Annotated in this window: 54 protein-coding genes and 1 tRNA gene (2 of these 55 running past the window's edge); 26 read left to right on the top strand and 29 right to left on the bottom strand. The window is 66.3% G+C overall.

Translation table 11 applies throughout. From position 1 onward, the window contains the following. The 5 genes from mutS to ACP7C5_RS01105 form a co-directional block, all read left to right on the top strand. Window positions 1-697 carry the 3' portion of a DNA mismatch repair protein MutS gene (mutS, locus tag ACP7C5_RS01125; protein ID WP_426263372.1) on the top strand. It extends 1,877 nt beyond the left edge of the window, so the window shows 697 of its 2,574 coding nt (coding positions 1,878-2,574); its start codon lies beyond the left edge, outside the window; it ends in the stop codon at window positions 695-697. Between the two features lie 190 nt (window positions 698-887). Next, complete coding sequence (locus ACP7C5_RS01120) at window positions 888-1,175, top strand: hypothetical protein (protein ID WP_189677124.1); 288 nt, start codon at window positions 888-890, stop codon at window positions 1,173-1,175. Between the two features lie 113 nt (window positions 1,176-1,288). Continuing rightward, a complete protein-coding gene (locus ACP7C5_RS01115) occupies window positions 1,289-4,033 on the top strand; it encodes a [protein-PII] uridylyltransferase (RefSeq protein ID WP_426262895.1) in 2,745 nt (914 codons plus the stop codon). 55 nt (window positions 4,034-4,088) lie between these two features. Then, entirely contained in the window at window positions 4,089-4,550 is a 462-nt protein-coding gene (locus ACP7C5_RS01110; protein ID WP_426262894.1) for a YaiI/YqxD family protein, read from the top strand. A 108-nt stretch (window positions 4,551-4,658) separates the two neighbouring features. After that, window positions 4,659-5,060, top strand: a complete 402-nt coding sequence (locus ACP7C5_RS01105; protein ID WP_426262893.1) for a VOC family protein — start codon at window positions 4,659-4,661, stop codon at window positions 5,058-5,060. Between the two features lie 90 nt (window positions 5,061-5,150). On the opposite strand, the gene ACP7C5_RS01100 is transcribed toward ACP7C5_RS01105, so the two are convergent. The 3 genes from ACP7C5_RS01100 to thrS all read right to left on the bottom strand — a co-directional run bounded on the left by ACP7C5_RS01100 (window position 5,151) and on the right by thrS (window position 10,878). Then, window positions 5,151-7,976, bottom strand: coding sequence for a TonB-dependent receptor (locus ACP7C5_RS01100; protein ID WP_426262892.1), 2,826 nt, complete (start codon window positions 7,974-7,976; stop codon window positions 5,151-5,153). A gap of 243 nt (window positions 7,977-8,219) precedes the next feature. Then, entirely contained in the window at window positions 8,220-8,744 is a 525-nt protein-coding gene (infC, locus tag ACP7C5_RS01095; protein ID WP_037492586.1) for a translation initiation factor IF-3, read from the bottom strand. 130 nt (window positions 8,745-8,874) lie between these two features. Further along, window positions 8,875-10,878 carry a threonine--tRNA ligase gene (thrS, locus tag ACP7C5_RS01090; RefSeq protein WP_426262891.1) on the bottom strand — a complete coding sequence of 668 codons (2,004 nt, stop codon included), beginning with the start codon at window positions 10,876-10,878 and terminating at the stop codon, window positions 8,875-8,877. Between the two features lie 140 nt (window positions 10,879-11,018). On the opposite strand from thrS, the gene ACP7C5_RS01085 reads away from it, so the two are divergent. Next, entirely contained in the window at window positions 11,019-11,447 is a 429-nt protein-coding gene (locus ACP7C5_RS01085) for a hypothetical protein (protein WP_426262890.1), read from the top strand. Window positions 11,448-11,572: 125 nt separating this feature from the next. Here the strand turns inward: ACP7C5_RS01085 and gorA are convergent, their stop codons facing one another. The 3 genes from gorA to pgi form a co-directional block, all read right to left on the bottom strand. After that, window positions 11,573-12,922, bottom strand: coding sequence for a glutathione-disulfide reductase (gene gorA / locus ACP7C5_RS01080; RefSeq protein WP_189677118.1), 1,350 nt, complete (start codon window positions 12,920-12,922; stop codon window positions 11,573-11,575). A gap of 75 nt (window positions 12,923-12,997) precedes the next feature. Beyond that, on the bottom strand, window positions 12,998-13,369 hold the full coding sequence (locus tag ACP7C5_RS01075; protein ID WP_426263371.1) for a DUF4174 domain-containing protein: 372 nt from the start codon (window positions 13,367-13,369) through the stop codon (window positions 12,998-13,000). Beyond that, entirely contained in the window at window positions 13,369-14,859 is a 1,491-nt protein-coding gene (pgi, locus tag ACP7C5_RS01070) for a glucose-6-phosphate isomerase (RefSeq protein ID WP_426262889.1), read from the bottom strand. The genes ACP7C5_RS01075 and pgi overlap by 1 nt, the downstream gene beginning before the upstream one ends. A gap of 116 nt (window positions 14,860-14,975) precedes the next feature. On the opposite strand from pgi, the gene lepB reads away from it, so the two are divergent. From lepB to era, 4 genes are all read left to right on the top strand, one after another. After that, window positions 14,976-15,797, top strand: a complete 822-nt coding sequence (gene lepB / locus ACP7C5_RS01065) for a signal peptidase I (RefSeq protein ID WP_189677116.1) — start codon at window positions 14,976-14,978, stop codon at window positions 15,795-15,797. Then, window positions 15,794-16,474 carry a ribonuclease III gene (rnc, locus tag ACP7C5_RS01060; protein WP_426262888.1) on the top strand — a complete coding sequence of 227 codons (681 nt, stop codon included), beginning with the start codon at window positions 15,794-15,796 and terminating at the stop codon, window positions 16,472-16,474. Before lepB ends, rnc begins: the two co-directional genes overlap by 4 nt. A gap of 142 nt (window positions 16,475-16,616) precedes the next feature. Next, entirely contained in the window at window positions 16,617-16,817 is a 201-nt protein-coding gene (locus tag ACP7C5_RS01055) for a GIY-YIG nuclease family protein (protein WP_426262887.1), read from the top strand. 192 nt (window positions 16,818-17,009) lie between these two features. Beyond that, window positions 17,010-17,915 (top strand): GTPase Era, encoded by a 906-nt coding sequence (gene era / locus ACP7C5_RS01050; protein WP_133190357.1) that lies wholly within the window; start codon window positions 17,010-17,012, stop codon window positions 17,913-17,915. Window positions 17,916-17,982: 67 nt separating this feature from the next. Here the strand turns inward: era and ACP7C5_RS01045 are convergent, their stop codons facing one another. Both ACP7C5_RS01045 and ACP7C5_RS01040 read right to left on the bottom strand, forming a co-directional pair. Further along, complete coding sequence (locus tag ACP7C5_RS01045) at window positions 17,983-18,258, bottom strand: GCG_CRPN prefix-to-repeats domain-containing protein (RefSeq protein WP_189677112.1); 276 nt, start codon at window positions 18,256-18,258, stop codon at window positions 17,983-17,985. Window positions 18,259-18,360: 102 nt separating this feature from the next. Then, entirely contained in the window at window positions 18,361-19,062 is a 702-nt protein-coding gene (locus ACP7C5_RS01040) for an NAD-dependent deacylase (RefSeq protein WP_426263370.1), read from the bottom strand. Window positions 19,063-19,237: 175 nt separating this feature from the next. Between ACP7C5_RS01040 and dapB the strand changes: the two genes are divergently transcribed. The 7 genes from dapB (at window position 19,238) to ACP7C5_RS01005 (ending at window position 25,857) form a co-directional block, all read left to right on the top strand. Beyond that, on the top strand, window positions 19,238-19,966 hold the full coding sequence (gene dapB, locus ACP7C5_RS01035; protein ID WP_322160729.1) for a 4-hydroxy-tetrahydrodipicolinate reductase: 729 nt from the start codon (window positions 19,238-19,240) through the stop codon (window positions 19,964-19,966). Further along, window positions 19,963-20,625 carry an endonuclease III gene (nth, locus tag ACP7C5_RS01030; protein ID WP_189677111.1) on the top strand — a complete coding sequence of 221 codons (663 nt, stop codon included), beginning with the start codon at window positions 19,963-19,965 and terminating at the stop codon, window positions 20,623-20,625. The genes dapB and nth overlap by 4 nt, the downstream gene beginning before the upstream one ends. Before the next feature lies 1 nt (window position 20,626). Continuing rightward, window positions 20,627-20,995: a hypothetical protein gene (locus ACP7C5_RS01025; protein WP_133190363.1), complete on the top strand. Its 369-nt coding sequence runs from the start codon at window positions 20,627-20,629 to the stop codon at window positions 20,993-20,995. Between the two features lie 41 nt (window positions 20,996-21,036). Beyond that, window positions 21,037-21,113: transfer RNA gene (locus ACP7C5_RS01020), tRNA-Arg, on the top strand. Between the two features lie 304 nt (window positions 21,114-21,417). Beyond that, entirely contained in the window at window positions 21,418-22,083 is a 666-nt protein-coding gene (locus tag ACP7C5_RS01015; RefSeq protein ID WP_426262886.1) for a TetR/AcrR family transcriptional regulator, read from the top strand. 57 nt (window positions 22,084-22,140) lie between these two features. Next, window positions 22,141-24,633 carry a TonB-dependent receptor gene (locus ACP7C5_RS01010; protein WP_426262885.1) on the top strand — a complete coding sequence of 831 codons (2,493 nt, stop codon included), beginning with the start codon at window positions 22,141-22,143 and terminating at the stop codon, window positions 24,631-24,633. Window positions 24,634-24,693: 60 nt separating this feature from the next. Continuing rightward, a complete protein-coding gene (locus tag ACP7C5_RS01005) occupies window positions 24,694-25,857 on the top strand; it encodes a CehA/McbA family metallohydrolase (RefSeq protein WP_426262884.1) in 1,164 nt (387 codons plus the stop codon). A gap of 9 nt (window positions 25,858-25,866) precedes the next feature. Here the strand turns inward: ACP7C5_RS01005 and ACP7C5_RS01000 are convergent, their stop codons facing one another. The 6 genes from ACP7C5_RS01000 to ACP7C5_RS00975 all read right to left on the bottom strand — a co-directional run bounded on the left by ACP7C5_RS01000 (window position 25,867) and on the right by ACP7C5_RS00975 (window position 31,223). Further along, complete coding sequence (locus ACP7C5_RS01000) at window positions 25,867-27,276, bottom strand: FAD-containing oxidoreductase (protein WP_426262883.1); 1,410 nt, start codon at window positions 27,274-27,276, stop codon at window positions 25,867-25,869. Continuing rightward, the gene (locus ACP7C5_RS00995) at window positions 27,273-27,728 is read right to left on the bottom strand and encodes a DUF4126 domain-containing protein (protein ID WP_426262882.1); all 456 of its coding nucleotides are present in this window, start codon (window positions 27,726-27,728) and stop codon (window positions 27,273-27,275) included. Before ACP7C5_RS00995 ends, ACP7C5_RS01000 begins: the two co-directional genes overlap by 4 nt. A 65-nt stretch (window positions 27,729-27,793) precedes the next feature. Further along, on the bottom strand, window positions 27,794-29,308 hold the full coding sequence (locus tag ACP7C5_RS00990; RefSeq protein WP_426262881.1) for a cation:proton antiporter: 1,515 nt from the start codon (window positions 29,306-29,308) through the stop codon (window positions 27,794-27,796). A gap of 72 nt (window positions 29,309-29,380) precedes the next feature. Continuing rightward, a complete protein-coding gene (locus tag ACP7C5_RS00985; RefSeq protein WP_426262880.1) occupies window positions 29,381-30,472 on the bottom strand; it encodes an extracellular catalytic domain type 1 short-chain-length polyhydroxyalkanoate depolymerase in 1,092 nt (363 codons plus the stop codon). A gap of 129 nt (window positions 30,473-30,601) precedes the next feature. Further along, window positions 30,602-30,910: a hypothetical protein gene (locus ACP7C5_RS00980; RefSeq protein WP_323493950.1), complete on the bottom strand. Its 309-nt coding sequence runs from the start codon at window positions 30,908-30,910 to the stop codon at window positions 30,602-30,604. A gap of 31 nt (window positions 30,911-30,941) precedes the next feature. After that, the gene (locus tag ACP7C5_RS00975) at window positions 30,942-31,223 is read right to left on the bottom strand and encodes a CsbD family protein (RefSeq protein WP_133191764.1); all 282 of its coding nucleotides are present in this window, start codon (window positions 31,221-31,223) and stop codon (window positions 30,942-30,944) included. 145 nt (window positions 31,224-31,368) lie between these two features. Here ACP7C5_RS00975 and ACP7C5_RS00970 point away from each other — a divergent pair, with 145 nt between their 5' ends. Together ACP7C5_RS00970 and ACP7C5_RS00965 are read left to right on the top strand one after the other, a co-directional pair. After that, entirely contained in the window at window positions 31,369-31,632 is a 264-nt protein-coding gene (locus ACP7C5_RS00970) for a DksA/TraR family C4-type zinc finger protein (RefSeq protein WP_133192187.1), read from the top strand. Window positions 31,633-31,754: 122 nt separating this feature from the next. Further along, window positions 31,755-32,642, top strand: a complete 888-nt coding sequence (locus ACP7C5_RS00965) for a DUF4886 domain-containing protein (RefSeq protein WP_322160748.1) — start codon at window positions 31,755-31,757, stop codon at window positions 32,640-32,642. Between the two features lie 9 nt (window positions 32,643-32,651). Here ACP7C5_RS00965 and ACP7C5_RS00960 read toward each other — a convergent pair whose 3' ends face one another. Both ACP7C5_RS00960 and ACP7C5_RS00955 read right to left on the bottom strand, forming a co-directional pair. Beyond that, window positions 32,652-33,077, bottom strand: coding sequence for a pyridoxamine 5'-phosphate oxidase family protein (locus ACP7C5_RS00960; RefSeq protein WP_322164116.1), 426 nt, complete (start codon window positions 33,075-33,077; stop codon window positions 32,652-32,654). Between the two features lie 377 nt (window positions 33,078-33,454). After that, window positions 33,455-34,060, bottom strand: a complete 606-nt coding sequence (locus ACP7C5_RS00955; protein WP_133191761.1) for a division/cell wall cluster transcriptional repressor MraZ — start codon at window positions 34,058-34,060, stop codon at window positions 33,455-33,457. 572 nt (window positions 34,061-34,632) lie between these two features. On the opposite strand from ACP7C5_RS00955, the gene ACP7C5_RS00950 reads away from it, so the two are divergent. After that, window positions 34,633-35,304, top strand: coding sequence for an outer membrane protein (locus ACP7C5_RS00950; RefSeq protein WP_426262879.1), 672 nt, complete (start codon window positions 34,633-34,635; stop codon window positions 35,302-35,304). A gap of 107 nt (window positions 35,305-35,411) precedes the next feature. Here ACP7C5_RS00950 and ACP7C5_RS00945 read toward each other — a convergent pair whose 3' ends face one another. The 3 genes from ACP7C5_RS00945 to ACP7C5_RS00935 are packed head-to-tail and all read right to left on the bottom strand — an operon-like array spanning window position 35,412 to window position 39,177. Beyond that, window positions 35,412-37,793 carry a TIM-barrel domain-containing protein gene (locus tag ACP7C5_RS00945; RefSeq protein WP_426262878.1) on the bottom strand — a complete coding sequence of 794 codons (2,382 nt, stop codon included), beginning with the start codon at window positions 37,791-37,793 and terminating at the stop codon, window positions 35,412-35,414. After that, the gene (locus ACP7C5_RS00940; protein WP_426262877.1) at window positions 37,790-39,058 is read right to left on the bottom strand and encodes an MFS transporter; all 1,269 of its coding nucleotides are present in this window, start codon (window positions 39,056-39,058) and stop codon (window positions 37,790-37,792) included. The genes ACP7C5_RS00945 and ACP7C5_RS00940 overlap by 4 nt, the downstream gene beginning before the upstream one ends. Then, window positions 39,055-39,177, bottom strand: a complete 123-nt coding sequence (locus ACP7C5_RS00935) for a hypothetical protein (protein ID WP_426262876.1) — start codon at window positions 39,175-39,177, stop codon at window positions 39,055-39,057. The genes ACP7C5_RS00940 and ACP7C5_RS00935 overlap by 4 nt, the downstream gene beginning before the upstream one ends. 150 nt (window positions 39,178-39,327) lie before the next feature. On the opposite strand from ACP7C5_RS00935, the gene ACP7C5_RS00930 reads away from it, so the two are divergent. Then, entirely contained in the window at window positions 39,328-40,095 is a 768-nt protein-coding gene (locus ACP7C5_RS00930; RefSeq protein WP_133191757.1) for a FadR/GntR family transcriptional regulator, read from the top strand. A 168-nt stretch (window positions 40,096-40,263) separates the two neighbouring features. Here the strand turns inward: ACP7C5_RS00930 and ACP7C5_RS00925 are convergent, their stop codons facing one another. Together ACP7C5_RS00925 and ACP7C5_RS00920 are read right to left on the bottom strand one after the other, a co-directional pair. Next, window positions 40,264-41,154, bottom strand: coding sequence for an HpcH/HpaI aldolase/citrate lyase family protein (locus tag ACP7C5_RS00925; RefSeq protein WP_426262875.1), 891 nt, complete (start codon window positions 41,152-41,154; stop codon window positions 40,264-40,266). Beyond that, window positions 41,151-41,603, bottom strand: coding sequence for a MaoC family dehydratase (locus ACP7C5_RS00920; RefSeq protein ID WP_426262874.1), 453 nt, complete (start codon window positions 41,601-41,603; stop codon window positions 41,151-41,153). The genes ACP7C5_RS00925 and ACP7C5_RS00920 overlap by 4 nt, the downstream gene beginning before the upstream one ends. Before the next feature lie 140 nt (window positions 41,604-41,743). Here ACP7C5_RS00920 and ACP7C5_RS00915 point away from each other — a divergent pair, with 140 nt between their 5' ends. Continuing rightward, the gene (locus ACP7C5_RS00915) at window positions 41,744-42,421 is read left to right on the top strand and encodes a response regulator transcription factor (RefSeq protein ID WP_354288236.1); all 678 of its coding nucleotides are present in this window, start codon (window positions 41,744-41,746) and stop codon (window positions 42,419-42,421) included. Between the two features lie 4 nt (window positions 42,422-42,425). On the opposite strand, the gene ACP7C5_RS00910 is transcribed toward ACP7C5_RS00915, so the two are convergent. Next, window positions 42,426-43,856, bottom strand: coding sequence for a glycosyltransferase family 2 protein (locus ACP7C5_RS00910; protein ID WP_426262873.1), 1,431 nt, complete (start codon window positions 43,854-43,856; stop codon window positions 42,426-42,428). 102 nt (window positions 43,857-43,958) lie between these two features. On the opposite strand from ACP7C5_RS00910, the gene ACP7C5_RS00905 reads away from it, so the two are divergent. After that, the gene (locus ACP7C5_RS00905) at window positions 43,959-44,522 is read left to right on the top strand and encodes a cytochrome b (protein WP_426262872.1); all 564 of its coding nucleotides are present in this window, start codon (window positions 43,959-43,961) and stop codon (window positions 44,520-44,522) included. 120 nt (window positions 44,523-44,642) lie between these two features. Here the strand turns inward: ACP7C5_RS00905 and ACP7C5_RS00900 are convergent, their stop codons facing one another. From ACP7C5_RS00900 to rpiA, 6 genes are all read right to left on the bottom strand, one after another. Next, window positions 44,643-45,656, bottom strand: coding sequence for an acetamidase/formamidase family protein (locus tag ACP7C5_RS00900; protein WP_426262871.1), 1,014 nt, complete (start codon window positions 45,654-45,656; stop codon window positions 44,643-44,645). Between the two features lie 47 nt (window positions 45,657-45,703). Beyond that, entirely contained in the window at window positions 45,704-46,501 is a 798-nt protein-coding gene (locus tag ACP7C5_RS00895; protein ID WP_426262870.1) for a Cof-type HAD-IIB family hydrolase, read from the bottom strand. Beyond that, entirely contained in the window at window positions 46,498-47,481 is a 984-nt protein-coding gene (gnd, locus tag ACP7C5_RS00890) for a phosphogluconate dehydrogenase (NAD(+)-dependent, decarboxylating) (RefSeq protein ID WP_354288233.1), read from the bottom strand. The genes ACP7C5_RS00895 and gnd overlap by 4 nt, the downstream gene beginning before the upstream one ends. Window positions 47,482-47,628: 147 nt before the next feature. Continuing rightward, window positions 47,629-48,738: a transaldolase gene (gene tal / locus ACP7C5_RS00885; protein ID WP_426262869.1), complete on the bottom strand. Its 1,110-nt coding sequence runs from the start codon at window positions 48,736-48,738 to the stop codon at window positions 47,629-47,631. Between the two features lie 203 nt (window positions 48,739-48,941). Beyond that, the gene (tkt, locus tag ACP7C5_RS00880) at window positions 48,942-51,041 is read right to left on the bottom strand and encodes a transketolase (RefSeq protein ID WP_426262868.1); all 2,100 of its coding nucleotides are present in this window, start codon (window positions 51,039-51,041) and stop codon (window positions 48,942-48,944) included. 81 nt (window positions 51,042-51,122) lie between these two features. Then, complete coding sequence (gene rpiA, locus ACP7C5_RS00875; protein WP_426262867.1) at window positions 51,123-51,791, bottom strand: ribose-5-phosphate isomerase RpiA; 669 nt, start codon at window positions 51,789-51,791, stop codon at window positions 51,123-51,125. A 167-nt stretch (window positions 51,792-51,958) separates the two neighbouring features. Between rpiA and ACP7C5_RS00870 the strand changes: the two genes are divergently transcribed. After that, window positions 51,959-52,588, top strand: coding sequence for a DedA family protein (locus ACP7C5_RS00870; protein ID WP_426262866.1), 630 nt, complete (start codon window positions 51,959-51,961; stop codon window positions 52,586-52,588). A gap of 90 nt (window positions 52,589-52,678) precedes the next feature. Further along, window positions 52,679-53,335 carry a peptide-methionine (S)-S-oxide reductase MsrA gene (msrA, locus tag ACP7C5_RS00865; RefSeq protein WP_133191744.1) on the top strand — a complete coding sequence of 219 codons (657 nt, stop codon included), beginning with the start codon at window positions 52,679-52,681 and terminating at the stop codon, window positions 53,333-53,335. A 125-nt stretch (window positions 53,336-53,460) separates the two neighbouring features. On the opposite strand, the gene pdeM is transcribed toward msrA, so the two are convergent. Further along, complete coding sequence (gene pdeM, locus ACP7C5_RS00860) at window positions 53,461-54,150, bottom strand: ligase-associated DNA damage response endonuclease PdeM (protein WP_189677084.1); 690 nt, start codon at window positions 54,148-54,150, stop codon at window positions 53,461-53,463. 137 nt (window positions 54,151-54,287) lie between these two features. On the opposite strand from pdeM, the gene ACP7C5_RS00855 reads away from it, so the two are divergent. Continuing rightward, window positions 54,288-56,051: the 5' portion of a potassium transporter Kup gene (locus ACP7C5_RS00855; RefSeq protein ID WP_426262865.1), read on the top strand. The gene runs 171 nt beyond the window's last position; 1,764 of the gene's 1,935 nt are visible here — the first part of the coding sequence; it begins with the start codon at window positions 54,288-54,290; its stop codon lies beyond the right edge, outside the window.

The following is a 56,051-nucleotide window of genomic DNA, read 5'->3' as shown; positions in this document are numbered from 1 at the left end:
GATCGCGGTACTCGCGCAGGCGGGCAGCTACGTCCCCGCCACCGCCGCGACGCTCGGCCTCGTCGACCGGCTGTTCAGCCGTGTCGGCGCGTCGGACAATCTCGCGCGCGGGCGATCGACCTTCATGGTCGAGATGGTCGAGACCGCCGCGATCCTCGCGCAGGCGACGCCGCGCAGCTTCGTCATCCTCGATGAAGTCGGGCGCGGCACCTCGACCTATGACGGGCTGGCGATCGCCTGGGCGGTGGTCGAGGCGATCCATGAGGACAATCGCTGCCGCTGCCTGTTCGCGACGCATTATCACGAGCTGACGCGGCTCGCCGAGCGCTGCGACGCGCTGACGCTCCATCACGTCCGCGCGCGCGAGTGGAAGGGCGAACTCGTGCTCCTCCACGAAGTGTCCGAGGGGCCCGCCGATCGCAGCTACGGGCTTGCCGTCGCGCGGCTCGCAGGCCTCCCGCCTGCGACGATCGCGCGCGCGAAAGCGGTGCTGAGCAAGCTCGAGGCCGGGCGCGCCAAAACCGGCGGGCTCGCGGCAGGACTCGACGACTTGCCGCTGTTCGCCGCCGCGCTCGAAGTCGCCGAGGAGCAATGCGACGCGATCCGCGCCGAGGTCGAGACACTCGACGTCGATGCGCTGACGCCGCGCGAGGCGCTCGAGACGCTCTACCGGCTGAAGGCGCTCACGCGCGAGTGACGCGGCATGGTGCGTCGGCGAGACCGGGTACCGCGGCGACCGGATATCGTCACGACAAATACCGGGCGGGGCTGGCAAGCCATTGACCGCCACCGCATCCGCGCGCGCTACGATCGTCATCGGCAAGGTTTACGGAACCAATACTAACAAACATAGGTTGTGCAGCCAGGTTCTTAAAAGGAGGATTGAAATGGCTGAGTATCGCGACACGACCGAAAAGGTTTACGTGGAAAAGAAGAGCAACACCGGCATGGTGATTGGCACGATCATCGTCCTGGCGCTCGTCGTCGTGGGCGTGTTGTTCGCGACCGGCTTCTGGAGCGCGGACGTCAAGGGTGGCGAGATGCCGAAGATCAACGTCAGCGCCAAGGAAGGCGCGCTTCCCGATGTCGACGTGAAGTCGAAGGAAGTCGTTGTCGGCACCAAGAAGACCACGGTCGACGTGCCGACCGTTGGCGTCAAGGACGGCGACAAGTAAGCGCCCCCGCACGCTAACAGCGTATTACGGAGCGCCCCGTCAGCAATGGCGGGGCGTTTTTGCATCGGGTTGCCCGCGTGGACGCGCGCAGCCAAACCCCCTATCTGCACGCCATGGCCTCACGCTTCGAATCCGTCCCCCAGCGCCGTGCGATCATCGATCGGCGCGGTCTCGCCGATGCGCTTGCAGCGCTCGAGGGCGACAAGGCCGCGCTGCGCACGCAGGGCACCGCCTTGCTCAAGGCCGCACTCGACGCCGGCCGCGAAGAGATTGCCCGGCGGCTGATCGAACATCCCTCGCGCGGGCTCGAAATCGCCGCGAGCCAGGCGTTCCTGACCGACCAATTGCTGCGGCTGCTCTACGATTTCACGACCGAGCGGCTCTACCCCAACAGCAACCCGACCGCCGCCGAGCGCATCACGATCATCGCGGTCGGCGGCTATGGCCGCGGCGAGATGGCACCCTATTCGGACGTCGACGTCGGGTTTCTGACCCCGTGGAAGCAGACCGGCTGGACCGAGCAAGTCATCGAGACGATGCTGTACGCGCTATGGGACCTGGGCATGAAGGTCGGCCATAGCAGCCGCTCGCTCGACGAGATGGTGCGCCAGGCCAAAAGCGACGTGACGATCCGCACCGCCTTGCTCGAGGCCCGCTATGTGTGGGGCGACCAGGAGGTCTATGACGAGGCCGCGCGCCGCTTCAAGGCCGAGGTCCAGGCCGATAGCGCGCGCCAGTTCATCGCCGACAAGCTTGCCGAGCGCGACGTGCGCCACCGCAAGATGGGCGACACGCGCTATGTCGTCGAGCCCAACGTCAAGGAAGCCAAAGGCGGCCTGCGCGATCTCCACGCGCTCTTCTGGATCGGCAAGTTCGCGTATAACGTCAGCGAACCCGCCCAACTGGTCGAAGCGGGGCTGCTCAGCCGCGCCGAATATCGCCAGTTCCACCGCGCCGAGAATTTCCTCTGGGCGGTGCGCTGCCACCTTCACGACATATCGGGCCGCGCCGAGGACCGCCTGACCTTCGACCTGCAGCGCGAGATTGCCGAACGGATGCGCTTTGCCGATCGACCGGGCAAATCCAAGGTCGAGCGCTTCATGCAATTCTATTTCCTGCAGGCGCGGACGGCAGGCGACCTGACCGGTGTCTTCCTCGCGCATCTCGACGAGAAGTTCGCCGCGCGCGGGCGCCGCTTCGGGTTGCCGTCGCTGCGCCGGTCCCCCCGCAAGCTCAATGGCTTCATCGTCAACCGCGGGCGCCTGGCGATCCCGAGCGACGACTTCCTCGCGGAGAAACCGACGCGGCTGCTCGAACTGTTCGCGCTCGCCGACAAGCATGGCCTCGAAATCCACCCGCTGACGATGCGCGCTGCCGCGCGCGACGCCAAGCTCGCCGACGACATCCGCCAGGACCCGACCGCCAACGCGCTGTTCCTCGACGTGCTGACCTCGCCGCGCGACCCGGAAATCGTACTGCGCTGGATGAACGAAGCCGGCGTGTTCGGCCGCTTCGTTCCGGATTTCGCCCGCGTCGTCGCGCAGATGCAGTTCGACATGTATCACCACTACACCGTCGACGAACACACGATCCGTGCGATCGGGCTGCTTGCAAAGATCGAGCATGGCGATCTCGAGGTCGACCATCCGCTCGCGACGGTCTTGCTCCATCAGATCGTGTCGCGCCGCGCGCTGTATGTCGCGGTGCTGCTCCACGATATCGCCAAGGGCCGCGGCGGCGACCATTCGATCCTCGGTGCCGAGGTGGCGCACAAGCTGTGCCCGCGCTTCGGCCTGTCGCCCGCCGAAACCGAAACCGTCGCCTGGCTCGTGCGCTTCCACCTGCTGATGTCGGCGACCGCGTTCAAGCGCGATTTGTCGGACTTCAAGACGATCCTCGACTTCACCGAGATCGTGCAAAGCCCCGAGCGGCTTCGGCTGCTGCTGCTGCTGACCGTCGTCGATATTCGCGCGGTCGGGCCGGGCGTGTGGAACGGCTGGAAGCGGCAGTTGCTCGCGACGCTCTACGACTCGGCCGAGGAAGTGCTGCGGCTCGGCCACAAACAGAAGGGCCGTAGCGAGCGCGTCGCGGTCAAGCAGGCGGCGTTGCGCGATCTGCTCGGCTGGAGCACCGAGCATTTCGACGCGCTCGTTCGCCGCTTGCCCGAGCCCTATTGGGTGGCCGAACCCGAGGACGTGATCGCCCGCAATGCGCGCTTGGTGGAGGAAGCCGGAGACGCGCAGCTATCGATCGCAGCGCAAGTCTATCCCGAGCGCGGCGCAACGCTCGTGACGATCTACGCGGCCGATCATCCCGGGCTGTTCTACCGCATTGCCGGCGCAATCAGCGTGGCGGGCGGCAACATCATCGACGCGCGGATTCACACCACGCGCGACGGCATGGCACTCGACAATTTCCTCGTCCAGGATCCGTTCGGCCGTCCGTTCGACGAAGCCGGGCAACTTGCTCGACTGAAACAGGCGATCGAGGACGCGCTCGCCAATCGCGGCAAGATGATTGATCGGCTGATGGCGAAGCCGCTTCCCCGTCCGCGCGCAGAAGCCTTCGCGATCGCACCCAACGTGCTGATCGACAACAAGGCGTCGAACCGCTTCACCGTCATCGAGGTCAATGCGCGCGACCGTCCGGCGCTGCTCCACCAGCTCGCCTACACGCTGTTCCAGTCGCGGGTGACGATCCATTCGGCGCATGTCGCAACCTATGGCGAGCGCGCGGTCGACACTTTCTACCTGACCGATCTGACCGGCGACAAGATCGCTGCGGCGGCGCGGCTCAAGACGATCGAGCGGCGCTTGCTCGCCGCCGCTGCCGGGGAGCGGATGGCCGACGCCGCATGAGCCTCGACGCGCGGACGGCTTGTCGCCGCGGCGGGCGGCGTGGCATGGGCACAGCGTGACCATCCAACCGCAGATCCTTGTTGACGCCGATGCCTGCCCGGTGAAGGACGAGATCTACCGCGTCGCGTACCGTGTCGACGTGCCGGTGATCGTGGTGAGCAACATGCACCTGCGCATCCCGGTCCATCCTCTGATCTCACGCGTCGTCGTCGATTCGGGGTTCGATGCCGCCGACGACTGGATCGCCGAGCATGCGCATGCCGCGACGATCGTCGTGACCGCCGATATCCTGCTCGCCGATCGCTGTCTCAAGGCCGGCGCGGTGGTGATCGGGCCGACCGGCAAGGCCTTCACCAGCAGCTCGATCGGCAGCGCGATCGCGGTGCGCGCGATCATGGCGGATCTGCGCGCCGGCGGCGAGCAGACCGGCGGCCCGGCGCCGTTCCGCAAGGAGGATCGCTCGCGCTTCCTCTCGGCGATCGATCTGGCGATCACCCGAGTGCTGCGCGCGCGCTGACCCCGCTGCGCTGCGTCATTGGCGATCGCCCCGATCTGCCGTAAACCCCTGGGGGATAATCGATTCCCGAGACGCATCTTGCCCACGCATGCACGAAAGGAACGATCGATGCCGGTACTCGGAATTGGCGGCCTGTTTTTCCGCAGCAAGGATCCGGACGCACTGTCCGAATGGTATCGCCACCACCTCGGGGTCGGTGCGGGGTGCGTCTCGGTCGAGGGTGCGACCCCCGACGAATGGGCGTGGCAAGCGCAAGGCGGCCCCCTGGTGTTCGCGCCGTTTGCCGACGACACCGATTATTTCACGCGCGACAAGCCGTACATGCTGAATTTCCGCGTCCGCGATCTTGAAGGGCTCACGATCGCGCTCGGCCTGGCGGGGATCGAAGTGATCACCAACGAGGATTGGAACGATCCGGCAGTCGGGCGCTTCGTGCGCATTCACGACCCCGAGGGCAATCCGATCGAGCTGTGGGAGCCGACCGTGCCGCCCGAGCACCCGGCGCACTAAGCCAGGCGAACCCGCCGGCTCCGCTACAAAAAAGACGGCCCGCCCCTCGCAATCGAGGAGCGGGCCGCCCTTAATCCAGCATTAGGCGCGTCAGAAGCGCGAGCGCAGCGTCACGCCGTAGGTGCGCGGCTCGGCGAGGAAGGCCGAGTAGAGCGCATTGCCCGTTCCGCCGAAGCTTGCGACGTTGGCCGACGAGCCAGCGCCCTGGAACGGCGTGTTGAACGCGACCTGGATGTACTGCTTGTTGAACACGTTCTGTGCCCAGAACTCGATCGCCCACAGCTGATCCTTGCCACGGATGCCGAGACGCGCATTGACCAGCGCAAAGCCGTCCTGCTTCTTCTCGGGCGCCAGATCCGACCCGGTGTTATAGTCGGAGGTCATGCGGCTATCGACATAGACCAAGCCAGACATGCCGTTCGAGCCGAGATCGGGCGTCCACGCCGCCGACGTCGTCACGACGTGACGCGGGGCGTTCGACAGCTGGCTGCCGGGGAGCAGGAACAACGCCGGATCGAGCGGTGCACCCGCCGAATTGCCGACCAGATTGCGCGCAATCTTGGTGTCGGCGAAGGTGTAGCCTGCCGTCACCTGGAACTGGCGGATCGGCGTCATCGTCGCTTCGAGCTCGACGCCCTGCGAGATCACGCCGGGCTTGTCCGCCTTGCCCGTGCACTGGCCGGTCGCGGCCAGATTGTCGGTGTCGCCGCCGTTGAGGCTGGTCGAGCAGCCGATCAGGTTCTGCACGACGAAGACCGAGCCGTTGAAGGTGTTGAGCTGGAAGTTCTTGAACTCCGACCGGAACGCCGCGACGTTGAGGCTGAAGCCGCGCGTCTTGAACTTGGCGCCGAGTTCGTAGCTGTTGACCGTTTCCGCCGCAAACCGCAGCGCCGCCGCATCGGCATTGCTGCGCGGGCTGAACACGCCCGATGCACCGCCGAGTGGCGAGCGATCGAGGTTGTAGCCGCCCGACTTGTAGCCCTTGGCATAAGACGCATAGGTCAGCAGGCTGGGGATCGGCTTCCACGACAGCACCGCCGTGCCCGTCACCTTACCCTCGCCGAAATTGTTCTGCAGGTTGAGTGCGTTGAGCGACGAGGACGAGTTGCCGGTGCAGCTCAGCGTCAGGATGCCGCCGATAAAGCCCTTGGCCGATGCCGGGACAGCGGCGCTGCTCAGCAGCGGTCCCAGATTGGCCTGCTGCACGGGGCAGACGGTGTTGGTGTTGTTGAAGTTCGCGCTGAAGGTCTTGGCCTCGTGCGTGTAGCGCGCGCCGAGCGTCAGCGAGACGGTGTCGGTGATGTGGAAGATGTTGTGCGTGAAGAACGCGTAATTCTCGCTCTTCTGGCGATAGACCGAACCGTTGTCGCCGACGTTGTTGACGCCGCCGCCGAGGCCCGGGCCACCCGTCAGGCGATCAAGCCCGCCGAGCACTGCGGGTGCCAGCGTACCGAAAGCGCCAGTGACCGTCGCGCGGCCGGCTGCCGACAAGCAGCCCGGCGCGGTGTTGTTCTGGAGCGCGGCATTCTGGCTGATGTTGGTGACCAGACGGCACGCGGCGAACGCGCCGTAATTCGCGCCGAACACCGCGTTATCGACGACGCGGAGCGTCTCCTTCGAGTAGAAGCCGCCGACGAGCCAGTCGAGCTTGTCGCCGAACGCCGACCCCTGGAGGCGCGCTTCCTGCGTGAAGGTGTGGAACTGGCGGTAGGCGTTGCCGTCGGCCGCGCGGTGCGTCAGATCGATATTGGTGTAGTCGACGTCACCGGCATTGCCCGATTTGTATTCGCGGTATGCAGTGATCGAGGTCAGCGTCGCGCCGCCGAGATTCCAGTCGGCCTGGAGCGAGCCGCCATAGTCGACCGTCGTGTTGCGATACGTCTGGCCCGGCGTGATCGCGACTTCGCGGTTGAAGGTGCCCGGCGTGTTGCCGGCCAGCGGATAGGTCGCTCCGGCACGGCGCAGGATGTCGACGATCGGATTGGCCGGGGTAACCGACACGGCGCGGTCGTCATTGACCGAGCTGCCATTGGCCTGGACCGCATTCGCGGTCGGATCGAAGGTCTGCTGCTGGCTGTAATAGGTCGCGCCGCAGCAGCTTTCCTTACGGTGCGAATAATCGCCGATCAGGCGGAAGCTGAGGTCGGCGGTCGGCTTGAACAGCAATTGCCCGCGGACGAAATAGCGGTCGCGATTGTTGACGCGCGACTCTGTACCGTTCGCCGGGTTGACCGTGCGGTAGAAGCCATCGCGATTGACGTAGACGCCGTCGAGACGGAACGCGAGCTGGTCGGTGATCGGCCCGGTGATCCCGCCGGCAAGGCGCTTCTGGTCGTAATTGCCGTAGGTGCCCTCGGCATAGCCGCCGAAGGTGAATTTCGGCGATGCGGTGATGATGTTGATGAGGCCGGCCGATGCGTTGCGACCGAACAGCGTGCCCTGAGGCCCGCGCAGCACTTCGACGCGGTCGATCTCGCCGAGTTCGTTGAGGCCAACGCCGGTGCGGCTGCGATAGACGCCGTCGATGAACACCGCGACCGAGCTTTCGAGACCGGGATTGTCGCCGACGGTGCCGACGCCGCGGATACGCGCCGAGGCGTTCGATTCGCTGCCGGTCGAGGAAATCAGCAGCGACGGCGCCAGCTGGTTGAGCGCGCGAATGTCGGAACCGCCAGAATTCTGCAGCGATTCCTGCCCGACGGCCGAGACCGCGATCGGCACGTTCGACAGACGCTCGGAGCGGCGCGTCGCGGTGACGATGATGTCGCCGGCATTGGTGTCCTGGGTGGCGGCGGGAGCGGTTGCGGAGGTTCCGACCTGTGCGTCTTGCTGCGTGGTGGCGGGGGCAGTCTGGGCGAAAGCAGGTGCCGAGATCGCGACAGCAGCGACCGACAATAAGTACGCGGTTTTGCGCATTTCAGAACTCTCCAACGTTTTTTAGTTTTTTGGGTATTGTCGCCCCGAATAGCTACGCAAGGCTGAGCGTAAAGCAAAAAGCCCTGCGGAAACACGATTTAGAAGATAGGTGATGTAGTATGGCCACACCGACCCAGCCGCGCGCGCGACGGCGGCCCCGGAATGACGCTACGTAATGCTGGGAATGCCCCGGGCCGGCGCGCAAACGCGTCGGCCAGCCCGGAAAAGGTTGTATTTCAGGACTTATTTGGGCGCGAGCACCATCAGCATCTGACGGCCTTCCATGCGCGGATAGGCCTCGACCTTGGCGGTCTCGGCGACATCGGCCTGGACGCGCTGGAGGAGGACCATGCCGAGCTGGCCGTGGCTCAATTCACGCCCGCGGAAGCGCAGCGTGATCTTGACCTTGTCGCCCTCGTCGATGAACTCGAGCACCTTCTTCATCTTGGTGTCATAGTCGTGGTCATCGATGTTCGGACGCATCTTGATCTCCTTGATCTCCTGCGTCTTCTGCGATTTCCGCGCGAGGTTGGCCTTCTTCTGCGCCTCGTACTTGAACTTGCCGACATCGAGGAACTTGGCGACGGGCGGATCGGCGTTGGGCGACACTTCGACTAGGTCGAGACCGACCTCGCGCGCCTGCTCCATCGCCTCGCGGGTGTACATGACACCGAGGTTCTCACCGTCCTGGTCGATCACGCGAACCTTGGGCGATACAATGAATTCGTTGAAGCGAGGGCCATTCATCGGCGGCGCCTGGCGGGTCATCGGGGGTCGGATAGGTGTAGCTCCTGCGATTGTTTCAGGGACGATATAGGGCTTTTTCGGGCAAAACGAAAGGTGGCGTCGCGCATCTTCGTCGCGCGCCCCCCGGCGAAGGCCGGGGAGCGCAACCCGGTTACAGATCCGGGGCCTTGGCCGCCTCGGTCAGCATCGCGATCGCGTCGTCGAGCGTCAGGAACTGCTGGCGGTCGCTGCCCAATTGCCGCAGCGCGACCTTGCCCTCCTCGGCTTCGCGCTTGCCGACGACGAGCAGGTTCGGAACCTTCGCCAGCGAATGCTCGCGCACCTTGTAGTTGATCTTCTCGTTGCGCAGATCGGTTTCGACCCGAATCCCCGCCGCCTTGAGCTTCTCGACCACCTCCCGCGCGTAATCGTCGGCGTCGGACACGATCGTCGCGACCACCGCCTGGACGGGCGAGAGCCATAACGGAAAGCGCCCGGCGTGGTGCTCGATCAGGATGCCGATGAAGCGCTCGAACGTGCCGAGGATCGCGCGGTGGAGCATGATCGGGCGATGCCGCTCGCCATCGGCGCCGACATACGACGCGTCGAGTCGTTCGGGCAGCACGCGGTCGGACTGGATCGTGCCGACCTGCCACGTCCGGCCGATCGCATCGGTCAGGTGGAATTCGAGCTTGGGCGCATAGAAGGCGCCTTCGCCCGGCAGTTCCTCGAACTTGGCCTTGATCGATTCGCTGAGCTTCGAGCCGAGCACCGCCTTGCGCAGTTCGTCCTCGGCCTTGTCCCACATCTCCTCGCTGCCAAAGCGCTTGTCGGGACGCAGCGCGAGCTTGACCGCATAATCCTCGAAGCCGAGGTCGCGGTACACGCTGTCGAGCAGCTCGCAGAATTGCTGCACCTCGGCGACCAACTGGTCCTCGCGCACAAAGATATGTGCATCGTCCTGCGTGAACTGGCGGACCCGCATAATCCCGTGGAGCGCGCCGTGCGGCTCGTTGCGATGGCAGCAGCCGAATTCGGCCATGCGGATCGGCAGGTCGCGATACGATTTGATCCCCTGGCGGAAGATCAGCACGTGCGCCGGGCAATTCATGGGTTTCAGCGCCATCAGGTCGGCGGTGCCGCTGAAGATCGCCGCGTCATCCTCGGTATTGGGGATCTCGTCGGGCACCACGAACATGTTCTCGCGATACTTGCCCCAGTGCCCTGACTGCTCCCACTGGCGCGCGTCCATCAGCTGCGGCGTCTTGACCTCGGCATAGCCCGCGGCGTCGAGCCGGCGGCGCATATAGGCTTCCAGCTGCCGCCACAGGATGAAGCCCTTGGGGTGCCAGAACACCGAGCCCTGCGCTTCCGACTGGAGGTGGAACAGATCCATTTCCTGCCCGATCTTGCGATGGTCGCGCTTGCCGGCCTCCTCGAGCATTGTGAGATGCGCGTCGAGCTGCTTCTTGTTGAGCCAGCCGGTGCCATAGACGCGGCTGAGCATCGCGTTCTTCTGGTCGCCGCGCCAGTACGCACCCGAGACGCGCGTCAGCTTGAACGCGTTGGGGTCGAGCTTACCGGTCGAGGCGAGATGCGGTCCGCGGCACATGTCGAGCCAGGCGCCGGGGCCGTTGCCCGCCTTGTAGACCGTCAGTTCCTCGCCCTCGGGGAGTTCGGCGGCCCATTCGGCCTTGAAGGTCTCGCCCTCGGCCTGCCAGCGCGCGATCAGATCGGCGCGGCTCCACACTTCGCGGATCAGCGGCTCGTTCTTGGCGATGATGCGGCGCATCTCGGCCTCGATCGCGGGCAGATCCTCGTCGGTGAACGGGCGATCCTTCGGCGCGAAATCATAGTAGAAACCATCGTCGGTCGAGGGACCGAAGGTGATCTGCGTGCCGGGGAAGAGATGCTGGACCGCTTCGGCGAGGACGTGCGCGAAATCGTGGCGCGCGAGTTTGAGCGCATCGGCCTCGTCCTTCGACGTCACCAGCGCCAGCTGCGTGTCGCCCTCGAACGGGCGCATGATGTCGCGCAGCTCGCCGTCGATCCGCGCGGCGATGGCGGCCTTGGCGAGGCCGGGACCGATCGCTGCGGCCACATCGGCCGGGGTAGTCCCCGGGGCTACCTCGCGGACGGAACCGTCGGGCAGCGTGATGCGGAACATGGCGGACATTATCGCGGTCTTTCGTGGGACAATAGGAACCGGCGGTGACACCGGGAGCGCCGATATAGCCACGTGCAAGCGCGCCGTCATCCCCGGGACTGGTATGGCGGCACGGACACCCCATCTCGGGAATGGGAAACGGGGGAACGATGATGCTGACGGGTCTGCTGGTGTTCGCGATCGTGGTGCTCAAGCGCTTCCCGGAGACCGCAGCCGCGCGCTGGATGATGCGGATGGTCGGCGAGACCCTCACCGCGCTCGGCCGGGTTAAGCGCAAGCATCTGATCTTCCTTGCGCTGATGACGGTCATTCTCGTCGCGGGGACCGAACTGCTCGCGCTCGCCGGGCCGTTCGACATCGCGCTGGTGCTGCTGTGGGATATCTCGGCGTATGTCGACATCGTGCTGACGACGATGGTCGTCGCCACCGCGACGCGCGGGATGACCGGCTGGCACGCGCTTGTTGCGCGGATCGCTTCGCGCCGGAGCCCGCGCGCGCGGCGGCAGCGGAGCGCGCGCAAGGCAGCGCCGTCGGCGAATGATGATAAAAGGCCGGCGGTGTTCGCACGCGCCGCCTAACCCGTCCCCCCGGCCTTGTGCCGGGGCCCACCGTGCCGCGCGCGCTGACCCGTCAGTGCGTGCATCCCCGTGGACCCCGGCACAAGGCCGGGGTGACGGAGATTAGATGGGCGCGCGAAAGACCCCTAGCGCAGCAGCACCAGCTCTTCCGCCATCGACGGATGCAACGCGACGGTCTGGTCGAAATCGTCCTTGGTCAGCCCGGCCTTCACCGCGACCGCTGCCGCCTGCAGGATCTCGGGCGAATCGGGCCCGATCATGTGCAGCCCGAGCACCTGCCCCGTCTCGGCATTGCACACCATCTTGTACAGCGCGCGCTCGTTGCGGCCCGCCAGCACGTTCTTCATCGGGCGGAAGTCGGACGTATAGACCTTCACCGATCCGAACTTGTTCTTGGCCTGCGCCTCGGTGAGGCCAACGCCCGCCATCGGCGGATGGCTGAACACCGCCGAAGGGATGTTCTCGTAATCGACGCGGTGCGGCTTGTTGCCGAACAGCGTGTCGGCAAACGCCTGCCCCTCGCGAATCGCGACGGGGGTGAGCTGGACGCGGTTGGTAACATCGCCGACCGCATAGATGCTATCGCAAGTCGACTTGTTGTCCGGATCGACGACGATCGCGCCCTTGTCGTCGAGCTCGACGCCGGCACTCTCGAGCCCCAGCCCCTCGGTGTTGGGCGAACGCCCCGTTGCGAACATCACGCAATCGACGTCGATCGGCTCGTGGCCCGTCATCGACACGCGCAGGCAGCCATCGGGCTGCTTCTCGATCCCGCGGAACGCGGCGTTGAAGCGGAAATCGAGCCCCTTCATCATCGAGATCTGGAGCAAGCGATCGCGGATCGATTCGTCATAGCCGCGCAGGATCACGTCGGTGCGGTTGATCAACGTCACCTTCGAACCGAATTCGTTGAAGATCCCGGCGAACTCGTTGGCGATATAGCCGGCACCCGCGATCAGGATGCGCTTGGGCACGGCATCGAGGTGGAACACTTCGTTCGAGGTGATGCCGAGCTCGTGCCCCGGGCATTCGGGGACGATCGGCGTCGCGCCGACCGCGATCAGAATGGTGCCCGCGGTCACTTCGCGCCCGTCGCCAAGCTTGACCGAATGCGGTCCCGTGACGGTCGCACGGTCGAGGATGATCTCGACGCCGTTATTGGTCAGCGTGTCGGTATAGGCGCCGTTGATCCGGTCGACCTCCTCCATCACATTGTCGCGCAGCCGGGCCCAGTCGAACCCGAGATTCTCCGGCACGTCCCAGCCGAAGCGCTTGGCGTCCTTCAGATCCTCGGCGAAATGCGCGCCATAGACGAGCAGCTTCTTGGGCACGCAGCCGCGGATGACGCAGGTGCCGCCGACGCGATATTCCTCGGCCACCGCGACCTTAGCGCCGTGGGCCGCCGCGACGCGCGACGCCCGCGTGCCGCCCGAGCCCGCACCGATGACGAAAAGATCGTAGTCATACTCAGCCATGTCGTGTCCTTTTGCGGCCGCTTACCGCGCGGCTTGTAAATCTGCATTCCGTCGCCCGCCGGATAGTCTCGCGCGCTAGCGTTGCCCGGCGCGGCGCATCGGCATCGCATCGATCGTCGCGACCAACGTGGCGCGATCGATCGGCTCGGCACGGCGCAGCGCGGCATTGCCGTCCTTGCCGACCAGGACGATGCCGAACGCCGCCTTGGGCAGCCGCCAGCGCGTCCTGAGCGCCGCCGCGCTATCCGTCGCACCGCGCACGCTATCGCCGGTCACCTCGACGACCGTGACGTCACGATCGCCGAGCTCCTGCGGCATCGCGTCGAGCGAGGCCCGCTGCGCGATGCGTCGCGCATCGGCTTCGTTCGGCGCGGCGACGATCAGTACGCGGCGCTCGTACCGCATATCGGCGACCGTAGCCGCCGCTATCGCCGCCGCGAGCAGCATCACCCGAACGCGCGCTTGATCAGGTCGGTGGTCGACACGTCGAACTCCTGGTCGCCCGCATCGGCGGCCTTGGCCATTTCCTTGCCGAGCTCGACGCCGAACTGGTCGAACGAGTTGATCCCGAGCAGCACGCCGCTGACGAACACGCGCTGTTCGTAGAAGGCAATCAGCGCGCCGAGCGTGCGGGCGTCGAGATCGTCGATCAAGATCGTCGAGCTCGGTCGGTCGCCCGAATAGCTGCGCGCCAGATCGTCGTTGGGACGGCCCTTCATCAACGCCGCACCCTGCGCAAAGGCGTTGAGCAGCAACTGGCGGTGATGATCCTCCGACAGCGTATCGCCAGCCTCGATCACCGCGACGAATTCGACCGGCACCAAATGCGTGCCCTGGTGGAGCAGCTGGAACACCGCATGCTGCGCATCGGTGCCGACCCCGCCCCAAGTGATCGCCGCGCTCGGCCGGTCGAGCTTCTGCCCGTCGATCGTCGTGCCCTTGCCGTTCGATTCCATCTCGAGCTGCTGGAGATATGACGGCAGCAGCCGCAGCCGCTCGTCATAAGCGAAGGTCGCACGAGTCTCGGCGTGGCGGACTTGCGTGTAATAGAGATCGGCAAACGCCGCGAGCGCGGGCGCGTTCTGGCTGAGCGTGGTGTGCTGGAAATGCCGGTCCATCTCGGCAGCGCCCTCGAGCAGCTCGGCGAAATTGTCCCAGCCGAGCGCGATCGCGGCGGGGAAGCCGATCGACGACCAGAGCGAATAGCGCCCGCCGACCGAATCGGCGAAGGGCAGCACGCGCGTCTCGTCGACGCCCCATTCGACCGCCTTGTCGGGATCGGCGGTCAGCGCGATGACGCGGCCATAGGCGTCCTCGACGCCCGCCTCGCCCATCCACTGCAGCACCGAATCGGCGTTGGTCAGCGTTTCCTTGGTGGTGAAGGTCTTCGACGCGATCACCAGCAGCGTGGCGGTCGGATCGAACTTCTTGAACACCTCCTCGAGCGCGGCGCCGTCGATGTTCGAGACGATCGCGACCTCGTATGCGGTATCCTCGCGCCCCAGCGCATCGATCAGCAGGTCGGGGCCGAGCGCCGAGCCGCCGATCCCGACGTGGAGCACGTGGCGGATGTCGCCGAGCGCACCCGCCGCGATCGCGTCGATCAGCGCGCGCATCCGCGCGTGGAGCATCGCGGCCTTGGCGTTATCGTCCTCGCTCCCCTCGCCGCGCTCGGCGACGTGCGTGACCGAGCGGTTCTCGGTGACGTTGATGACCTTGCCCGAAAACAGCGCCTCGCGCTTGCCGTGCAGATCCTGCGCCTTGGCGAGCGCCTCGAACGCGGTGACCGCCTCGGTGGTCAGATGGGTCTTCGACCAGTCGAAATGGATCCCGGCGACGTCGACGCTGAAGGTCTCGAGCCGATTGGCATCCTCCGCAAACAGCGTCTCGAGCTTGGGCGAGGGCAAAGCCTCGATCGCGGTCCAGTCGGCAGACATGCAGGTACCTCATCGGTCGTGGGGAGGGAAACGATTCCCGCGCTAGATCGCCCTATCGAGGCGGCATTACAACCACCAGCTTGACGATGTTCGCGCACAGCACCAAACCGCGCGATATGGCCGATCCCACCCCGCTTCGCGACGTGTCGCCGCGCAAATCCGAAACGCGCGAAACGCTCGTCTTCTTCCTCAAGCTCGCGATCGTCGTGTTCGTGTTCCGCAGCTTCGTGTTCGCGCCGTTCAGCATCCCGTCGCAGTCGATGCTGCCGCGGCTCTATATCGGCGACTATCTGTTCGTCTCGAAGTGGAACTACGGCTATTCGCGCTGGTCGCTGCCATGGGGCGTGCCGCTGATCCCGGGGCGGATCCTCGGCCGCGATCCGGCGCGCGGCGACGTCGTCGTGTTCCGCGGCCCTCCGGGCGACGACCATGACGTGATCAAGCGCGTGATCGGCTTGCCCGGCGACAGCGTGCAGATGCGGGGCGGCCAGGTGATCCTCAACGGCCGTGCCGTGCCCAAGATCAAGATCGCCGACTTCACGATCCCGCTCTCGCCCAATTACCCCGGCGGCAGCGAATGCCCCGCCGAGTTCGAGGACATGAGCGCGGGCAAGCCGATCTGCCGTTACCAGCAATTCCGCGAGACGCTGCCGAACGGCAAGAGCTATGCCGTGCTCGACCGCGGCGAGCAGATCAATGCCGACGAGACGGGTGTCTACAACGTCCCCGCGGGCCACGTCTTCGTGATGGGCGACAATCGCGACGACAGCGGCGACAGCCGCTTCGCGCCGCCCGAAGGCATGGGGATGGTCCCGATGGAGCGGATCGAGGGCAAGGCGGTGTTCTCCTTCTTCTCGACCGACGGCAGCGCCAATTGGGTCCTACCCTGGACGTGGTTCTCGGCGGCACGCTGGAGCCGGATCGGGGAAGGCTTTTGAGCGCTGACCTCAGTGCCTGGATCGCCGCGAGCCTCGGCCACACCCCACGCGACATCGCGCCGTTCGAGCGCGCGCTGACGCATGGCAGCCAGGCCAAGGCGAATTACGAGCGGCTCGAATTCCTCGGCGACCGCGTGCTCGGGCTGGTGATGGCCGAGTGGCTGTTCGAGCTGTTCCCGAACGAGCCCGAAGGCGCGCTGTCGAAGCGCTTCAATGCGCTGGTGACGGGCGCGGTGTGCGCCGATGTCGCGCGCGGCCTCGGCGTCGCGGCGCAATTGAAGCTCGGCAAGCAAGCGCGCGACGATGGCGCGTCGGACAGCGACAATGTGCTCGGCGACGTGATGGAGGCGCTGATCGGCGCGCTCTATCGCGAGGCCGGGCTCGACGGCGCCCGCCGCGCGATCCGCACCGCCTGGGCCGACCGCGCCAGCCGCGAACTGACCGTGCCGCAGCATCCCAAATCGGCGCTGCAGGAATGGGCCGCGGCGAACAACCGCAAGGCGCCAGCGTACGAGGTGGTCGAGCGCTCGGGCCCGCACCACGCGCCGCGCTTCCGCGTGAAGGCGGTGATCGGGACTTTCGCCGAGGCCGAGGCCGAGGGGAGTTCGAAGCAGGAAGCAGAGACGGCTGCGGCGACGGCATTGTTGGAAAAGGTGCGGCAGGGGTCACGCGGGTAAGGCCCTTCGACAGGCTCAGGGCGAACGGGTATAGCGGGTGACGTTCTCAAATGAGCGAGTCTCGTAAGATTTGCGGCGAACATCCTCCCCCGTTCGCCCTGAGCCTGTCGAAGGGCCCGCGCCCCAAAACGGAAGGTCAATCATGGCGTTCTGGGCTTACATGCTGCGCTGCGCCGACGGGCACTACTATATCGGCCACACCGACAACCTAGATCACCGCATCGGCCAGCATCCAGTCCGGCCTGACTGGCGGCTTCACCCATACCCGCCGCCCGGTCACGCTCGTGTGGTGTCAGGATTTCCCCTCCCGTCTCGAAGCGCTCGAAGCCGAACGCCGCGTTAAAGGATGGACGCGCGCCAAGAAGGAAGCCCTAATCGCTGGCGATTGGGCGCGGCTTTCTTTACTGGCGCGCAATCGCCAAGATCGAACGAGCCCTTCGACAGGCTCAGGGCGAACGGAGGTGGGGGCGGGGTCCTTCGTTTCCCCCGTTCGCCCTGAGCCTGTCGAAGGGCCTGTACCGCCCAAGGACCGCTAATGACCGACACCCCCACCCAGAAATGCGGCCTCGTCGCGATCCTCGGCGCGCCGAACGCCGGCAAGTCGACGCTCGTCAATGCGCTGGTCGGCCAGAAGGTCGCGATTGTCAGCCCTAAGGCGCAGACCACGCGTGTCCGGCTAATGGGCGTCGCGATCGAGGGCGATACCCAACTGCTGCTCGTCGACACCCCCGGCATCTTCGAACCCAAGCGCCGGCTCGACCGCGCGATGGTCCAGGCCGCGTGGGGCGGTGCCGACGGTGCCGACGTGCTAGCCCTGGTGGTCGATGCCAAGGGCGGGCTGGGCTCGAAGGTCACCACCATCGCCGAGGCGATCGCGCACCGCCCCGAGCCCAAATATCTCATCCTCAACAAGGTCGATCTCGCCGACAAGGGCAAGCTTTTGCTCCACGCCGAGAAGCTCACCGCGATGGTGCAGTTCGACGAAATCTTCTTCGTCAGCGCATCGACCGGTGACGGCTTGCCCGAATTGAAGGCACATCTTGCGAACCGGATGCCCGACGGCCCGTGGCATTTCCCCGAGGACCAGGTGTCCGACGCGAGTGAGCGCAGCCTCGCCTCCGAAGTGACGCGCGAGCAGCTGTACCTGCAGCTCCACGCCGAGCTGCCCTATGCGTCGACGATCGAGACCGAGCAGTATCTCGAGCGCGAAGACGGGTCGGTCGAGATCCACCAGCAGATCCTGGTCGAACGCCCGACGCAGCGCGCGATCGTGCTCGGCAAGGGCGGCGCGCGGATCAAGGAAATCGGCGCGCGCGCGCGCACCGAGCTCGCCGGCATCATGGGCCGCCCGGTGCATCTCTATCTGCACGTCAAGGTTCGTCCCGGCTGGGACGACGAACGCGACGTCTATCGCGACATGGGGCTCGACTGGGTCGATTGATCCTCGCGCCCATGAAAACCCCGCGCCGCAAGCTGCGACGCGGGGTTTTGCACGCGACCGTAAGGGCTTAGCGGTAGCGCCAGCCGCCATGGTGGCGATAGCGGTTCTGCCAGTAGCGGCGACCGTCCCAATAGCCGCGGTCGTAGCGGCGACCGACGATCAGGCGCGGACCACCGCGATAGACGGGACCGCCGACAAAGGCAGGCCCGCCACGCATCACGCGGCAATGACCAGCGGGTCCGCGAAACGCGCCACGACCGCAGCCGTCGCGCGCGTCCGCGGCGGTGGTGGTGCCGAGCGTTGCAGCTCCGGTGAGGAGGATGGCGGCAAGAAGCTTTTTCATGAGACCCTCTCGATATAGCGTTAGAGCAAAGCCCGTCGGGCTGACCTCACAAACGAGAGGGGCGGCAACCCGTTCCAAAATGGCCATGCCGGGCCTGCTCGCTCATCCCGCCAGCATCGCATCGACCCAGTGCGGCACCAGGCTTCCCGCCGCGCCGAGCCGCGTTTCGTGAAAATATGCGCTTCCCGCCGATCGCTCGAGATTGAGCTCGAGCGTGCGCGCGCCGGCATGCCGCGCGCCCTGGACGAAGCCCGCCGCGGGATAGACCGCGCCCGACGTCCCGATCGACACGAACAGGTCCGCCGTCCCGAGCGCGCGCTCAATCGTGTCCATCGCGTACGGCATCTCGCCGAAGAAGACGATGTCGGGGCGGAGCGCCGCCGTCCAGCACGCCGGGCACACCGACCCCGGCGGCAACGCGTCCAGCCAGCGCATGTGCGCACCACAGACAGCACACAGCGCCGATTGCAATTCGCCGTGCATGTGGAGCAACCGCTTGGCCCCGGCGCGCTCATGCAGATCGTCGACGTTCTGCGTCACGATCAGCAAATCCCCACCCCACTCGGCATCGAGCCGCGCCAGCGCGTGATGCGCGGCGTTGGGCTCGACGCGCGCCAATGCCGCTCGCCGTGCATCGTAGAAGCGGTGGACGAGCTCGGGATCGTGCGCGAGCGCCTCAGGCGTGCAGACATCCTCGACGCGGTGCCCCTCCCATAGTCCGCCGGGCCCACGAAAGGTCGCGATGCCGCTTTCGGCCGAAATACCGGCACCGGTGAGAACGACGATGCTGCGACTGTCCTGCATCATCGAGATTTAGCCGATCGGGCCAGAAGCTGCTATTCTTGCTGCAACAAAAACCGCGCTCGCAGTAGCCGTCCTTGCAATCCGCGGGGGTAGCACCAGCCTGGGGCAATTCGCGCATGGCATGTCGCCCGGCCATTGGCTAAGGCCGCCGCGAACCTATCGGAAGGGAATGTGCGTGACCGCGATCGGGATCATTGGCAGCGCTGGGCGCATGGGACATGCCTTGGCGGCGATCGTCCCCGATCTGGGCGCGACGCTCGCCGGCGGGATCGATGCGGGCGGCGACCCCGCGGCGCTGGCGCACGATTCGGACGTGCTGGTCGATTTCTCCTCGCCCTCGGCGCTCGAACGCACGCTCGCCGCCGCGCGCCGCACCAGAACCCCGATCCTGATCGGCACGACCGGCCTCGCTGCCACGCACCACGCGATGATCGACGCCGCCGCGGCCGACATCGCGGTGCTGCAAACGGGCAACGTCTCGCTCGGCGTGACGCTGCTCGCCAAGCTCGTGCGCGACGCCGCCGCGCGGCTCGGGCCCGAATGGGACATCGAAATCTCCGAATTCCACCATCGCCACAAGGTCGATGCCCCCTCGGGGACGGCCCTGCTGCTCGGCGAAGCGGCGGCGGCCGGCCGCGGCATCCCGCTCGCCGAAGCGCGCGTCGCGGACCGTGCCGGGCTGACCGGCGCGCGTTCCGAGGGGACGATCGGCTTTTCCAGCTTGCGCGGCGGCTCTGTCGCGGGGGACCATCAAGTGATCTTCGCCGGCGAAGGCGAGCGGATCGAGCTCGGCCACCGCGCCGAGAACCGCGCGATCTTCGCGCGCGGCGCGATCACCGCGGCACTGTGGCTCGTCGACAAGCCGGCCGGGCGCTACGGAATGGACGAGGTGCTCGGCGTGTGAAGCGCGCCGAAATCGTCGAATTCTACGCGCGGCTCGCCGCGGACAATCCGCATCCCGAGACCGAGCTCGAGGCGGGCAATCCGTTCCAGCTCGTCGTCGCGGTCGCGCTGTCGGCGCAAGCGACCGATGTGGGCGTCAACAAGGCGACGCGGCGGCTGTTCGAAACGGTGACGACGCCGCAGCAAATGCTCGATCTCGGCGAGGATGCGCTGAAGCAGCACATCAAGACGATCGGCCTGTTCAACACCAAGGCCAAGAATGTCATCGCGCTCTCGCAGCGGCTGGTCGACGTCTATGGCGGCGAAGTGCCGAACGACCGCGACGCGCTCGAGACGCTCCCCGGCGTGGGGCGCAAGACCGCCAATGTCGTGCTCAACGTCGCGTTCGGCGCCGAGACTTTCGCGGTCGACACGCACATCTTCCGCGTCGGCAACCGCACCGGCCTCGCGCGCGGGAAAACCCCGCTCGCGGTCGAACTGAAACTCGACAAGGCGACCCCGCAACCGTTCCGGCTCCACGCGCATCACTGGCTGATCCTGCACGGTCGCTATGTCTGCAAGGCGCGGCGTCCCGAATGCTGGCGCTGCATCGTCGCCGATCTCTGTGCGTTCAAGCCCAAGACGCCGCCGCCCAAGGCTGCGCTGCCGAAGGAGCCCTGACATGCGCCTGCTGTTCGCCGCCCTCACCCTCGCCGCCTTCGCCGCCCCGAGCGTCGCACGCGACCGCACCCCCGCCGCGACGCCTGCGGGTGTGCCGCAAAGCTGTATCCCCCTCGCATCGATCCGCGAAACGCACGTGCGCGACGACCGCACGATCGATTTCATCACGAGCGGCAAGGTCGCCTATCGCAACACCCTGCCCTTCGCCTGCCCGAGCCTCGGGTTCGAAGAGCGCTTCAGCTACGCGACGAGCCTCAGCCAGTTGTGCTCGACCGATACGATCACGGTGCTGTATTCGGGTGCCGCCCTGTCGCCCGGCGCGACATGCGGCCTCGGCCAATTCCAGCCCGTGACGCTCGCGCGCAACTAGGGCTGGCGTCACCGCGCGGGCTTTGCTAGTCGGAGCTCTAGGCACCCGTAGCTCAGCTGGATAGAGCGCTGCCCTCCGAAGGCAGAGGCCACTGGTTCGAATCCAGTCGGGTGCACCAAACTTACCAACAGGTTAGCGGGATACGCTGTCGTCGTACGGAGGCCGTACGCAAAACACTGTTGGACAATTGCGCCTCAATCCGCGCGCGCCACGACGAATCGTAGGGCGCAGCCGGTTGCAATTCCGTTGGGGTCCACTCTCACTCGCCTACGCGGCAAAGCCCTTGGTCGGACCGTCACCATAAGCGAATGCAGATGCAGATGCAGATGCGGGGAAAATTGACGGAACGATAGCAATCGGTACCGCATTGCCCCGACTGCTTCCTCGTGACATGCTGCGACCCGAGATCGCTGCGGGAGAGTATGTTGAGCAACCATCGCAAGCCGGTGCAAGCGCGGTCACGCAAGACCTACGAACTGTTGCTCTCCGCCGCCGAGACGCTGCTCGAGGAGGTCGGCGTGGAGCGAATTTCGACCAATCTGATCGTCCAGCGCGCGAACCTGACCGCGCCCGCGTTCTACCGCTATTTCGATGACAAATATTCCGTGATCGAGGCGCTGGCCGAACGGCTGATGCAACGACAGAACACGGCGCTGACCGCGTGGGTCGCGCGCTATCGCGACAAAGGCTATGACGTGCTGGTCGATCGTGCCGAGGAACTGGTGCGCGAGATGGACACCATCACCCGGCAGCAGCCTGGCGCGATCTGGATCATGCGAGCGCTCCGCGCGGTCCCGCGGCTCGCGCATGTCCGGCTCGCCTCGCACCATTTCGTTACCGACCTGCTGACCGACGTTTACGCCACCTACTTGCCCAGCGTTCCGCGCGAACGGATCCGCCGCCGGACCCGACTTGCCGTCGAGATCGCCTATTCGGTCGACGAGATGCTCAAGGAGGATCGCAACGATGAAGCGGAGGTGTTCGAAGACCTGAGTTATATTTTCCGCTCGCTCTATTATCATCCCGACCTCGCGGTGCCGCCGCCTGCACGCGATGCGAGCGCGGAGACAATTCCGGCGCTGTCATAAAAACGATATTAAAGACTATCATACGCGGCCTCGACACGAATCAGTTGGGGCGCAGACATGATCCATTCCATCGCTCGTTCTGCGGTGTTTGCCACATTGTTGGCCGGCACCGCGATCACCACGCCGGCGTTGGCGCAACAGGCTAGCGACCCTAAAGCGGCAGAGCCCGACAAGACCCGCGTAGCCGATGGCGACGACATCGTCGTGACCGGCCGCGCCGGCACGTCGCGCCAGCGCAAGGTCGAGACGAGCTATGCGATCTCGACGATTTCGGACCAGGACCTGCGCGTCCGCGCGCCGATCGGCGTCGCCGAGGCGCTGAAACAGGTTCCCGGCTTCTACAGCGCGCCGACGTCGGGCGAAGTCTCGGGCGGTGTGCGCGTCCGCGGCATTCCGAGCGACGGGTATCAGACCGTCGCGCTGCTCGAGGACGGCATCCCGATCCAGGGTGATCCCGGTCTCGGTTGGCTCAACGGCGACCAGTCGCTGCGGATCGACCAGAGTGTCGAGCGGATCGAGGTGGTGCGCGGCGGGCCGTCGGCGATCTTCTATTCGAATGCGCCCGGCGCGGCGATCAACTTCATCACACGCAAGGGCGGCGACACGCTCGAGGGGCTCGTTCGCTACGAGGCGGCAAGCTACAATTCGCACCGTGTCGACGGCTGGATCGGCGGACCGATCGGCGCGAGCGGGTGGCATGTCTTCGCTGGCGGCTATTACCGCGTCTCGGACGGCCCGCACAATTCGGGCTTCACCCAGGATCGCGGCGGCCAGTTCCGTGTCAACATGTCGAAGGCGTTCGAGCGCGGCGACATCACCTTCGGCGTCAAGCGGATCGATGAGCGCGTCGGCTATTGGGGCGGCGGCATCTATCAGGCCAACGCCAATGGCACGCCGAGCAACGTCGTCGGGCTCGACAACAAGGTCGACAATATCGTGGGCCCCGACACGCGCTATTTCAACTTCCTGACGCCGAACGGCGCGGTCAAGTTCGACGATGGCGTCGGCAGCAGCGTCAAGCTGACGCAGTTCAGCTTCCAGGCGCATTACGACATCAGCGACGCCTTCAAGGTCGAGGAGAATGTCCGCTATCGCACGAGCTGGACGCAGCGCAACAGCATCACCCCGTACACCGTCGCCGCATCGGCGAGCGCGCTTCTGACCAGCACCTTCGGCAAGCCCGCGGCGGGGACTGGCTACGCCTTGCTGTACCGCGACAGCGGGGCTGCGTTCAATCTCGTCAACCAGAACGGCAACGGGCTCGCGCTGATCGATCTGGCGCGCACGCACACCGTGCCGCTCGACGAGTTCATCACCGACACCCGGCTGGTGGGCAAGGTCGATCTGCTCGGCACGCACAATCTCGCGTTCGGCGTCTATTATGCGCGCGAGCAGGAAGATTATAACGCGCTCAGTGCCGCCGTGCTAACCGACGTGAAGGCGCATGCCGAAGTGCTCGATGCCTATCTCGTCGATGCGAAGGGCAACAAGCTCTTCAAGATCAGCGACAATGGCGTGATTCAATATGGCGCCGAATTTGCCAATGCGAGCGGCAGTTCTGACAATATCGCGGCCTATGCCAGCGACGAGTGGCAACTGACCCCAAAGTTCAGCCTCGAGGGCGGCGTGCGCTACGAGCAGATCAAGACGCGCGGGCAGGTCGAAGGCACCAAGAAGGTCAATCTCGGCCAGAGCCCGACGAGCGCCGATGACTCGGTCGGCGTCGGCACCGGGGTGTTCACGCCCTTCTCGCGCAAATACGATCATGTCGGCTGGACCGCCGCCGCCAATTATCAGGCGCGCCCGTTCTTCGGCGTGTTCGCGCGCTACACCGACACGTTCCGGCTGCCTGCGGTGTCGAGCTTCATCACCAACGCCAATGCAGCGCCCGTCGTACAGACGCTCAACATGCTCGAAGGCGGGATCAAATATTCGCGCGGCAAGGTCGATCTCTACGTCACCGGCTTCCGTACGGTATATAACAGCTACGCGATCAGCGACTATCAACGGCTTGCCAACGGCCTGTTGTCGCCGGTCACCGTCTATGGCGACACCAAGACCACCGGCACCGAAATCGAGGGGACGTGGCGGCCGACCAACTGGTTCGATCTCCACGCGTCGTGGACCTGGCAGGACAATCGCTTCAGCAAGTTCGTCTACACCAACAGCGCCGGCGTGCTGACCGATTATTCGCACCACAAGGTCAACGGCGTGCCCGACAACACCTTCCGCATCACGCCTGGCGTGACGCTGTTCGACCGCAAGGTCCGGCTCCAGTCGGACGTCAACCATGTCGGCGCGCTCTATACCGATGTCGCCAACCAGATCCGGTTGCCGAGCTATTGGTCGGTCGATTTCGCCGCGCAGTTCCAGCTCACCCCCAAGCTGCAATTCGGGCTGATCGTGGCGAACGTCACCAACGCCTTCGGCCTGGTCAACGGCAATCCGCGCGCGGGCACGATCGACAGCAGCCAGGCCGGTCAGCCGGTCTATATCGGCAGCTCGCTCTATCAGCGGAACTATCGCGGGTCGCTCACCTACCGCTTCTGATGCGTCTGCGCGGCGTGAGCGATCACGTCGCGCGTCGCTTTGCTTCGAAAGGATCCTGCCGTGCGTATTGGTCTCCCTCTGCTGGCGCTTGTTCTGGCGCAGACTCCGCTGCTCGCCGCGCCGGGCGACGCGCCGCGCATCCCGCCTGTCGCCAGCCTGAGCGACGGGCAATGGCTCAAGGGCGATCTGCATCTGCATTCGCGCCACAGCAAGGATTCGACCAACAATCCCGAGGCGAAGATCATCAAGTTCGCCGAGGATACGGGCTTCGACTATCTCGGCATCACCGATCACGACAATCACGTCGCGGGCGACGTCGCGCACAACACGTGGAGCGACCCCGAATTCACCTCCAAATCGGTGATCCTGCTCTACGGCGCCGAATGGACCACCGAGCGCGGCCACGGCAACGTCTTCTCGGCCAAGCCCTACGACCATCGGCGCCTGTTCGACGTGCGCGACGCGCGCGATGCGAAGATCCTCGCGGTCAAGCAATCGCTCGGCATCCACCTTTCGGGCAACCATCCCGCAGGCAAGGACCATTGGGGCTTCAGCTTCGACTTGCTCGATTCGCTCGAAGTGTGGAATTCGGCGATCTGGCCCAACAACGCCGCGCCGATTCTGATCTGGGACGACATGCTCAAATCGGGCCGCAAGCTGACCGGACGCGGCGGCAGCGACTCGCATCACGGTACGCCCGACACGCCCGAACAGAAAACGTCGCACACCGCCGAGCGCAGCGCCAATTACGTCGGCACGCCGACCACCTGGGTATTCGCCAGGACGCGCGACGCCAAGGGCGTGGTCGATGCGCTGACCAACGGCCGCGTGTCGATCAGCGCCAACCCGTACGACCCGCGCGTCGAGCTTCGTGCCGATCGCGACGGCGACGGGCGGATCGACATGATGATGGGCGACAATGCGCGCCCGACCGGCAAGCCCGTCACGTTCCAGGTGCGGCTCGTCGGCGGTGGCGTGAAGGGTGCGGTCTATCACATCCGCGTGATCAAGAATGGCGAGCCGCTCGGCGCCTATGACACCGATCCCGCAAGCAACGCCGTTAGCTTCACCGATACGCCCGCCGCCACGGGGCGCAGCTATTACCGCGTCGAGGTCGAAGGCCCGCAAACCCCCTATCCGCAAGTGCCGGTATCGACCGTGCTGAGCGGCAAGATGATCGCGCTGTCGAACCCGATCTATTTCAATTTCGACCCTGACTTTTGAACCTGCCTGTCAGGCGGCATTACCGATCGGCGATTGTGGATCCGTGCTCGGCGGCGCGAGGCCTTCGAGCACGGTCGGGATCAGTTCGGAGACCGTGGGATGGATCGGCACCGCCCAGCGCAGCACGTCGATCGGCTGATCGGCGTTCATCATGTCGAGGATGCCGTGGATCGCCTCGTCGCCGCCCGTCCCGAGGATCGCCGCGCCAAGGATACGCTTGGTCTCGGCGTCGGCGACGATCTTGATCATCCCCTTGGTCTCGCCTTTTTCGACCGCGCGGCCGACGCGCGTCATCGGGCGGGTGGCCACCAGGATCGGCCGGCCTGTCTCCGCCGCCTGCGTCTGCGTCATGCCGACGCGCCCGAGCGGCGGATCGATATAGAGCGCATAGCCCGGGATCCGGTCGCTGACCTTACGGTCCCCGCCATCGAGCAGATTGGCGGCGACGATCTCGAAATCGTTATACGCCGTATGCGTGAAGGCGCCGCGCCCGTTGCAATCGCCGAGCGCCCAGATGCCGCGAACATTCGTCTGCAAACCGTCATCGACGGAGATATAGCCGTGCGCGTCGGTCTTCACGCCCGCCGCATCGAGCCCGAGATCGTCGGTATTGGGCCGCCGCCCGACCGCGAGCAGGACGTGACTCCCGACCACGACGGGCGCGCCGTCATGGCAGTCGACCGAGACGGCCACCCCGGCGTCGTGCGGCGCAAAGCCGATACAGGTCGCCCCCGCGCGCACGGCAATCCCTTCGTCCTCGAGGATCTGGCGGACCGCATCGGAAATCTCCGGATCCTCGCGCGCGATCACGCGATCGCCGCGCTCGACAACGGTTACAGCCGCGCCGAAGCGGCGGTACATCTGCGCGAATTCGAGGCCGATATAGCTGCCACCGACGATCACGAGATGTTCGGGCACATGCGCCAGCGCGACCATGTCGGTATTGTCGAGGTGCGGCACATCGCCGACCCCCGGCATGTCGGGCACCGCGGCGCGGCCGCCGACGTTGAGGAAGACGCGCGGCGCCGAGAGCGCCTCGCCATCGACGTCCACGGTCGTCGGCCCGGTCAGGCGTGCATGGCCGCGGAGAAACGTCAGCCGCTCCATCTTTTCAAGCCAGCGCTCGTTGCCGCCACGCGCGTCGAGCGTCACCTTGCGCGCACGCGCCGCGACGGCGGGCATGTCGATCGTCACTGGCCCGACCTGCACCCCGAAATCGGCAGCGCGGCGCGCGAGATGCGCGGCATAGGCGCTGGCCACGAGCGTCTTGGTCGGCATGCAGCCGGTGTTGACGCACGTTCCGCCGACGAGCTTGCGCTCGATCAGCGCGACGGTCATGCCCGCCGCGGTGAGCCGCCCGGCGAGCGGCGGCCCGGCCTGCCCCGCGCCGATGATGATCGCGTCGAACGCGCGGGTCACAGCGCGAAGACCACGGCAACGGCCAGCGCGAGCGCGATGGCGTCTTCGGTCAGCGCGGCCGGAAGGTCTCGCCCGAATGCGAGTGCCAGGCGGGTCCGCAGCGCGGCCCCGCCGAGCGTGCCGACCACCGCGCCGAGCAGCCCAAGCCCGAGCCCGAGCAGCGGCATCGCGCTCGCCACGCCGATCGCCGCGCCCGACACGCCGCCGCTCACCAGTCGCGCTCCGAACGGTCCAGCCAGTTTCCGGCTCGGCGTGGTCGGCAAGACATCGCCGACGAACTCACCGAGCGCGAGCAGCGACGCGATCCACGGCGTGAAGCGCCAGCCGAAAAAGGCGAGCCAGCTGCCGTCGAGCGCCAGCCCGCGCGCCGCGGCGGCCCAGGCGATCGCCGCGGGCGCGAGCATCATACGCGACCCCGTGACGATACCGATCAGGAACGCGAGCACGATCATAAAGCGAGTCCTGCGGGAAATGAGGCCCGTCCCTCCCATGCGCACCGCGCGCGGTCAAACGAGTCCTAGCTTTCCTCGATGCGGCGCTCGCCCTCGGGGAGCAGCGAAAGTTCGCGCCAGTCGATTTCCTCCTGCAGGCGATAATAGCTCTCGTCACCGATCGCGTCGTCACCCCGCAGCGCCTCGAGCCGTTCGCGCTCCGCGGCGATCCCCGTGAGGCCGACCTTGCGATAGGGCTTCTCCGCCGAAGTGCCGAACAGCGCATAGGCATAGCGGAACTGCTCGGGATCGCGCCCCGGCGCACCGTCGAGCGCCGCAGCGCCCGCCGCCGCCAGATCGCGCCGCGCGTCGGCGAGTTCGCGGTCGGCATCGTCGACCGAGTCGAGCCCGAGCCAGCGGATCAGCGGCGCAAGCGTCATTCCCTGGACGATCAGCGTCGCGAGCACGACCGCAAAGGCGGTGAGCACCACGACATCGCGCTGCGGGAAGTTCGCCGGCAGCGCAAAGGCGGTCGCGAGCGTGATCAGCCCGCGCATCCCGCACCACGAGACGAACACACCCTGCGCCAGCGTCGGCGGGGTGAGATCGCCGCGCACTGCCGCAAAGCGCCGCGCAAGCAGGTTCCACGCCATCACGACAACGATCCGCGCGCCGATCACCGCGAGGATCACGACGCCGGCGACCGCGAGCGAATCCCACAAATGCGCTGCCGTCATCCGCCCCACGATCAGCCGCGCCTGCATCCCCATCAGCAGGAAGGCGAGCACGTTGAACAGGAACACCACGGTCGCCCACACAGCGAAGCTGTGAACGCGCATCCGCGGCGACCCGCTGCCGCCCGACCGCGCGATCGTCATCGCGCAACCGACCACCGCGAGCACGGGCGAGAGGTGCAGATGCTCGGCGACGATCCACACCGCGAAGGCGTTGATGAATTGCAGGATGTTGCCGCCGAGTGTCCCGGCGACGAACTTGCCGAGCCACTGGAACACGAACGCGCTGGCAATGCCGAACACGATCCCGCCCGGTGCCGCGAACGCGAGCTGCAGCGCGACCACCGAGCCGAAGCCGCCATTCGCCTGCACCGCGAGCGCCGCGCCGAACAGCAGCAGCGCGGTCGCATCGTTAAACAGGCTCTCGCCCTTCAACACCGCGATCGTGCGCTTGGGGAGCGAGACCGTGCCGAGCACCGCGGTCGCCGCCGCTGCATCGGGCGGCGCGACGATCGCCCCGAGCGCCACCGCCGCAGCGAGCGGCAGGCCAACGAACGCGACGCCGATCCACGCGACCGTCGCGGTGGTAACGAGGATCGCCCCGACCGCGAGGATCGACAGCGGGCGCCACAAGCGCTTGGCGGCATGGAGCGGAAAATCGAACGCCGCGTCGAGCAACACCGGCGCGATGAACAGCGCAAGCACGGTGCCGGGGTCGATCGCGATCGTCGGTGCACCCGGGACGAAGGCGATGACCACGCCGCCGAGCGCGAGAATCGCGGGATACGGCAAGTTCAGCCGCCGCGCTGCCTGAAGCGAGACGATCGCTGCGAACAGCAACGCCAACAGGCTTTCGAAAAACGTCATGGCGCGAGCGTATCAAGCCGCGAGCGCCGTGTCAGGCCCGGCGCAACCGACGCGGCACGCACCCCGCGCCGCTTAATGAAGCAGGCCCGCAGCGCGCAGCGCACGCGCGATGATCGCCTGCACCGCGTTTGCCGAATCCGCGGGCTGCGGCGTTCCGCGTCCGGCGGGTCTTTTGGGCGTGCGATCGTTCGGCCGCGTCGCCTGCGCCTCGGGCGTCAATCCCCAGGCATCGGCGATCATCCGGCTGCTCGAAAGCCCGACATCGAGCATATAGGGACCGGCTTGCCCCAGCCGCTCGGGCCCCGATGGATCGATCGGCACGCCGTGGCCCATCCCCGCGACATTCCACTGCTCGACCGCGGCGCGCCCCGATGCATCGCGCCACACGCGCTTTTGCCAAGTCGCGCCGGTCTTTGTCTCGCTCGGTGCGTCGGGCAGGCCGTGCACCGTACGCCATTGATCGGCGAGTTGGTCGGCATTGGCGGGGACGACGGTACGATCGGCATCGCCGTGCCAGATCGACACGGCGGGAAGCCGGTGCGCCACGCCAGGCGCAGCACCGCGCACCACATCTGCCGCAACGGCCGCACTGTCGGCACCGTGGCCGCGCATCCGGTCGAGCGCCTGCAACATGCTCGTCGCGCCGCCATAGGGCAGTCCGCCGATGATCGCGCCCGCCGCGAACAGATCGGGATAGGTGGCGAGCATCACCGCCGTCATCGCGCCACCCGCCGAAAGACCCGTCACGAAGATCCGGCTGCGATCGAGGCGGTGCGTCGCGACCATCGTCTCGATCATCTGCGCGATCGATTCGGCTTCACCCCCCGTACGCGCGATGTCGCTGCGTTCGAACCAGTTGAAGCACAGGTTCATGTTATTGGCGCGGCGCTGTTCGGGATACAGCAGCGCAAACCCCGCGCGATCGGCCAGCGCCGACCAGCCACTCCCTTGATCGTAGCCCGCGGCATTCTGCGTGCAGCCGTGCAACACGACGACCAGCGGCGCATTCGGGCGCAAATCGGGGGGGAGATAGCAATGCGCCTCGAGCGCGCCGGGATTGCTTCCGAAATTCTCGAGCAGCGCGAGGCGGCTCGGCACTTCGGGGGGCTGGGTCGCGTAGGGATGCGCCGCCATGCGCGCGATAGTGTCTGAAATGCGCCGCATGATCGGCCTCTTGGGTAACGCCTGCAGGTGCGGGCCGGCCCCAAGAGATAGGGATTATGCTGCACTGCACAATAACAAAGGTTTGGAAATACTGCACAGGGGTTGTGCCGCCCAAACCGCAACCATTGGTTATTCGGTCGGATCAGGACATCCGCGCAAATTGATGGCGTCGTATTGGGCGAGCAGCCGGCCGACTTCGGCGACGGTGGTCTCGAGCTCGTGCCGATGGCGTTCGGTCACGTCTTCGGTGGGAATGCCGTTGCGGCCGTCATGAACCGAGAAGCCGTTTTCGATCAGCCAGAGCGCGTCGCTTGCGCGCGAGCGTTGGCGGCGCAAATGCATCGCCCATTGCTCGATAAGGCCCGAGGGCACGAGGCGATCGATTTCACTCAAAATCTGTCGTTCGATTGTCTTCATCCCCACGCAGCGTGTCGCCACCGTGCCCGAACGGCACGATGGCGACCTGGCATTACTTGCCGCGCAGCGTGTTCATCACGGCGAGGCCGAGCACGCCGACCAGAGCTGCCGTAGCATACGGCCGGTCGCGCGCGAAGGTGCGGACCTTGTCGACCAGCGGGCCGGGGTTCGAGACGGCGTCCATCGCCGCGCCGGCAACCTGCTTGGCATTGCCGACGACCTGATCGGCGACGCCCGAACCCTGCAACGAGGTGTCGCCCGTCAGCTTGCCTGCGGCTTCCTTGATGGTGCCACCGAGATCCTGAGCTTCACCCTTGAACGACGTGCTGTTCATAACTGACCTTTCCATGCGCTCTGCCGGTCTTGGCGCGCGTGCGGCGATAACGAGCGTTTGGCATAGAAGGTCCATCCACCGCCGCACTGCGCTGGAAAAGCTGCGCGTCGTTCCTATTTCTCCGTATCGACAACGGGATACGGACATGGCGAACGGTTGGGCGCAGGACGGCGCGGTACAGGATCAGATCGACGATACGGTGGCGGACGCCGTTTTGGCGGCGCGCGCGCAGCTTCTGGCGGGCGAAGCGGCGCGCTATTGCGAGCAATGCGGCGATGATATTCCCGAAGCGCGCCGCGAGGCGCTGCCCGGCGCACGCACCTGCATCGCGTGCCAGGCCGAACGCGATGCAAAGATCCGCAGCGGCGGGATCAACCGGCGGGGCAGCAAGGACAGCCAATTGCGCTGATCCCGCGTATCCCCAGGTCGCTTCGGCCATCGCCGCGAACATCCCCCTGCGAAACGGCGTTTGCAGTCGCGCGCGACATTGCCGATAGGGCCACACCGCGATCGGCGACGGTAAGGGGTGACATGACGATGAACGGCTTGAAGGCGCTGGCCATGCTGCTGGCGCTCTGCGCGGTTGCCCCAGCGGCAGCGCAGCCGCGGCAGCGCACGATCCTGTTTATCGGCAACAGCTTCACGCAAGGGGCCCATTCGCCGGTGCGCAACTGGCATGCCGGGAGCGTCGTCGATCTCAATCGCGACGGTTATGGCGGCGTGCCGGCCTTGTTCAAGGAATTCACCGAGGAGGCCGGGCTCAATTACGCGGTCAGCCTCGAGACGCAGGGCGGCCAGTCGCTGGCGTTCCATTTCGATGAACGCCGTGCCTTGTTCGAGCGCGCCTGGGATGTCGTCGTGCTGCAGGAATTCAGCACGCTCGACCGCGAACGGCCGGGTGATGCGAGCAGCTATCTGCGCAGCGTGCCGCGTCTGGTGGCGCTGTTCCACGGCTATAATCCGGCGGTGCAGATCGAATTGATGGCGACGTGGAGCCGAGCCGACGAGACCTATCGCCCCAAGGGGCACTGGTACGGCCGCCCCGTCACCGCGATGGCGCTCGATCTGCGCGCCGCCGCCAATCGCGTGCGGGCGGCGACCCGCGGGGTGGCGGGCGTGTTACCGGTCGGCGAGGCGTGGAACCGCGCGATTCAGACGGGCGTGGCCGACGCCAACCCCTATGACGGCGTGGCGTTCGGCAAGCTCGATCTGTGGAGCTACGACCAGTATCATGCGAGCGTCTATGGCTATTATCTCGAAGCGCTGGTCGTGTTCGGCCGGATCACCGGGGTCGACCCGCTGACGCTCGGCAAGGATGAAAGCGCCGCCGACGAGCTTGGCCTGTCCCCGGCCCAGGCGACCGCGCTGCAACGCGTCGCGCACGACCAGCTCGCCGCCGAGGCGCGTCCGCGACGCTAGCCGAAGCGGCTAGGGCCGGACTTCGCCCTGATCCTCGCCGTTCCAGTAATGCACCCGTTGGGCGTGGACCTTGATCAGCACGAGGCCCGGCGTGTCGACACCCTGTTCGAACCAGCGCTCGAGATCGGGGTTCCAATGCTCGGCGAACACCGCCTTGTCGCGGATCAGCTCGGCCTCGCCCGCCGCAGCGATGAACAGCGGCGGCTTGCCGAGCAGCCCCGAATTGCCGTGCAGCGTCAGCCCGACCTTGGGGTTGGCCGCGATTTCGGCAACGGTCTGCGTATCGTCGAGCGCGAAGAAGTAGCTGTCGCCGTCATAGTCGACATCGGCATTGTTGCTCATCGGTCGCGCGGCGAGACCACCATCGGGCGCAACCGTCGTCAGCATCGTGAAGTCGATCTTGCGCATCGCTGCGGCAAGATCCTTGAGGGTCATCGTCACTGGCGGCTCTCCTGCTGGTTTGACAGAATAACCGGCCGTAGCGACGCGGGTTCCGCGATCGTCTCGAGCAAAACGGGCCGGGCGCCGGGCGCGAGCAGCGGACGTCGACAATCGACCCACCGTCACCCCCGTGAAACTCGGAAACTATCCCGATCGCGCAAAAGGCGCCTGACGCTCATTGCGCGGTAAGCCGCAGGATCCGCGCGCGTTTCGGGCGCGGGCGGAGCGAGTCCTGCGCTTTCCAATAGAGCGCGATCGCACCGATACGCAGCAGATCCGGCGCGCCCGACCCCGGTTGGCCCGTACCCGAAACGCTCCGCGCCCGCCGCACGCGCATTCCTGGCGGCACGCGCCGCCAGCACGAGGCGAGGTCATCCGCTGCGCCGCGGCCGTCCGACCGGATCATGTCGCGGCGACAGCGGAGGCAGTGGCTGAACGCGAAGCGTTGATTGCGTTGCAGATTGAGCGCCGGCACATGGCCGAGCAGCAGACACAATATCGCCATGAGTGACCTCCTTGGTGACCTGATGGGTTTGTAACAACGCTGCGAGCGTGACGAGATCCGACGGCCCATGCGCGAGCACGCTTTCGAGATCCCAAAGCTCGAAGCACGCGCCGCTCGCTACCAGCAGAGCCGCAGTCCCGATCCCGCCGCGCTCGCGCATCGTCGCGGGAAGCTGCAACATCCCGTCGGGCGCGAGGGGCGCCGTATCGACAAAGCCATAGGTCCGGCGCAGCTGATGGTGATCGTGAAATGCGCGCGGAGATTTGGCGAACCGCTCGGCAATTTCGAACTGGCGTTGCAGGACGTAGACCCGATCAAACGCGATGAGGCAGGGAGATTCCTCGTGCAGGCCAATGAACAGGAATTCGTCGATGCAGCGCGATCGCGAAGTTTCGAAGAAGCGGCGCGGCAGCATCAATTCTCCGCCAGGCGTAACCTCGCACAGCGCGCTGCCAATGTACATTTCTTGCATCGCCTGATCCCTTGCCTAAGCGAGAGAATGGTTAATGCCGAAAACCGATACTTTGAAATATCGTAAGATTACCAATCTGATTCCCCCATGAGAGATAAATGCTTTGTTTGTTAAGATCCTACCGCCCTGAAATGACGACGTCGACGCACATTGTATTTTTACCATATCAACACCAGCGATCGAGCCAGAGCGTCGGAGAAGTGCCGGAACTGCCCAAAAAGGCCTGATGTCTTGGTGAATAGAAAACATCTTCGACGCCCCGAACCGCCCCCCGGCGTCCCTTCGGATCAGGCGCCGGAGCAAAGCGCGTTCGCTGTCGGTCGGGAATTTTTCATTCGCCTTCGCGCATTCGGCCGACACGACACGATCAAATGTCGACTCGATTTTGCGGGTCTTTGCGCATATGGCCACGCCGCAGCGCTCCCGGAGAAGAGCGCCGACGTCACAGATACGGTCGATCAACGAGACCGTTGCCATAAAGTCACACACCCAAACCATCGCGTTTCGACCGAGGAACTCTGACGTTCCCGCCGGGTTGAACCGCCACTTGTCAGCATTTCAGAGGCTCATCCATGTACAAACTTCTCACCGCGTCGCTCGCAGCGACCCTCCTTTCGGCCGTTCCCGCGCTCGCGCAGGACGCCGCCGCACCGATGGCAACCCAGGACACCACGGCAGCAACCCCCGCCGAGGCAGCAGCCAAGAGCGCCTCGGGCAGCTTCCGCGGCTTCCGCGTCGAAGGCAATTTCGGTGGCGATCGCTTCCAGTCGCAGGGCGTGCACCGCGACAAGTTCGGCTACGGCGCGTCGGTCGGCTTTGACGGCCAGCTCGGCGAGCGTTTCGTCGTCGGTCCGGAAGCGACCTACTGGCGTTCGAACAACTGGAGCGAGAACTGCACCGGTGCCGCCGGCGGCGCGCTGTGCACTAAGTCGTTCGAGGAACTGGGCGTTGGCGTCCGCGCTGGCATCCAGGCGACCCCGCAGTTCCTTATCTTCGGTAAGGGCGGCTATGTGAACAACCAGCAGCGCAAGCGCTTCACCTCGCCCGTCGCCGGTCGCAGCTTCTACGATCGTTACTCGACCGACGGCTATCAGCTCGGTGGTGGCGTCGAATACGGCATGGGCAGCCGCTTCTCGGGTCCGCTCTCGGGCCTCTACGTCTCGGCGCAGTACGTCTATTCGCAGTATTCGGACCATACGTCGCGTCAGCGCATCATGGGCGGCGTCGGCCTCCGCTTCAAATAAGGTCCAGTCGGGCAGCGGCGATCACGCCGTTGCCCGGATCGGATCACGTCGACGGGCGCTCTCGCAAGAGAGCGCCCGTTTTCGTTTGCTCAGCGACGCGAGCGGAATCAGCCGGTGATGCGGAGCGCGCGCCGGCCAATGACGTCGTGCCGCTCCTCGATGCGCGCACCGGAAATCGCCACGCCCCGCTCCTCGCCGTGTGGAAGCACGATCGTCAGCGGATAGGCATCGGCGGCAGCGATGGTGAGCGTGATCGCGTCGGCGGTACACTGCCCGGTAATGCGCCAAACACGCGGTTCTTGGCGTGTTTCGTCATCCTCGAAGGCGCTGACGGTAAAATCGCCCTCCCCCGCTGGCGGGAACAGCCACAACCCGCGATCGCGTGGCGCGGGCGCGAAGCCGCCCTGCGCAAGATCGACGAACATCGCCGAACCGGCGCGCGCGAACAGCGGCGGATTGCCCGCCAGCGGCGCGTCGACCTCAATCACGGCGCCGCCGGCATGGCGCGTCCCGCTCCACACGTCGTACCAATCGTCGCGCCCCGGAAGCCGCACGGTGCGCGTCGCGGCACCGTGCTCGACGACGATCGCCGCGAGCACGTCGCGCCCGAGCATATGGTCGTCGCCGTCGATCCAGGCCGCCGCATCGCCGGGATGATCGAGCCATACCGGCCGGACGATCGGCTCGAAATCATGGCTGTAGCGCAGCAGGAGATCGCCGAAGAACGGCAGCAGCGTCTGGCGGAGCGCCATCAAACGCTGGATCGCGGGGAGCGCCTCGGCATGCATCCACGGTTCGTTGACGCTGCGGTCGTCGTTCCAGCTGTGGATGCTGAATCGCGGCATCAGCACGCCGGCTTGCACCCAGCGCACCAGCAGTTCGGCATCGGGCGGCGGTCCGGCAAAGCCGCCGACATCGTGGCCACTGTTCGAGATCCCCGAGAGCGCGAGCCCGAGACCCATCTTGAGATTGTAGCGCAGCGTCTTCCAGTCGGTGCGATTGTCGCCCGACCAAGTCTGTGCGTAGCGCTGCAGGCCGGTCATCCCCGAACGCGTCACGACATAGGGCCGCCTGCCCGGCGCATGCGCGATCTGCGCGGCACGCGACGCGCGCATCATCAGCAACGCCTGCAGCGGCAGCGCTTCGGCCGCCGCACGCGGGGTGCCGAAGCCGTGGATCCGCGCGCGCGCGTCCCACACTTCATATTCGTTATTGTCGTTCCATGTCGCTTCGATGCCGGTGTCGAGCAGTGCTGTCGTCACCTGCGTCTTCCACCACGCCGCGGCCGCCGGGTTGGTGAAGTCGAGATAGACGCCGGGCGCGTCCCAGAATTGCGCCTGAGTTTCCACGCCATCCGCATCGGCGACGAGCAGCCCGCATTCGCGCACTTCGTCGATCAGCGGATGATCGAGCAGCATCGCCGGCTTGATGTTGGGGACGAGCCGAACGCCCGCATCGGCATAGCTTTTGACGAAGGCGGCGGGATCGGGAAACTTGTCGCGGTTCCAGTGGAAGACGTAGCGCTTGTCGCCGATCGAGGTGTAGCCCGACGACAGATGAAACGACGTACAGCCGATGTCATGCTCGGCGAGCTTGGCGGTGAAGCTCTGCATCTGCACGGCGGCATCGGGCGCATCGGTGTAGGTCATCGTCGAGCCCGAATAGCCGAGCGACCAGGCCGGCATCAGCGCGGGGCGCCCGGTCAGCCAGGTAAACCGTTTGGTCACCGCGAGCGGGTCGGGGCCGGCGATCATCCACAGATCGACATCACCGTGATCGGCGACGACGTGGCGGTACGGCCCGTGATAATTGTCGAGCTCCTGCCCGAAATCATAGGTCACGCGCGCCAGTGTATCGTGGAATTCGCCGTGGCAGCGGCCGGCAGCATCGGCGACGAGCACGTAGGGAATCGCCTTGTAGAGCGGGTCGCTCAGCTCGGCGTCATAGCCCATCGGATCGAGACTGGTGAGGCGAAAGCGGCGGCCGGTGCGGTCCATCGCGCCCGCGCGTTCGCCCAGCGCATAATGGCGATCGCCCGCGCGGCGCTCGAGAAAGTGGTGCGCGCGGCCGTCCCACCAGCCGAAATCATACGCCTGGGTCGGGCGGTCGGCGGCGATCGGCTGCCAGGCCGCGCCGTCATGCTGTTCCCAGCGGCAGTGCAAGCCGTGGAGCGCGATCGTCACGCGGATCCGCGCGGTCGCGACGACGAGCGTGCCGTCGGTCTTCTCGACCAAAGCCTCGGGGCAAGCGAAGCCCGCGACGTCCATCCGGTCGCGCCCGGGTTCCGCGATATCCTCGGCCCCTGCGGCGATCGCCCAGCTCGGCGGGCTCGTCACCGTGCCGTTGGCGAGCAGCAGGAGGCGGACGATATCGTCCTCGAGCACGAACAGATTCGCCACCGCGCCAGTATCGGCGGTGAGCGTGATCCGTCCGCGCGTGCGCTCGGTCAGCGCGAACAGCGGCGGATTGGCGATCGTGACGTGTCTCATGCCAACTCCCTCGAATCAGGCACTTCGGGTAACGTCAGGCGGCTGACGAAGACGATCAGCACCGCCGCACCGATCAGGTCGAACACGGCGAGCGCGCCGAACAACGGCGCATAGCCGACCGTATCCGCCAGCTGACCGATCAGCAGCGAGAAGAGCAGCCCGCCGATCCAGCCGGCCTGCCCGACAAACCCGTTGGCGGTGCCGACTTCCTCCGGCGTGAAGACATCGGCCGACAGCGTGTTGATCAGCACCGAGATCATCTGGTGCGCAAAGCCGCCGATGCAGAACAGCGCAATCGCAGTGTACGGGCTCGCGGCGAGGCCGATACAGCCCGGCGCGATCATCAACACCGCGGCAAGGCTGATGCCGAGCACGCGTGACGGGATCAGCCGCATCCCGAAGCGCTTGATGAAGAACGGCGACAGATACCCGCCGAGCACGCCGCCAAGATCCGCCGCTAGAAACGGCAGCCACGCGAACAAGGCGATCTGCTTCAAGTCCATCCCGCGCTCGGTCGCGAGGTAGAGCGGGATCCAGAAGCTGAAGGTCTGCCACGCGGGTTCGGCGAGGAAGCGTGGCACCGCAATCACCCAGAATTTCGCGCTGCCCAGGATCTCCTTCGCGCTCGCGCGGCGCGCCGGGATGAGCGGGCGGTCCTGCGCGATCATGGCGCGTTCCTCGGGCGTGATCGACGGATGGTCGTTCGGCGAGCGATAGAAAGCGTACCACGCACCCGCCCACACCAGCCCGACCGCGCCGGTCACGACGAAGGCCAGCCGCCAGTCGCCCCACAGCGTCACCGCGACGACGATCGGCGGCGCGATCAGCGCGCCGAGCGAGGTGCCGGCGTTGAACCAGCCCGTCGCGACCGAACGCTCGCGCGCGGGAAACCATTCGGCGATCGCCTTCATCCCCGACGGGATCGCCGCCGCTTCGCTCATCCCGAGCAAGGCGCGGAAGAAGGCAAGGCTCAGCCAGCCGCCCGCCAGCGCGCTGAGCATGTTCGCCGCCGACCAGGCGACGCCGAAAAAGGCGAAGCCCGCGCGCAGCCCGAAATGATCGACGATATAGCCGGCGACGGGCTGCATCACGGTGTAGGCAAGCTGGAACGCACCGACGACATAGCTGTATTGCTGCGTCGACATCGCGAAGCTCGCCTTCAGCTGCGGGGCGAGCACCCCGAGCGAATTGCGGGCGAGATAGTTGGCGATCGTGCCGACGCAGATCAAACCGACGATCCACCACCGCAGATGCCGGATCTTCATGCGCTCAGCGTCCACGCCATGCCGTGCAAAGCGTCCTGATCTTTCGCAAGACGTGGTGTGTCGGCATCGGAATCTCGCCCCCACGCGGTGGCGATGACGCGCGCGTCCAGGATTTTCACGATGCGTCCCTCCCCGACATTATGTCGAGGAAGCTAGACAGATCGGTCCGCGCTGTCCATGCTGGTAAGGCCAGATTGGCCAGGGAAGAATTCGGTATCCAAGATGTTGCAGATGTTGCGCTCTTCGCAAAGCTCGGTCACGATCGCATGATGAATGACCAGCCGCGCCGCGTCACAAGGCTTTACGAACAGGTCGCATCCGACGTCCGCGCCGCGCTCGCCAGCGGGCGCTATGCGATCGGTGATCGACTGCCGTCCGAGCGCGACCTTGCGCTGCAGTACAAGGTGTCGCGCCCCACGGTACGTGAGGCGATCATCGCGCTCGAGGTCGACGGCATGGTCGAGGTGCGAACCAATTCGGGGGTGTATGTCGCCGCGCTGCATCCGGCGGGTGGCGTGCTCAGTGAAACCGATGTCGGCGGATTCGAGCTGCTCGAAGCGCGGCGGCTGATCGAATCGCAAGTCGCGGGGCTTGCGGCCGGGCAGATCGACGCCGAGCGCCTTGCGCGGCTGCGGTCGCTGGTGCGCGAGATGGAGAATGTCGATCTCGTCACCGCCGAGGTCGCCGATCGCGAATTCCACCTCGAGATCGCGCGTTCCACCGGCAACAGCGCGCTCGAGATCACCGTCGCGATGCTGTGGGACACGCGCAGCCGGTCACCGCAATACCGGCTGCTGACCGAGAAGGTCCGCACCGCCGGGGTCGCGCCGCGCCAGTCCGAGCATCTGCGGATCGTCGAGGCGCTGGCCTCGGGCGACGCGAGCCGTGCGCACAATGCGATGTGGGACCATCTCGGGCGCGTGATCGACGCCTTGCTCGAAGCGACCGAAGTCGAAGCGATCGAGCGCGCCCGCGCGGATGTCGATGCCAAGCGGCGGCGCTTCCGCGACAAGGTGGCGGTGGCGAGTTCGGGCTGAGCTGCGCACCGGGGCGATACCGTTGACGGACCCGCGCTCGGCCTGTCGTAGCCGTCACCCCGGCCTCGTGCCGGGGTCTACCGGGATGCGCTGCACTGCGCTGGCAGCATTTGCGGCACGGTGGGCCCCGGCACAAGGCCGGGGTGACGGAGGTCCGATCGTCCAAACCTACCGCGTATAGGCCGCAGCCAATGCGAGCAGACCCTCGGCCTGTTTCAAGTGCGGCAGATCCACCATCCGCCCATCGAGCCCAACGGTCCCCACGCCCGGCGCCGCTGCAAACGCCGCGACGATCCGCTGCGCGTGTGCGATCTCCTCGGGCGACGGCATGAAGCTCGCGTTGATCGCGGCGACTTGCGCGGGATGGATGGCGAGTCGGCCGGTAAAGCCCTCCGCCCGCGCTGCGCGCGAACTCTCGCGCAATCCCGCCTCGTCGCGGAAATCGACATAGAGCGTATCGATCGCCTGAACCCCCGCCGCCTTCGCGCCGAGCAGCGTGAGCGAGCGCACCAGGCGATAGGTCAGCGCCCAGCCGCCGGCGAGATCGAGATTGCTGCTCGCGCCGAGCGCGGCGGAGAGATCCTCCGCGCCCCAGGTCAGCCCGAGCAAGCGATCGAGCCCCGCGCCCGCATACGCGCCGAGCGTGAACGGGGCTGCGGCGGTTTCGGTCGCCACCGGCACGATCTTGATCGATCCCGGCGCGACCCCGGCCTGCGCCTCGAGCGCGTCGAGATAGTGCGACAGCCGGTGGATGTCGTTCGGCCCGTCGCATTTCGGCAGCATGATGCCATCGGGCGCGGCGCCGACCACCGCGACAAGATCGTCGAGCGTGAGCCCGCTGTCGAACGGATTGATCCGCACCCATAACTGGCCCGGACGGGCGCCGCGCGGACGCTCGCCGACGAACGCCGCGACCAGCGCCCGGCCCGCCGGCTTGTTCGCCGCGGCGACCGAATCCTCGAGATCGAGGATCACCGCATCGGCGCCACAAGCATCGACCTTGCCGAGCTTCTTCTCGCTGTCGCCGGGGATGAACAGCCAGGAGCGCAGCGGCGTCATGCCGGCCGCCGCCGCTGCAGCCCCGAACGCTTGCACGACGCGACCAGCTCGTCGCGCTGGTTGTAGGCGCGGTGGATGAAGGTCACGATTCCGGCATTGGGGCGGGACTTCGATTCGCGCAGCTCGGCGACCTCGGTCTCGACCCGCAGCGTGTCGCCGATGAACACCGGTGCGGGAAAGCGCACCTCGTCCCAGCCGAGATTGGCGACCGCAGTGCCAAGCGTCGTGTCGCCGACCGACACGCCGACCATCAGCCCCAAGGTGAAGGTCGAATTGACGATGATGCGACCGTAATCGCTGTCCTTCATGTATTCGGCATCGAGATGGAGCTGCGCGGGGTTATGCGTCAGCGTCGAGAAGAGCAGATTGTCGGTCTCGGTCACCGTCCGCCGGATCGCATGGGCAAAGGTCTGCCCGACCTGCAACTCCTCGAACCACAATCCTGCCATCGCTCTCCGCTCCTTTGCCTGGCTATGGATTAGGCAGGAATTGCGCAAAACGCCATCGCCTCGACGCGGTGGCAGCTCTGCGGGTACGGGGCGTTCGTCGTGGCATGGCCGAATGCGCCGATCGCGCGTACGGGGGGCAAATGACCGCACAGATCTTGATCGTCGACGATGAATCCGCGATCCGCCGCCTAGTGCGCGGCGCGATCGAGCGGGCCGGGCTGACCGCCGACGAGGCCGCCACCGCCGCCGACGCGCTGACGCTGGCGCATCGTCCGGGGTGCGCGCTGGTGCTGCTCGACCTCGGCCTGCCCGACCGCGACGGGATCGAACTCGTGCCGCTGCTCAAGGCGATGGACCGCGCGGTGATCGTCCTTACCGCGCGCGATGCGACCGCGGAGAAGGTGGCCGCGCTCGATCTCGGCGCCGACGATTATGTCGTGAAGCCCTTCGATACCGAGGAATTGCTGGCCCGGGTGCGCGGCGTGCTGCGGCGGCACAATGCCGTGCCGGCGGGCGGGAACCTACTGAAGGTCGGACCAGTCGAGATCGACCTCGCGGCACACCAGGTGTCGCGCGACGGCGCCGCGGTGAAGCTGACGCGCAAGGAATTCGCCCTGCTCGCCGAGCTCGCGCGGCATGCCGGCAAGCTCCTGACGCACGCGCATCTGCTGCGCGTGGTGTGGGGCGACGGGCATCTCGACGATGTCGAATATCTGCGCGTCGCGGTGCGCGCGCTGCGGTTGAAGCTCGAGCTCGATCCCGGCGCGCCCGCGCTGCTGCTCAACGAGCCCGGGATCGGCTATCGGCTCGTCGCCTAGGCGCTCACTCCGCTGGCGCGACGATCGCGGTGCGCTGTTGCCGGCCCCAGCTTTCGCGCCCCGTCAGGAACGCGTGCCAGCCCCACACCGCGCCGGCATGGCGCAGCAGCTGGAAGCTGAACGGCTCGAGGAGTGCCGCGATCAGCGCGGGGAACAGCGCCAGCCCCTCGCGCTGCCCGGTCCAGCGCTTGTACATGCCGAGCGACCAGAGGTGGAAGGTCAGGTCGATCGCGATCTTGGCGAGCATCACGAGCAGGATCGGCAAGGCGAGCGTAAAGCGCCCGCTGATCACCAGCCCGACGAGGATCGCGAACGCCGCCAGCCCGTAGATCGGCTGCACCGTATCAAGCGCCTTGACCGGCAGCATCGCGGTGCCGAGCCAGCCAAAGCGCCGCGCGCCGACCATGTCGCGGTTCCAACGCTGCGTCTGGAGGAAGCCGCCGAACCAGCGCCGCCGCTGGCGCAGGAATGCCATCGGGCTCGCCGGCGCATCGGTCCGCGCCAGCGCGCCGCCGACCACGCGGATCTTCCAGTCGCGACCATGATCGGCAGCATGGCGATAGAGCCGGTGGATCAGCTCGTAATCCTCGACCATGCAATCGGGGTCGAAGCCGCCGACCGCGACCACCGCCTCGCGCCGGAATGCGGCGAACGCGCCCGAAATCAGCAACAGGCTGTCGAGCCGCTCCCAGGCATGGCGCGACAGGAAGTTGCGGACGTATTCGTAGGTCTGGAACCACTCGAAGAAGCGGCCCTGCAGATCGCGCCCGCAGATCGGCGCGAGCACCCCGGTCGCCGCGACGAGCGTCGGCTCGGCAGCGAAGGCCGCGCGCATCGCGGCGATCGCGCCGGGTTCGAGCAGCGTGTCGGCGTCGACCGTCAGCACGACTTCGGTATCGACTTGCACCATCGCCGCATTGAGCGCGCGCGCTTTGCCGGTATGGCGCAGCCGCAGCCAGCGCAGCGACGGCAGGATCGCCGAGGGCGGCGTCATCGTGCCGAGCGGCGGGACGGCGAGCCCGTAGCGCCGCTCGAGCACTTCGGCGGTCGCATCGCTCGATCCGTCATCGGCGATCAGGATCAGATCGGGCGGCGACGCTTGCCCCGCGAGCCGATCGATCGCCGCGGCGATGACGCTCGCCTCGTTATGCGCCGCGACGATGACGCCGAAGCTGGGCGAGGTGACAGGCGTTGGGTGGGGCGTCTGGCGCAGGTCGCGGATGTTCCATGCGGTGAACGCCAACAGCGCCGTGTCGTAGAGGATATAGGCGATCCCGATCGACCAGACCGCCAGGCTCTGCCGCATGAACGCTTGAACGAACAAAGCGAGGAACAGCAGCGGCCCGATCGCGCCGATCAGGCGGCTTGCGAGCGGCACGCGGCGCGGGGTGAGCCGCGGGGATTCGGCAACGAGCGTTTCGGCGAGCGAGGTCATTGCGGGGGCGTTACCGATAGTGGATGAACAAGCGATGACGCGCCTAGCGCGGCCACGACCGGGCCGCTAGGCTCCGCCTTGCAAATCGCAAGGAGCCGATCGATGTTACAGCGCTACACCTCTGTCGCGATCGTGCTCCACTGGATCATCGCGGTGTTGATCGTCGCCAATGTCCTGCTCGCCTGGACATGGCCGAATCTTGCCGACGTGCAGGTGCGCCCGGCGATCGACCTGCACAAGTCGATCGGCATCACGATCCTCGGGCTCGCGCTGCTGCGGATTCTGTGGCGCCTCGGCCACCGCCCGCCGCCGCTGCCGCAGGGCTATGCGCGCTGGGAAGTCGCCGCGTCGCATATCGTGCATTGGGGGCTCTACCTGATCCTGTTCGCGATGCCGCTGACGGGGTGGATCATGGATTCGGCCTATAAGGATTCGGCGAGCCATCCGATGTTCCTCTACGGCCTGTTCGAATGGCCGCGCCTCGGCTTCATCATGGCGCTCGATCCGGCGACGAAGAAGGCGGTGCATGACGGGTTTGGCGAGGCGCACGAGATCATCGCTTATGCCGTCTACGCGCTGGTCGCGCTGCATCTGGCGGGGGCGATCAAGCATCAGTGGCTCGATCGGTCGCAGGAGCTGCAGCGGATGTGGTTCGGTCGGCGGTAGACCCGCGCAACCGTCACCCCGGACTTGTTCCGGGGTCTACCGGGATGCGCGTTCTGACGCCGCGTGGGCGCGTCACGGTGGCCCCCGGCACGAGGCCGGGGTGACGCAGGAGCATTGGCGCTACCGCTTGGTGAAGACCGCCTTGGGCAGCATCACGTGGACGCCCTTGTTGCGATCGACCAGTTCGGTCACCTCTACATCCCCCGCGACGCTGATCAGCATGTACGCGTCGTCGCGCGTCATGCCCTTCGCGGCCACGAGGAAGTCGATCATGTTGCGCAGCGCTTTGCGCGTCGCGTTGCTGAGATCGTCGTCGAACCCCATCGCGATATAGTGCGTCGGGGTCTCCGCGCGCGGATACGGCGCCTTGTCGCCCTTGTGCAAGATGAACTGCAGCGTCCCCGTCAGCGAGGTTTCGAGCGCGGTGATGTCGACTTCGCCATTGCCCTGTGCGGCATGGCCGTCGCCGACCTGGAACAGCGCACCGCTGGCATGGACCGGCAGGTACAGCGTCGTCCCCGCGACGAGCGCCTTGTCGTCCATATTGCCGCCATTGATCGTCGGCGGCGCCGAATCATAACGGCCGAAGGAAGGCGGCGGTGCCACCCCCATACTGCCGAAGAACGGCCGGAGCGGGACATCGACGCCCGGCGCGAACCGTCCGAGCATAGTCTTGCGGTCGAGCGGGACGATCTTCATCCGCGCATAGGGGAAATCGTCGGTCAGGAACCCCGCGCCATAGCGAAAGGCGTTGTAGGCATAGGGGATCGCGAGATCGATCTTGAGAATGCGGATCTCGAGCGTGTCGCCGGGCTCGGCGCCGGTGATCGCGATCGGGCCGGTGAGCACGTGCCCGCCCGGCCCGCGCTCGCTCGCTGGGACGCCGGCATAGACCGCGCGCAACGCCGGCTCGACATCGGCGGGTGCGACGCCCGCTTTCTCGAGCCCTGCCGGACTGTTGGTCAGCAGCGTATGGACGACGACGGTGTCGCCCGACTCGATCGTCAGGACGGGCTTGGAGGTCGCGTCGTAATGCCCCCAGGCGACGGTCTGCGGCGTGGCGGGCAGATCATGCGTCTTGGCCGCCAGCGGGCTCGCGACGGCCAGCCCGATCAATCCCATCCAGTATCGCATATGCCACCCCTGTTTACCCGTTCGGGCAAAGGTGGCGCACGCGACGCTCAGCGTCCAGCGAGGATCGCGTCGATTGCCTCGGCGACACCATCTTCGTCGTTGCTCGCCACGACATGCGTCGCCTTGGCGCGGACCGCCTCGGGCCCCTGCCCCATTGCGTAGGACACGGCGGCGCGGGCGAACATCGGCAAGTCGTTGGCCTGATCCCCCAGCACGGCGATCGCGTCGAGCGGAATGCCGAGCGTCTCCGACAACGCCGCGACGCCATCGCCCTTGTTGCCGGCGAGCGCGGTGACGTCGAGATAATAGACTTGCGACTGCGCGATCGTCGCGCGGTCGCCGTAACCCTTGGCCTGTTCGGCGAGCGCCTTGAGCAGCTCGGCATCGTCGCTGACAAAGGTCAGTTTGTCGACGCGGTCGAACAGATCGGTGAAGTCCTGCCGCACGACCGGCGCCTGGTTCGACGCCAGCTTCTCGCTGCCGACATGCCTGCCCTGATCGGTGCTGGCATACCATTGATCGTCGGCGAACACCCAGGTGTCGACCGCTGCGCCTTTAACGACGTCGAACACGCCCTCGACCACCGCGCGCGGGACATAATGCTGGCTCGTCACCGTGCCGTCGCGGGTGAACACCGTGCCGCCGTTGAACGCGCCCATCGGCGCGTCGATGCCGAGCAGCTCGGCGATCGGCATCATCCCCGAACGCGGCCGCGCGCTGACGATCGTGAACCCGACGCCCGCCTCGCGCAGCCGTGCGACCGCGGCCTTGACGCCGGGTGTAACCTGCTTCTGCTTGTCGACCAGCGTGCCGTCGACGTCGGAAACGACGAGCTTGACGCTCATTGCGGCATCTCGACATGCCCGCCGAAGCCGAAGCGCATCGCCGAGAGCAGCTTGTCGCCGAAGGTATGATCGACGCGGCTGCGATAGCGCGCAAACAGCGCGGCGGTCAGCACGTTGGCGGGGACTTTCTCCTCCATTGCGGCGTCGATCGTCCACTGGCCCTCGCCCGAATCGGCGACGCTGCCGGTGAATTGTTCGAGGTTCTGGTCCTTGGCGAGGCCGATCGCGGTGAGATCGAGCAGCCACGACGAGATCACGCTGCCGCGGCGCCATACTTCGGCGATGTCGGTGAGGTTGAGATCGAAGCGCTCGTCCTCGGGCAGCTTGTCCGACGCCTTGCCCTTCAAGATGTCGAAGCCCTCGGCATAGGCCTGCATCAGGCCGTATTCGATGCCGTTGTGCACCATCTTGACGAAGTGGCCCGCGCCCGCGGGGCCCGCGTGGATATAGCCCTGCTCGGCGCGCGGATCCTCATTCTCCTCGATCCGGCCCGGCGTGCGCGGGATCGTGCCGATGCCGGGCGCGAGCGCTGCGAGGATCGGGTCGATCGTGTCGACCGCTTCCTTCGATCCGCCGACCATCATGCAATAGCCGCGCTCGAGCCCCCACACGCCGCCCGACGTGCCGACATCGACGTAGTGCGTGCCCTGCTCGGTCAGCGCCTTGGCGCGACGGATGTCGTCCTTGTAGAAGCTGTTGCCGCCATCGATGATGATGTCGCCCTTGGTGTCGAAGCCGCCGATCGTCGCGATCGTCTGCTCGGTCGGCTCGCCCGCCGGGAGCATCACCCAGTAGATGCCGGGTTTGTCGAGCTTGTCGCGCATGTCTTCGAGCGAGGTCGCGCCGATCGCGCCATCGGCGACGAGGCCCTCGACTGCGGGGGCGTTGCGGTCGAACACGACCGTCTCGTGCCCTGCGCGCATCAGCCGGCGCGCGATGTTGCCGCCCATGCGGCCCAAGCCGATGATCCCGATCTTCATGTGGACAATCCTTCGATCAAAAAGCGGTACAGCTTCCCCGGCGGAGGCCGGGGCCCAGTCGCGCAGACAGTGATCGTGAAAGGCTGTCTGCCGCCAGGACCGTGTCTCGACTGGGCCCCGGCCTCCGCCGGGGAAGAAAATGGTAGGTCAGGCGTGCGCCGGGTGCTTTGCCGCGATCGCGCCGAGCAGATCGTCGAACGCCTTGGAGAAGGACGCGACGCCCTCCTCGACCAGCGTGTCGGTGACGCCGTCGAGGTCGAGCCCTAACCGCTCGGCCTCCGAGATCACGTGGCGCGCACCGGCGACATCCTGGCCGAGCGTCGCCGCCGCGGTGCCGCGCTCGCGATACGCGTCGAGCGTCTTGGGCGGCACGGTGTTGACGGTGTCCTTGCCGATCAGCGTGTCGAGATACAGCGTGTCGGGATAGTCAGGGTTCTTGGTGCCGGTCGACGCCCAGAGCAGCCGCTGGACCTGCGCGCCCTTGGCGGCGAGCGCCTGCCAGCGGGCCGAGGCGATGAACTCTTCATACCAGGCATAGGCCAGCTTGGCGTTGGCGATCGCGACCTTGCCCTTGAGCGCCTTTGCTTCGTCGCCACCGACGCCGGCATCGATCTTGTCGTCGATCTTCGAATCGATCCGGCTGATGAAGAAGCTTGCGACGCTGGCGATCTTGTCGATCGGCTCGCCGCGCGCGACGCGCTTTTCGAGGCCCTCGACATAGGCTTCGGCAACCGCCTGATAGGCGTTCTGCGAGAAGAGCAACGTGACGTTGACGTTGATCCCGGCATCGATCGTCGCGGCGATCGCGGGGACACCGGCGGGGGTGCCGGGGATCTTGATCATCAGGTTCGGACGGTTGACCGCCTTCCACAGCTTTTGCGCCTCGGCGATCGTGCCATCGGTATCGTTGGCGAGATAGGGCGAGACTTCGAGGCTGACATAGCCGTCCTTGGCGTCGAGCCGGTCATAGACCGGGCGCAGCGTGTCGGCGGCGGCCTGGATGTCGAGGATCGCGAGGTGCTCGTAGCGCTCCATCGTCGGCGCGTCGGGATGGGTCTTGTCGTAGGCGGCAAGCTCAGCGTCATACGCGTCGCCGTGCCCCATCGCTTTTTCGAAGATCGACGGGTTCGACGTGACGCCCGTCAGCGAATCCTCGTCGACCATCTTCTGCAGGCCGCCCTCGGCTAGGAACTTGCGGTCGACGAAGTCGAGCCACACGGCCTGACCCAATGCTGCGAGATCGTTCAAACGGCCCATCAGTGCTTCTCCGTGAATCTGTGTCGTACGCCCTTGTAGCCCCGCATTTGGGCACGGCGGTTACGCGAACAACCCCGTGGGGCAATTAGTGTTCAATTCCCCGTCATCCCCGCGAAAGCGGGGATCCCGCTGCCTAGCCCGCGCTCGGGAGAAGAGGCGGCACCCTCGCTTTCGCGAGGGTGCCGGGGGTAGTCTCCGTTTTCCTACTTGGCCGCGTTGACCATCTCGGTCGCGACCTTGACGACATGGTCGACGGTGAAGCCGAACTTGTCCTGCAGCTTGGCGATCGGGGCCGAGGCGCCGAAGGTCGACATGGTGATCGTCTTGCCGTGCGTGCCGACATAGCGATCCCAGCCGATCTCGCTGCCCATCTCGATCGCGACGCGCGCCGTGATTGCCGCGGGGAGCACCGACTCCTTGTATGCCGCGTCCTGGCTCTCGTAGCGGTGCCAGCTTGGCAGCGACACGACGCGCGATGCGACGCCCTGTGCGACGAGCTTGTCGTGCGCTTCGAGCGCGAGCGACACTTCCGAGCCGGTCGCAATCAGGATGACCTGCGGGGCGCCATCGGTTTCTGGGCTATCGGCCAGCACATAACCGCCCTGCATCAAGCCCTCGGCGCTCGCATATTTCGAGCGGTCGATCGTCGGCAGCGCCTGGCGCGACAGGATGAGCGCGGTCGGGTGGTTGGCCGACTGCATCGCCGCCTTCCACGCCCATGCGGTCTCGTTGGCGTCGGCCGGGCGGATCGTATCGAGGCCGGGAATCGCGCGGAGCGAAATAACCTGCTCGATCGGCTGGTGCGTCGGGCCGTCTTCCCCGACACCGATCGAATCGTGCGTGAAGACATAGGTCGCGCCGAGTTCCATCAGCGCGCCGAGCCGGATCGGCGGACGCATGTAATCGGAGAAGACCAGGAACGTCGCCGAATAGGACCGCAGATAGGACAGCGCCATGCCGTTGACGACCGCGCCCATGCCGTGTTCGCGCACGCCGAAGTGGAGGTTGCGCGCGTCATAGCTGGCCGCCTGGAACGAACCGCCATTGTCGATCAGCGTCTTGGTCGAAGGCGCGAGATCGGCCGAGCCGCCCATCAACCACGGCACCTTGGCGGCGATCGCGTTCATCACCTTGCCGCCGGCATCGCGTGACGCCATGCCCTTGGCATCGGCGTCGAAGGTCGGAATGTCGGCATCCCAGCCCTCGGGGAGCTGGCTGGTGAGCAGCGCGTCGAGCTCCTTCGACAGCTCGGGGTATGCGTCGGCATAGCGCGCGCGCATTTCATCCCAGGCTTCGCGCAGCGGCGTGCCGCGATCGGCGACCGCCTTGTGGAAGCCTTCCTTGACGCCGTCGGGGACGAGGAACTTGGCCTCGGGATCCCAGCCATAGGCCTTCTTGGTGTTGGCGATGTCGTCGAGCGTCATGCCCTCGCCGTGCGCCTTGGCAGTGCCCTGGATCGAGCTGCCATAGCCAATGATGCTCTTCACCACGATGAAGGTCGGCTTGTCGTCGCAGGCCTTGAAGCTGTCGAGCGCCGCCGCCATCGCTGCGCAATCGTTGGCGTCGTCGACGTGGAGGACGTGCCAGCCATAGGCCTCGAAACGCTTGCCGACGTCCTCGTCGAACGCGAGATCGGTGCCGCCCTCGATCGAGACGTGGTTCGAATCGTAGACCCAGCAAAGGTTCGACAGCTTGAGATGCCCGGCGAGGCTGGCGGCTTCGCTGGCGACGCCCTCCATCATGTCGCCGTCGCCCGAGAAGACGTAGACGTCATGGTCGAACAGTTTGAAGCCATCGCGATTGTAGCGCGCGGCGAGCCAGCGCTCGGCGATCGCCATGCCGACCGAATTGCCGCAGCCGGCCCCGAGCGGACCCGTCGTCGTCTCGACGCCAGTGGTGTGGCGATATTCGGGATGGCCCGGCGTCTTCGAGCCAAGCTGGCGAAACGCCTTGATGTCATCGAGGCTGACCGCCGGCGCGCCGGATTTCTTGCCGTCGCGATCGATCTCCTCGACGCCGGCGAGGTGGAGCAGCGCGTAAAGCAGCATCGACGCATGGCCGACCGACAGCACGAAACGGTCGCGGTTGGGCCAGTCGGGGGTCGACGGATCGGTGCGCAGGAACTTCGTCCACAGCGTATGGCCGACCGGCGCGAGCGCCATCGGCGTTCCGATATGGCCCGACTTGGCGGTCGACACCGCATCCATCGACAGCGTGCGGATCGTGTCGATCTGGAGTCGCTCGGGGCTGCCATCCTCGTGGAGCGCGGTTGCGGGGTTCGCTTGGGTCTGGGTGTCGGCCATGCAGGGGGTCGCCTTTTAGTGTGGTCGCTGAACGCTCGCGCGTCGGTCGGGTTGCCCGGGGTTGAAGATAAGGATCGCGCTTTAGTCGCTCGCGCGGCCGCGTTCTAGCCGCGTAACGACTCCGTCGGTCGCGATATAGGCGGCATCGACCTCGGCGAGGAACAGACCGTGACCGAGTGCCCCCGGAATCGCGTCGATCGCCGCGGCGAGCGCGGTATGATCGATGTCGGCGGGGAAGCGGCAATCGAGGATCGGATTGCCCTGGTCGCTGGTGAAACCCGCCCGCAGCGTTGGCGTGCTGCCAAGCGCGGCGAGTCGGTCGGCGACGAACGCCTGGGCGAAGGGCAGGATCTCGACCGGGATTTCCGCTGCGCCGATCTTGGCGACGCGCTTCGATCCGTCGGCGATCACGATCATCCGGTCGCTCGCCGCGGCGACGACCTTCTCGCGCAGCATCGCACCGCCGGCGCCCTTGATGGCGTTGAGGGCATCGTCGATCTCGTCGGCGCCATCGATCGTGAGGTCGATCCGGGCGGGCATCTCGACGAGCTGGATGCCGGCCTCGCGGGCGCTCGCTTCGGTTGCGAGGCTGGTGGCGACGGCCTTGATCTGAAGGCCGGCGCGAACCTGGTCGCCGAGTGCCGCGATCGCGAACGCGGCGGTCGAGCCGGTGCCGAGCCCGACGATCATCCCGGCGCGGACTTCGGCAATCGCGGCGAGCGCGGCGAGGCGTTTGTCGGACTCGTTCATGGCGGCACCCCTTAGCCGCTTCGTTCCGAGCTTGTCGAAGGCCGTTCTCGCCTTTTCTCGCTGGAGGAACTCGAGACGCCACCGCTTAAGCCTCCCCTTCCTTCCAGGGAGGGGAGAAGAAACTTTCCCCTAGCTCTCGCCGGCACCCCACGGCAAAGCCTCCACCCATGATCGAACGAATCCTCGGCATCCTCGCCACCTTCACCATCGGCGTCATTTCGAGCGGCGGCTATCTTGGCATCGCGCTGCTGATGGCGATCGAGTCGGCGTGCATTCCGCTGCCGTCCGAAATCATCATGCCGTTCGCCGGCTATCTCGTCTCGACCGGGCGCTTCGACCTGTTCCTCGCCGCCACCGCGGGCGCGATCGGGTGCAATCTCGGGTCGATCGTCGCCTATGAGATCGGAAAGCGCGGCGGGCGGCCGCTCGCCGAGCGGTGGGGCCGTTACGTGCTGGTTGGCCCGGGCGAGCTCGACGCCGCCGATCGCTTCTTCGCGCGCTTCGGCAATATGGCGGTGCTGATCGGGCGGCTGTTGCCGGTGATCCGCTCGTTCATCGCCTTCCCGGCAGGCGTCGCGCGGATGCCGCTGGTGCCGTTCCACGTCTACACCTTTCTCGGCTCGTGGCCGTGGTGCTTCGGGCTTGCCTGGGTCGGGATGAAGCTCGGCGATCAGTGGAACAAGAGCCCGGCGATGAAGGCGGCATTCCACAGCGCCGATGCGGTGATCGCGGTCGTGCTCGTCGCCGCGGTCGGTTTCTATATCTGGCACCGCGTGCGTGGCTTGAAGCGGCCCTGATTCGACACGACATCTTTGTCGACCGCCAAAGCGTAACTTGGCGCGTGCATGACGCGAATGGCGTTATGTCCTGGCCTCAGAGGTGTTTCGATGTTCAAGCCCGTCCTGATCACTGCCGGCCTTGCCGGAATCGCGCTCTACGCGCTCGGCGGCGGCACGGCGAAAGCCGAGCGCGCGGTGCCGATCCCCGTCTCCAAGACCGACGTCACTGCAAGCGGCCCGCAGACCGCGGTGTTCGCGGGCGGCTGCTTCTGGGGGATGGAAGCGGTGTTCGAGCATGTGAAGGGCGTGAAGAGCGTCACTGCGGGCTATGCCGGCGGCACGCGCGAGACCGCGACCTATGACCAGGTCTCCACCGAGACGACGCAGCATGCCGAGGCGATCCGCGTCGTCTACGATCCGGCCAAGGTCAGCTATGCGACGCTGCTGCGCGTCTATTTCTCGGTCGCGCACGATCCGACGCAGCTCAACCGCCAGACCCCCGACAGCGGCTATAGCTATCGCTCGGCGATCTTCCCGCAGAGCGCGGCGCAGCGCGGCGTTGCGGCGGCGTATATCGCACAGCTCGGGCAGGCGCATGTGTTCGGCAAGCCGATCGTGACGAAGATCGAGAACGGCTCGTTCTTCCCGGCGGAGGCGTATCACCAGAACTTCTTCGATCGGAACCCCAACCACCCGTATATCGTGACCTTCGACAAGCCGAAGGTGGCGGCGTTCCGTGCGGGGTTCCCGCAGCTGGCGAGCTGACCCTTCTTTAAGCCCCTCCCCTTCAGGGCAGGGGTTGGGGGTGGGGACGTGCCTCGCAGAGAGCAAGCGCCCGTTACAGCCCCACCCCAACCCCTCCCCTGAAGGGGAGGGGCTTTCTTGTCCCGCTACGCCGCGACCTTGAAGCGCAGCAACTTATCCTCGACCGGGATCAGCGCCTCCGCCCCCGGCCCGACCGCGCGGACGATCTCGGGGTGATCGACGTCGAGCCCGCCGGTCAGCGCGCCGAATGCGGGCAGGATCAGCTTGGTCGGCGTCGCGACGAAACAGATCCGCGAGACGTTGCGGCCGCGCACGCGCAACCGAAGCTTGGGATGGAAATGCCCCGACAGCTCGGGCCGCGTCTCGCGCGCGCTCGCTTCGTGGCGGAGCACCAGCCCGTCGACCACCGCCTCGTCGACCACCACGCCGCCGCAGCGATCGACCAAGCCGGCATCGTGCCCCGCATCATGATTGCCCGTGATCCACGTCCAGCGCGCCGCCGAGGTCAGGCTGCGCAGCGTCGCCTGCGCCGCGGCGGGCAACCGCTCGCAGCCCTTGGGGTCGTGGAAACTGTCACCGAGGCACCAGATCTCGCGCGGGCTGAGCGCGTCGACGACCGCGCTGAGATCGGCAAGCGTCGCGAGCGAATCGTAGGGCGGCAGCATCTGCCCGCGCTTGGCAAACCAGCTCGCTTTCTCGAAGTGGAGATCGGCCACCAGCAGCGCCTGGCGCGCCGGCCAGAACAGCGCACCGTTGCGCAAGGCGAGCAGGGAATGCCCCCCGAAGGCAAGCGGGGCGAACGAAAAGGGAACCATGACCCCGCCTATGTCGCAATCGATGCAACCATGCAACGCTGTCCGGCCGAGCGACGGTCCCGTTCGGTTAAACCGCTTGCGCAAAGGCGTAACGGGCGTAAAGCGCGCCGTCCTCTCCGGCGAGCCATTACCCCCTTATGACCTCTGCCACTGACAGCATTGTCGCCAAAGCCACCCCGCACCCAGCGCTCGTCGCGCTGACGATCGGCGCGATCGGCGTGGTGTTCGGCGATATCGGCACCAGCCCGCTCTACGCCTTTCGCGAGGCGCTCAACCTGACCGCCAAGGACGGGCTCGACACCGGCGAGATCCTCGGCGTGCTGAGCCTCGCGATCTGGTCGTTGATCCTCGTCGTCACCGTCAAATACGTCATCTTCCTGATGCGCGCCGACAATCAGGGCGAGGGCGGCGTGCTCGCGCTGACCGCGCTTGCCCGGCGTGCGCTCGGCAAGCGCTCGTTGATCGCGCTCGTGCTCGGCGCGGCAGGCGCGTCGCTCTTCTATGGCGATGCGATCATCACCCCGGCGCTGTCGGTGCTCTCGGCGGTCGAGGGGCTCAAGACGATCCCGGGGCTTGGCGACGTGTTCTCCGACTCGGTGATCCTCGGCGTGACGATCGTCATCCTCGTCGCGCTCTTCTTCATCCAGAGCCGCGGCACGGCGAGCGTCTCGGCGCTGTTCGGCCCAGTCTGCATCGTCTGGTTCCTCGCGATCGGCGCGCTCGGGCTGTGGCACATCACCGACGAGCCCTCGATCCTGCGCGTCATCTCGCCGCATTACGGCGCGATCTTCCTCGCGACGCACGGCGTGACCGGGCTCTTCGTGCTCGGCGCGGTGTTCCTCACCGTCACCGGTGCCGAGGCGCTGACCGCCGATATGGGCCATTTCGGCGTGCTGCCGATCCGCATCGGCTGGTTCGTGCTCGTCTTCCCATGCCTGATCCTCAACTATCTCGGGCAAGGCGCCTATGCGCTGAGCGCGCTCGAGGCCGCCGCCGCGGCGGGCAAGCCGTTCGTCAACCAGGACTGGTTCTTCCTCATGGCCCCCGAGGGCCTCCGTCCGTGGCTGATCGGCCTTGCGATGATGGCCACCGTCATCGCCAGCCAGGCGGTGATCACCGGCGCCTATTCGCTGACGCAACAGGCGATCCAGCTCGGGCTGCTCCCACGCCTGCGCATCCGCCAGACCTCGGCGACGCAGGCCGGGCAGATCTACCTCCCCTCGATCAACTGGCTGCTGCTGGTCGGCGTGCTGGTGCTGGTGATCCAGTTCCGCACCTCCTCGGCGATGGCCGCGGCGTATGGCATCGCGGTGACGGGGACGATGGTGGTGACGACGCTGCTCGCCTATATCGTCGTGCGGCATCGCTGGAACTGGGGGCGCCCGCTCGCGCTCGCGGTAATCCTGCCGTTCCTGACGCTTGATCTGATCTTCTTCGGCGCGAACATCCTGCGCGTGATCGAGGGCGGCTGGGTACCGCTGGTCGTCGCCGCGGTGATCGGCCTCGTCATCTACACCTGGAACCGCGGGCGCGGGATCGTGCGCGCGTTCGAGCTCCGCCAGAGCGTCCCGCTCGCCGACCTCGCCGCCGCGCTCGCCAAGCGCCCGCCCGAGCGCGTCGAGGGGACCGCGGTGTTCCTCACCGCCAACCCCGACAGCGCCCCCGGCGCGTTGCTGCACAATCTCAAGCACAACAAGGTGCTGCACGAGAAGAACCTCATCTGCAGCATCCGCACCGCCGACCGCCCCTCGGTCGAGCAGGACGAGCGCGCCGAGATCCGCCCGGTCGATGCCAATTTCACGATCATCGTGCTGACCTACGGCTTCATGGAATCGCCCGACGTGCCGCGCGACCTGGGGCTCGAGGCGGTGAGCCACAAGAAGTCGCTCAATCCCGCAAAG

Origin of the sequence: Sphingomonas sp. PWP1-2, assembly GCF_049898305.1 — a bacterium.
Taxonomy (GTDB): Bacteria; Pseudomonadota; Alphaproteobacteria; order Sphingomonadales; family Sphingomonadaceae; genus Sphingomonas; species Sphingomonas glacialis.
This window is presented reverse-complemented; position numbering and strand designations above follow the sequence as displayed.

Bases quoted from the DNA above. Each gene is read 5' to 3' on its own strand.
- ACP7C5_RS01120 (WP_189677124.1), top strand. From the start codon at position 888: ATGGCTGAGTATCGCGACACGACCGAAAAGGTTTACGTGGAAAAGAAG.
- ACP7C5_RS01115 (WP_426262895.1), top strand. From the start codon at position 1,289: ATGGCCTCACGCTTCGAATCCGTCCCCCAGCGCCGTGCGATCATCGAT.
- ACP7C5_RS01105 (WP_426262893.1), top strand. From the start codon at position 4,659: ATGCCGGTACTCGGAATTGGCGGCCTGTTTTTCCGCAGCAAGGATCCG.
- ACP7C5_RS01100 (WP_426262892.1), bottom strand. From the start codon at position 7,976: ATGCGCAAAACCGCGTACTTATTGTCGGTCGCTGCTGTCGCGATCTCG.
- infC (WP_037492586.1), bottom strand. From the start codon at position 8,744: ATGACCCGCCAGGCGCCGCCGATGAATGGCCCTCGCTTCAACGAATTC.
- thrS (WP_426262891.1), bottom strand. From the start codon at position 10,878: ATGTCCGCCATGTTCCGCATCACGCTGCCCGACGGTTCCGTCCGCGAG.
- ACP7C5_RS01085 (WP_426262890.1), top strand. From the start codon at position 11,019: ATGATGCTGACGGGTCTGCTGGTGTTCGCGATCGTGGTGCTCAAGCGC.
- gorA (WP_189677118.1), bottom strand. From the start codon at position 12,922: ATGGCTGAGTATGACTACGATCTTTTCGTCATCGGTGCGGGCTCGGGC.
- ACP7C5_RS01075 (WP_426263371.1), bottom strand. From the start codon at position 13,369: ATGCTGCTCGCGGCGGCGATAGCGGCGGCTACGGTCGCCGATATGCGG.
- pgi (WP_426262889.1), bottom strand. From the start codon at position 14,859: ATGTCTGCCGACTGGACCGCGATCGAGGCTTTGCCCTCGCCCAAGCTC.
- lepB (WP_189677116.1), top strand. From the start codon at position 14,976: ATGGCCGATCCCACCCCGCTTCGCGACGTGTCGCCGCGCAAATCCGAA.
- ACP7C5_RS01055 (WP_426262887.1), top strand. From the start codon at position 16,617: ATGGCGTTCTGGGCTTACATGCTGCGCTGCGCCGACGGGCACTACTAT.
- era (WP_133190357.1), top strand. From the start codon at position 17,010: ATGACCGACACCCCCACCCAGAAATGCGGCCTCGTCGCGATCCTCGGC.
- ACP7C5_RS01045 (WP_189677112.1), bottom strand. From the start codon at position 18,258: ATGAAAAAGCTTCTTGCCGCCATCCTCCTCACCGGAGCTGCAACGCTC.
- ACP7C5_RS01040 (WP_426263370.1), bottom strand. From the start codon at position 19,062: ATGCAGGACAGTCGCAGCATCGTCGTTCTCACCGGTGCCGGTATTTCG.
- ACP7C5_RS01025 (WP_133190363.1), top strand. From the start codon at position 20,627: ATGCGCCTGCTGTTCGCCGCCCTCACCCTCGCCGCCTTCGCCGCCCCG.
- ACP7C5_RS01015 (WP_426262886.1), top strand. From the start codon at position 21,418: ATGTTGAGCAACCATCGCAAGCCGGTGCAAGCGCGGTCACGCAAGACC.
- ACP7C5_RS01010 (WP_426262885.1), top strand. From the start codon at position 22,141: ATGATCCATTCCATCGCTCGTTCTGCGGTGTTTGCCACATTGTTGGCC.
- ACP7C5_RS00995 (WP_426262882.1), bottom strand. From the start codon at position 27,728: ATGATCGTGCTCGCGTTCCTGATCGGTATCGTCACGGGGTCGCGTATG.
- ACP7C5_RS00990 (WP_426262881.1), bottom strand. From the start codon at position 29,308: ATGACGTTTTTCGAAAGCCTGTTGGCGTTGCTGTTCGCAGCGATCGTC.
- ACP7C5_RS00985 (WP_426262880.1), bottom strand. From the start codon at position 30,472: ATGCGGCGCATTTCAGACACTATCGCGCGCATGGCGGCGCATCCCTAC.
- ACP7C5_RS00975 (WP_133191764.1), bottom strand. From the start codon at position 31,223: ATGAACAGCACGTCGTTCAAGGGTGAAGCTCAGGATCTCGGTGGCACC.
- ACP7C5_RS00970 (WP_133192187.1), top strand. From the start codon at position 31,369: ATGGCGAACGGTTGGGCGCAGGACGGCGCGGTACAGGATCAGATCGAC.
- ACP7C5_RS00965 (WP_322160748.1), top strand. From the start codon at position 31,755: ATGACGATGAACGGCTTGAAGGCGCTGGCCATGCTGCTGGCGCTCTGC.
- ACP7C5_RS00960 (WP_322164116.1), bottom strand. From the start codon at position 33,077: ATGACCCTCAAGGATCTTGCCGCAGCGATGCGCAAGATCGACTTCACG.
- ACP7C5_RS00955 (WP_133191761.1), bottom strand. From the start codon at position 34,060: ATGCAAGAAATGTACATTGGCAGCGCGCTGTGCGAGGTTACGCCTGGC.
- ACP7C5_RS00950 (WP_426262879.1), top strand. From the start codon at position 34,633: ATGTACAAACTTCTCACCGCGTCGCTCGCAGCGACCCTCCTTTCGGCC.
- ACP7C5_RS00945 (WP_426262878.1), bottom strand. From the start codon at position 37,793: ATGAGACACGTCACGATCGCCAATCCGCCGCTGTTCGCGCTGACCGAG.
- ACP7C5_RS00940 (WP_426262877.1), bottom strand. From the start codon at position 39,058: ATGAAGATCCGGCATCTGCGGTGGTGGATCGTCGGTTTGATCTGCGTC.
- ACP7C5_RS00930 (WP_133191757.1), top strand. From the start codon at position 39,328: ATGAATGACCAGCCGCGCCGCGTCACAAGGCTTTACGAACAGGTCGCA.
- ACP7C5_RS00925 (WP_426262875.1), bottom strand. From the start codon at position 41,154: ATGACGCCGCTGCGCTCCTGGCTGTTCATCCCCGGCGACAGCGAGAAG.
- ACP7C5_RS00920 (WP_426262874.1), bottom strand. From the start codon at position 41,603: ATGGCAGGATTGTGGTTCGAGGAGTTGCAGGTCGGGCAGACCTTTGCC.
- ACP7C5_RS00915 (WP_354288236.1), top strand. From the start codon at position 41,744: ATGACCGCACAGATCTTGATCGTCGACGATGAATCCGCGATCCGCCGC.
- ACP7C5_RS00910 (WP_426262873.1), bottom strand. From the start codon at position 43,856: ATGACCTCGCTCGCCGAAACGCTCGTTGCCGAATCCCCGCGGCTCACC.
- ACP7C5_RS00905 (WP_426262872.1), top strand. From the start codon at position 43,959: ATGTTACAGCGCTACACCTCTGTCGCGATCGTGCTCCACTGGATCATC.
- ACP7C5_RS00900 (WP_426262871.1), bottom strand. From the start codon at position 45,656: ATGCGATACTGGATGGGATTGATCGGGCTGGCCGTCGCGAGCCCGCTG.
- ACP7C5_RS00895 (WP_426262870.1), bottom strand. From the start codon at position 46,501: ATGAGCGTCAAGCTCGTCGTTTCCGACGTCGACGGCACGCTGGTCGAC.
- gnd (WP_354288233.1), bottom strand. From the start codon at position 47,481: ATGAAGATCGGGATCATCGGCTTGGGCCGCATGGGCGGCAACATCGCG.
- tal (WP_426262869.1), bottom strand. From the start codon at position 48,738: ATGGGCCGTTTGAACGATCTCGCAGCATTGGGTCAGGCCGTGTGGCTC.
- tkt (WP_426262868.1), bottom strand. From the start codon at position 51,041: ATGGCCGACACCCAGACCCAAGCGAACCCCGCAACCGCGCTCCACGAG.
- rpiA (WP_426262867.1), bottom strand. From the start codon at position 51,791: ATGAACGAGTCCGACAAACGCCTCGCCGCGCTCGCCGCGATTGCCGAA.
- ACP7C5_RS00870 (WP_426262866.1), top strand. From the start codon at position 51,959: ATGATCGAACGAATCCTCGGCATCCTCGCCACCTTCACCATCGGCGTC.
- msrA (WP_133191744.1), top strand. From the start codon at position 52,679: ATGTTCAAGCCCGTCCTGATCACTGCCGGCCTTGCCGGAATCGCGCTC.
- pdeM (WP_189677084.1), bottom strand. From the start codon at position 54,150: ATGGTTCCCTTTTCGTTCGCCCCGCTTGCCTTCGGGGGGCATTCCCTG.